General features: G+C 27.3%; 62 protein-coding genes and 3 tRNA genes (1 of these 65 cut by a window edge). 61 read left to right on the forward strand and 4 right to left on the reverse strand.

Features of this window, described 5'->3' with window-relative positions:
• The first annotated feature begins 140 nt into the window (after positions 1-140).
• The 3 genes from HMPREF0078_RS02495 (at position 141) to HMPREF0078_RS02505 (ending at position 2,024) form a co-directional block, all read left to right on the forward strand.
• Positions 141-659, forward strand: coding sequence for a ClbS/DfsB family four-helix bundle protein (locus tag HMPREF0078_RS02495; RefSeq protein ID WP_004838510.1), 519 nt, complete (start codon positions 141-143; stop codon positions 657-659).
• Between the two features lie 75 nt (positions 660-734).
• Positions 735-1,361 carry an HAD-IA family hydrolase gene (locus HMPREF0078_RS02500; protein ID WP_004838511.1) on the forward strand — a complete coding sequence of 209 codons (627 nt, stop codon included), beginning with the start codon at positions 735-737 and terminating at the stop codon, positions 1,359-1,361.
• A 54-nt stretch (positions 1,362-1,415) separates the two neighbouring features.
• On the forward strand, positions 1,416-2,024 hold the full coding sequence (locus tag HMPREF0078_RS02505) for a DNA-3-methyladenine glycosylase (RefSeq protein ID WP_004838512.1): 609 nt from the start codon (positions 1,416-1,418) through the stop codon (positions 2,022-2,024).
• A gap of 65 nt (positions 2,025-2,089) precedes the next feature.
• Here HMPREF0078_RS02505 and HMPREF0078_RS02510 read toward each other — a convergent pair whose 3' ends face one another.
• Entirely contained in the window at positions 2,090-3,007 is a 918-nt protein-coding gene (locus HMPREF0078_RS02510; protein ID WP_004838513.1) for a diacylglycerol/lipid kinase family protein, read from the reverse strand.
• An 88-nt stretch (positions 3,008-3,095) separates the two neighbouring features.
• Between HMPREF0078_RS02510 and HMPREF0078_RS02515 the strand changes: the two genes are divergently transcribed.
• From HMPREF0078_RS02515 to HMPREF0078_RS02630, 24 genes are all read left to right on the forward strand, one after another.
• Positions 3,096-3,452 (forward strand): PaaI family thioesterase, encoded by a 357-nt coding sequence (locus tag HMPREF0078_RS02515; RefSeq protein ID WP_004838514.1) that lies wholly within the window; start codon positions 3,096-3,098, stop codon positions 3,450-3,452.
• Positions 3,453-3,573: 121 nt separating this feature from the next.
• Positions 3,574-4,896, forward strand: coding sequence for a sodium-dependent transporter (locus HMPREF0078_RS02520; RefSeq protein ID WP_004838515.1), 1,323 nt, complete (start codon positions 3,574-3,576; stop codon positions 4,894-4,896).
• Between the two features lie 17 nt (positions 4,897-4,913).
• Positions 4,914-6,230, forward strand: a complete 1,317-nt coding sequence (locus HMPREF0078_RS02525; RefSeq protein WP_039920424.1) for a sodium-dependent transporter — start codon at positions 4,914-4,916, stop codon at positions 6,228-6,230.
• A 61-nt stretch (positions 6,231-6,291) separates the two neighbouring features.
• The gene (locus tag HMPREF0078_RS02530) at positions 6,292-7,566 is read left to right on the forward strand and encodes a CapA family protein (RefSeq protein ID WP_004838517.1); all 1,275 of its coding nucleotides are present in this window, start codon (positions 6,292-6,294) and stop codon (positions 7,564-7,566) included.
• Positions 7,567-7,637: 71 nt separating this feature from the next.
• Complete coding sequence (locus HMPREF0078_RS02535; protein WP_004838518.1) at positions 7,638-8,228, forward strand: phosphatase PAP2 family protein; 591 nt, start codon at positions 7,638-7,640, stop codon at positions 8,226-8,228.
• Positions 8,229-8,280: 52 nt separating this feature from the next.
• A tRNA-Leu gene (locus HMPREF0078_RS02540) sits at positions 8,281-8,367 on the forward strand.
• Between the two features lie 175 nt (positions 8,368-8,542).
• Positions 8,543-11,182, forward strand: coding sequence for a DNA polymerase I (gene polA, locus HMPREF0078_RS02545; protein ID WP_039920425.1), 2,640 nt, complete (start codon positions 8,543-8,545; stop codon positions 11,180-11,182).
• Positions 11,169-11,759: a dephospho-CoA kinase gene (coaE, locus tag HMPREF0078_RS02550; RefSeq protein WP_004838520.1), complete on the forward strand. Its 591-nt coding sequence runs from the start codon at positions 11,169-11,171 to the stop codon at positions 11,757-11,759. The genes polA and coaE overlap by 14 nt, the downstream gene beginning before the upstream one ends.
• Positions 11,756-12,412: a lytic transglycosylase domain-containing protein gene (locus HMPREF0078_RS02555; RefSeq protein ID WP_004838521.1), complete on the forward strand. Its 657-nt coding sequence runs from the start codon at positions 11,756-11,758 to the stop codon at positions 12,410-12,412. The genes coaE and HMPREF0078_RS02555 overlap by 4 nt, the downstream gene beginning before the upstream one ends.
• Positions 12,413-12,476: 64 nt before the next feature.
• Positions 12,477-13,793 (forward strand): electron transport complex subunit RsxC, encoded by a 1,317-nt coding sequence (gene rsxC, locus HMPREF0078_RS02560; RefSeq protein WP_039920427.1) that lies wholly within the window; start codon positions 12,477-12,479, stop codon positions 13,791-13,793.
• A gap of 11 nt (positions 13,794-13,804) precedes the next feature.
• Positions 13,805-14,743, forward strand: a complete 939-nt coding sequence (locus HMPREF0078_RS02565; RefSeq protein ID WP_004838523.1) for an RnfABCDGE type electron transport complex subunit D — start codon at positions 13,805-13,807, stop codon at positions 14,741-14,743.
• Positions 14,736-15,275 carry an FMN-binding protein gene (locus HMPREF0078_RS02570; protein WP_004838524.1) on the forward strand — a complete coding sequence of 180 codons (540 nt, stop codon included), beginning with the start codon at positions 14,736-14,738 and terminating at the stop codon, positions 15,273-15,275. The genes HMPREF0078_RS02565 and HMPREF0078_RS02570 overlap by 8 nt, the downstream gene beginning before the upstream one ends.
• 11 nt (positions 15,276-15,286) lie before the next feature.
• Entirely contained in the window at positions 15,287-15,952 is a 666-nt protein-coding gene (gene rsxE, locus HMPREF0078_RS02575) for an electron transport complex subunit RsxE (protein WP_004838525.1), read from the forward strand.
• An 8-nt stretch (positions 15,953-15,960) separates the two neighbouring features.
• Positions 15,961-16,536, forward strand: a complete 576-nt coding sequence (gene rsxA, locus HMPREF0078_RS02580; protein WP_004838526.1) for an electron transport complex subunit RsxA — start codon at positions 15,961-15,963, stop codon at positions 16,534-16,536.
• 12 nt (positions 16,537-16,548) lie between these two features.
• The gene (locus HMPREF0078_RS02585) at positions 16,549-17,346 is read left to right on the forward strand and encodes an RnfABCDGE type electron transport complex subunit B (RefSeq protein WP_039920429.1); all 798 of its coding nucleotides are present in this window, start codon (positions 16,549-16,551) and stop codon (positions 17,344-17,346) included.
• 111 nt (positions 17,347-17,457) lie between these two features.
• Entirely contained in the window at positions 17,458-17,847 is a 390-nt protein-coding gene (locus HMPREF0078_RS02590; protein ID WP_004838528.1) for a NusG domain II-containing protein, read from the forward strand.
• Positions 17,844-18,362, forward strand: a complete 519-nt coding sequence (locus tag HMPREF0078_RS02595) for a Gx transporter family protein (RefSeq protein WP_004838529.1) — start codon at positions 17,844-17,846, stop codon at positions 18,360-18,362. Before HMPREF0078_RS02590 ends, HMPREF0078_RS02595 begins: the two co-directional genes overlap by 4 nt.
• The gene (gene radC, locus HMPREF0078_RS02600) at positions 18,355-19,035 is read left to right on the forward strand and encodes a RadC family protein (RefSeq protein WP_004838530.1); all 681 of its coding nucleotides are present in this window, start codon (positions 18,355-18,357) and stop codon (positions 19,033-19,035) included. Before HMPREF0078_RS02595 ends, radC begins: the two co-directional genes overlap by 8 nt.
• Positions 19,036-19,044: 9 nt before the next feature.
• The gene (gene mreB, locus HMPREF0078_RS02605) at positions 19,045-20,058 is read left to right on the forward strand and encodes a rod shape-determining protein (protein WP_004838531.1); all 1,014 of its coding nucleotides are present in this window, start codon (positions 19,045-19,047) and stop codon (positions 20,056-20,058) included.
• A 2-nt stretch (positions 20,059-20,060) separates the two neighbouring features.
• Positions 20,061-20,891 (forward strand): rod shape-determining protein MreC, encoded by an 831-nt coding sequence (gene mreC / locus HMPREF0078_RS02610; RefSeq protein ID WP_004838532.1) that lies wholly within the window; start codon positions 20,061-20,063, stop codon positions 20,889-20,891.
• 9 nt (positions 20,892-20,900) lie between these two features.
• On the forward strand, positions 20,901-21,392 hold the full coding sequence (gene mreD / locus HMPREF0078_RS02615) for a rod shape-determining protein MreD (RefSeq protein ID WP_004838533.1): 492 nt from the start codon (positions 20,901-20,903) through the stop codon (positions 21,390-21,392).
• A gap of 11 nt (positions 21,393-21,403) precedes the next feature.
• Complete coding sequence (locus tag HMPREF0078_RS02620; protein WP_004838534.1) at positions 21,404-24,766, forward strand: penicillin-binding transpeptidase domain-containing protein; 3,363 nt, start codon at positions 21,404-21,406, stop codon at positions 24,764-24,766.
• 1 nt (position 24,767) lies between these two features.
• Positions 24,768-25,394: a hypothetical protein gene (locus tag HMPREF0078_RS02625; RefSeq protein ID WP_004838535.1), complete on the forward strand. Its 627-nt coding sequence runs from the start codon at positions 24,768-24,770 to the stop codon at positions 25,392-25,394.
• Positions 25,391-26,317, forward strand: a complete 927-nt coding sequence (locus HMPREF0078_RS02630) for a ribonuclease E/G (RefSeq protein ID WP_004838536.1) — start codon at positions 25,391-25,393, stop codon at positions 26,315-26,317. The genes HMPREF0078_RS02625 and HMPREF0078_RS02630 overlap by 4 nt, the downstream gene beginning before the upstream one ends.
• Here the strand turns inward: HMPREF0078_RS02630 and HMPREF0078_RS02635 are convergent.
• Both HMPREF0078_RS02635 and HMPREF0078_RS02640 read right to left on the reverse strand, forming a co-directional pair.
• Complete coding sequence (locus HMPREF0078_RS02635; protein ID WP_004838537.1) at positions 26,314-26,589, reverse strand: GIY-YIG nuclease family protein; 276 nt, start codon at positions 26,587-26,589, stop codon at positions 26,314-26,316. The two genes, HMPREF0078_RS02630 and HMPREF0078_RS02635, sit on opposite strands and share 4 nt — an antisense overlap.
• Positions 26,586-27,182 carry a regulatory protein RecX gene (locus HMPREF0078_RS02640; protein WP_004838538.1) on the reverse strand — a complete coding sequence of 199 codons (597 nt, stop codon included), beginning with the start codon at positions 27,180-27,182 and terminating at the stop codon, positions 26,586-26,588. The genes HMPREF0078_RS02635 and HMPREF0078_RS02640 overlap by 4 nt, the downstream gene beginning before the upstream one ends.
• Positions 27,183-27,509: 327 nt before the next feature.
• On the opposite strand from HMPREF0078_RS02640, the gene HMPREF0078_RS02645 reads away from it, so the two are divergent.
• From HMPREF0078_RS02645 to rpe, 29 genes are all read left to right on the forward strand, one after another.
• Positions 27,510-27,586 (forward strand) — tRNA-His (locus HMPREF0078_RS02645).
• A 3-nt stretch (positions 27,587-27,589) separates the two neighbouring features.
• Positions 27,590-27,675 (forward strand) — tRNA-Leu (locus HMPREF0078_RS02650).
• A 119-nt stretch (positions 27,676-27,794) separates the two neighbouring features.
• Positions 27,795-28,733, forward strand: coding sequence for an ABC transporter ATP-binding protein (locus tag HMPREF0078_RS02655; RefSeq protein WP_004838539.1), 939 nt, complete (start codon positions 27,795-27,797; stop codon positions 28,731-28,733).
• A 1-nt stretch (position 28,734) separates the two neighbouring features.
• Complete coding sequence (locus HMPREF0078_RS02660) at positions 28,735-29,820, forward strand: ABC transporter permease (protein WP_004838540.1); 1,086 nt, start codon at positions 28,735-28,737, stop codon at positions 29,818-29,820.
• A complete protein-coding gene (locus tag HMPREF0078_RS02665; RefSeq protein ID WP_004838541.1) occupies positions 29,807-30,928 on the forward strand; it encodes an ABC transporter permease in 1,122 nt (373 codons plus the stop codon). Before HMPREF0078_RS02660 ends, HMPREF0078_RS02665 begins: the two co-directional genes overlap by 14 nt.
• Before the next feature lie 152 nt (positions 30,929-31,080).
• Complete coding sequence (gene pyrH / locus HMPREF0078_RS02670; RefSeq protein WP_004838542.1) at positions 31,081-31,803, forward strand: UMP kinase; 723 nt, start codon at positions 31,081-31,083, stop codon at positions 31,801-31,803.
• Positions 31,793-32,350 (forward strand): ribosome recycling factor, encoded by a 558-nt coding sequence (gene frr / locus HMPREF0078_RS02675; protein WP_004838543.1) that lies wholly within the window; start codon positions 31,793-31,795, stop codon positions 32,348-32,350. The genes pyrH and frr overlap by 11 nt, the downstream gene beginning before the upstream one ends.
• Entirely contained in the window at positions 32,351-33,448 is a 1,098-nt protein-coding gene (locus tag HMPREF0078_RS02680) for a type II secretion system F family protein (RefSeq protein ID WP_004838544.1), read from the forward strand.
• A gap of 10 nt (positions 33,449-33,458) precedes the next feature.
• Positions 33,459-33,839 carry a prepilin-type N-terminal cleavage/methylation domain-containing protein gene (locus HMPREF0078_RS02685; protein WP_039920434.1) on the forward strand — a complete coding sequence of 127 codons (381 nt, stop codon included), beginning with the start codon at positions 33,459-33,461 and terminating at the stop codon, positions 33,837-33,839.
• On the forward strand, positions 33,840-34,535 hold the full coding sequence (locus HMPREF0078_RS02690) for a prepilin peptidase (protein ID WP_004838546.1): 696 nt from the start codon (positions 33,840-33,842) through the stop codon (positions 34,533-34,535).
• Between the two features lie 7 nt (positions 34,536-34,542).
• On the forward strand, positions 34,543-34,950 hold the full coding sequence (locus HMPREF0078_RS02695; RefSeq protein ID WP_004838547.1) for a type II secretion system protein: 408 nt from the start codon (positions 34,543-34,545) through the stop codon (positions 34,948-34,950).
• Positions 34,943-35,257: a competence type IV pilus minor pilin ComGE gene (gene comGE, locus HMPREF0078_RS02700; protein ID WP_004838548.1), complete on the forward strand. Its 315-nt coding sequence runs from the start codon at positions 34,943-34,945 to the stop codon at positions 35,255-35,257. Before HMPREF0078_RS02695 ends, comGE begins: the two co-directional genes overlap by 8 nt.
• Positions 35,254-35,724, forward strand: coding sequence for a prepilin-type N-terminal cleavage/methylation domain-containing protein (locus HMPREF0078_RS02705; protein ID WP_004838549.1), 471 nt, complete (start codon positions 35,254-35,256; stop codon positions 35,722-35,724). The genes comGE and HMPREF0078_RS02705 overlap by 4 nt, the downstream gene beginning before the upstream one ends.
• Positions 35,721-36,635 (forward strand): hypothetical protein, encoded by a 915-nt coding sequence (locus tag HMPREF0078_RS02710; RefSeq protein ID WP_004838550.1) that lies wholly within the window; start codon positions 35,721-35,723, stop codon positions 36,633-36,635. The genes HMPREF0078_RS02705 and HMPREF0078_RS02710 overlap by 4 nt, the downstream gene beginning before the upstream one ends.
• 11 nt (positions 36,636-36,646) lie before the next feature.
• Positions 36,647-37,834, forward strand: coding sequence for an acetate/propionate family kinase (locus HMPREF0078_RS02715; RefSeq protein WP_004838551.1), 1,188 nt, complete (start codon positions 36,647-36,649; stop codon positions 37,832-37,834).
• Positions 37,835-37,903: 69 nt separating this feature from the next.
• On the forward strand, positions 37,904-38,083 hold the full coding sequence (rpmF, locus tag HMPREF0078_RS02720) for a 50S ribosomal protein L32 (RefSeq protein WP_004838552.1): 180 nt from the start codon (positions 37,904-37,906) through the stop codon (positions 38,081-38,083).
• 48 nt (positions 38,084-38,131) lie between these two features.
• The gene (gene plsX, locus HMPREF0078_RS02725; RefSeq protein ID WP_004838553.1) at positions 38,132-39,106 is read left to right on the forward strand and encodes a phosphate acyltransferase PlsX; all 975 of its coding nucleotides are present in this window, start codon (positions 38,132-38,134) and stop codon (positions 39,104-39,106) included.
• Positions 39,103-39,327 (forward strand): acyl carrier protein, encoded by a 225-nt coding sequence (locus HMPREF0078_RS02730; protein WP_004838554.1) that lies wholly within the window; start codon positions 39,103-39,105, stop codon positions 39,325-39,327. The genes plsX and HMPREF0078_RS02730 overlap by 4 nt, the downstream gene beginning before the upstream one ends.
• Positions 39,327-40,043: a ribonuclease III gene (gene rnc / locus HMPREF0078_RS02735; protein WP_004838555.1), complete on the forward strand. Its 717-nt coding sequence runs from the start codon at positions 39,327-39,329 to the stop codon at positions 40,041-40,043. Before HMPREF0078_RS02730 ends, rnc begins: the two co-directional genes overlap by 1 nt.
• Positions 40,036-41,112, forward strand: a complete 1,077-nt coding sequence (locus HMPREF0078_RS02740) for an elongator complex protein 3 (RefSeq protein ID WP_004838556.1) — start codon at positions 40,036-40,038, stop codon at positions 41,110-41,112. Before rnc ends, HMPREF0078_RS02740 begins: the two co-directional genes overlap by 8 nt.
• A complete protein-coding gene (smc, locus tag HMPREF0078_RS08935; RefSeq protein ID WP_039920719.1) occupies positions 41,108-44,629 on the forward strand; it encodes a chromosome segregation protein SMC in 3,522 nt (1,173 codons plus the stop codon). The genes HMPREF0078_RS02740 and smc overlap by 5 nt, the downstream gene beginning before the upstream one ends.
• An 11-nt stretch (positions 44,630-44,640) precedes the next feature.
• Positions 44,641-45,105, forward strand: coding sequence for a peptide deformylase (gene def, locus HMPREF0078_RS02750; RefSeq protein ID WP_004838558.1), 465 nt, complete (start codon positions 44,641-44,643; stop codon positions 45,103-45,105).
• Complete coding sequence (gene fmt / locus HMPREF0078_RS02755; RefSeq protein ID WP_004838559.1) at positions 45,077-46,036, forward strand: methionyl-tRNA formyltransferase; 960 nt, start codon at positions 45,077-45,079, stop codon at positions 46,034-46,036. The genes def and fmt overlap by 29 nt, the downstream gene beginning before the upstream one ends.
• Position 46,037: 1 nt before the next feature.
• The gene (gene rsmB / locus HMPREF0078_RS02760; protein WP_004838560.1) at positions 46,038-47,318 is read left to right on the forward strand and encodes a 16S rRNA (cytosine(967)-C(5))-methyltransferase RsmB; all 1,281 of its coding nucleotides are present in this window, start codon (positions 46,038-46,040) and stop codon (positions 47,316-47,318) included.
• Entirely contained in the window at positions 47,315-48,346 is a 1,032-nt protein-coding gene (gene rlmN, locus HMPREF0078_RS02765) for a 23S rRNA (adenine(2503)-C(2))-methyltransferase RlmN (RefSeq protein WP_004838561.1), read from the forward strand. Before rsmB ends, rlmN begins: the two co-directional genes overlap by 4 nt.
• A gap of 2 nt (positions 48,347-48,348) precedes the next feature.
• Positions 48,349-49,077: a Stp1/IreP family PP2C-type Ser/Thr phosphatase gene (locus tag HMPREF0078_RS02770; RefSeq protein WP_004838562.1), complete on the forward strand. Its 729-nt coding sequence runs from the start codon at positions 48,349-48,351 to the stop codon at positions 49,075-49,077.
• A 7-nt stretch (positions 49,078-49,084) separates the two neighbouring features.
• Positions 49,085-51,088 (forward strand): Stk1 family PASTA domain-containing Ser/Thr kinase, encoded by a 2,004-nt coding sequence (pknB, locus tag HMPREF0078_RS02775; protein WP_004838563.1) that lies wholly within the window; start codon positions 49,085-49,087, stop codon positions 51,086-51,088.
• Positions 51,085-51,948, forward strand: a complete 864-nt coding sequence (gene rsgA, locus HMPREF0078_RS02780) for a ribosome small subunit-dependent GTPase A (RefSeq protein WP_004838564.1) — start codon at positions 51,085-51,087, stop codon at positions 51,946-51,948. The genes pknB and rsgA overlap by 4 nt, the downstream gene beginning before the upstream one ends.
• Entirely contained in the window at positions 51,942-52,604 is a 663-nt protein-coding gene (gene rpe, locus HMPREF0078_RS02785; RefSeq protein ID WP_004838565.1) for a ribulose-phosphate 3-epimerase, read from the forward strand. The genes rsgA and rpe overlap by 7 nt, the downstream gene beginning before the upstream one ends.
• Before the next feature lie 95 nt (positions 52,605-52,699).
• Here the strand turns inward: rpe and rpmB are convergent, their stop codons facing one another.
• Positions 52,700-52,888 carry a 50S ribosomal protein L28 gene (gene rpmB / locus HMPREF0078_RS02790; RefSeq protein WP_004838566.1) on the reverse strand — a complete coding sequence of 63 codons (189 nt, stop codon included), beginning with the start codon at positions 52,886-52,888 and terminating at the stop codon, positions 52,700-52,702.
• A 164-nt stretch (positions 52,889-53,052) separates the two neighbouring features.
• Between rpmB and murB the strand changes: the two genes are divergently transcribed.
• The 5 genes in view from murB to HMPREF0078_RS02815 are tightly spaced (at most 11 nt apart) and all read left to right on the forward strand, a layout consistent with a single transcriptional unit that may run on beyond the window.
• The gene (murB, locus tag HMPREF0078_RS02795) at positions 53,053-53,955 is read left to right on the forward strand and encodes a UDP-N-acetylmuramate dehydrogenase (protein ID WP_004838567.1); all 903 of its coding nucleotides are present in this window, start codon (positions 53,053-53,055) and stop codon (positions 53,953-53,955) included.
• Positions 53,955-54,809 (forward strand): RNase adapter RapZ, encoded by an 855-nt coding sequence (gene rapZ / locus HMPREF0078_RS02800; protein ID WP_004838568.1) that lies wholly within the window; start codon positions 53,955-53,957, stop codon positions 54,807-54,809. The genes murB and rapZ overlap by 1 nt, the downstream gene beginning before the upstream one ends.
• The gene (locus HMPREF0078_RS02805) at positions 54,797-55,519 is read left to right on the forward strand and encodes a tyrosine-protein phosphatase (protein ID WP_004838569.1); all 723 of its coding nucleotides are present in this window, start codon (positions 54,797-54,799) and stop codon (positions 55,517-55,519) included. The genes rapZ and HMPREF0078_RS02805 overlap by 13 nt, the downstream gene beginning before the upstream one ends.
• A gap of 11 nt (positions 55,520-55,530) precedes the next feature.
• Entirely contained in the window at positions 55,531-56,448 is a 918-nt protein-coding gene (whiA, locus tag HMPREF0078_RS02810) for a DNA-binding protein WhiA (protein ID WP_004838570.1), read from the forward strand.
• Positions 56,448-57,671, forward strand: the beginning of a protein-coding gene (locus HMPREF0078_RS02815; RefSeq protein ID WP_004838571.1) for a DNA polymerase III subunit alpha. Its footprint extends 2,226 nt past the window's final position; 1,224 of the gene's 3,450 nt are visible here — the first part of the coding sequence; its start codon is at positions 56,448-56,450; the stop codon falls past the right edge of the window. Before whiA ends, HMPREF0078_RS02815 begins: the two co-directional genes overlap by 1 nt.

The following is a 57,671-nucleotide window of genomic DNA, read 5'->3' on the forward strand; positions in this document are numbered from 1 at the left end:
AAGGTTGATAATAATCAGCCTTTTTTTGTGGGAAAAATTTAAATATTGATAATTTTTTTCTTGCAAAAAAGCTATTAATAGGTATTTATGATATAATTAAATCTATAAAAACTTAGAGATTTAAAAATTTGGAGAAATTTATGAGAACTTACAGCAATAAAAAAGATCTTAAAGCTGAAATTGAGAAAAAATTTGAAAAATATATTTTGGAGTTTGATGATATTCCAGAAAATTTGAAAGATAAAAGGGTTGAAGGAGTTGATAGAACTCCTGCTGAAAACCTTGCTTATCAAGTTGGATGGACTACACTGGTTTTAAAATGGGAAGATGATGAAAAGAAAGGTCTTGAAGTTAAGACGCCATCTGAAGATTTTAAGTGGAATCAACTTGGGGAATTATATCAATATTTTACGGATACTTATGCTCATTTATCGTTAAAAGAATTAAGGGAAAAATTAAGTGAAAATATCAAAGATATTTATAAAATGATTGATTCTTTGAGTGATGATGAATTATTTAAACCACACATGAGAAAATGGGCTGATGATGCAACAAAAACGGCAGTTTGGGAAGTTTATAAATTTATTCACATCAATACTGTTGCACCTTTTGGAACTTTTAGGACAAAAATTCGAAAATGGAAAAAAATAGCTCTATAATATTTTTTATAAAAATAACAGAAAATAGAATCTATTTTGAAAATATTTGGAAAAATATACCAGAAAGGATAATTTATGATTAAAAATATTATATTCGATCTTGATGGAACAATTTCAAAATCTGCTAGCGGGATTTTGAATGCTTTTGAATATGCTTTGGAAAAAATGGGCAAGTCTTATCAAAGAGATAAGCTCTATGAATATATTGGTCCACCTTTGAGAGATTCTTTTGTAAAAGAATTGGGAGAAGACTTGGCTGATGATGGAGTATATTATTATAGAAAGTATTACTTTAAAAACGGTCTGTTTGAAACTTCTCTTTATGAAGGAGTTAAAGAATTAATAGAAGATTTATATGATGAAGGCTTTAATATTTATCTTGCAACAAGCAAGGGCGAAGAATCTTCTAAGAAAATTTTAGAATATTTTGGAATTTTGCAATATTTTTCTTATATTTCTGGTTCTTCTAATGATAAAAATACAAAGAAAAAGGTAATTGAACATCTGATTTTTGAAAATGATTTAAAAACTAATGAATCTGTTATGATAGGCGATAGGTCTTATGACATAGATGCAAGCAATGAATTATCCATAAAATCAATTGCCGTAGCTTATGGTTATGGAAAAAAAGAAGAATTTGAAAATGCAGATTTTATTGCAAATAAACCAAGTGATATAAAAAAAATAGTAATGAAAAGCTAGACTAAACCCTTAAATCAAAAAGATTTAGGGGCTATTTTTATAAAGGAGAAAACAATGCTTGATAGGAAATATTTTAGAAAAAATACACTAGATCTTGCCAAAGATTTGCTTGGAAATATTTTAGTTAGAAAAATTGATGGACAAATTATAAGAGCTAAGATCGTGGAAACAGAAGCATATCTTGGAGTAAATGACAGGGCATGTCACACTTTTTTAGGCAAAAAAACTGACAGAAATAAAATAATGTATATGGATGCAGGCACTTTGTACGTCTATCAAACTTATGGGATTCATTTTCTTTTAAATATATCAAGCGTAAAAGAAGAGGTACCAGAGGCGGTTTTATTGAGAGCAATTGAGCCTTTGGAGAATTTTGATTTGATTTCAAAAAATAGATTTGGAAAAAATTATCAAGACCTATCGATTTATCAAAGAAAAAATTTAAGCAATGGCCCAGCAAAACTTACAAAAGCCTTAAAAATTGATAAAAATTTTAATGGAAAAGATATTTTTTCAAAAGATTTTTATATGGAAGAAGGCAAGAAAGATTTTGAAATAGTAAAAGCAAAAAGAATTGGCATAGATTATGCCAAGGAAGCTAGAGATTTTTTGTATAGATTTTATATAAAAGATAATCCTTATGTGTCAAAATTAGAAAGTTAGATATAAAAAAATGGACTGTTGTATAATGATGATCAATCATAATTTTACAACAGCCCCTTTTAAAATTACATATCAAAATAAGTCCAAGACAAACAATTTTCTATAATTTCAAAATTTATTATTTTATTTTCAAAAATTTCTCCGTCAATATTTGCTAAAATTTTTTCATCTGATTTTATTTGTCCTTTTTTGACTTTTATTTCATCTAAATATTTTGAATTTTCTAAAAGTCCATGTTTATATCTTATTATCAAAGATGGCAACAAGATATTTGGTAGTTTTTTTGCATAAACTAAATTTAAAATTCCATCATCAATTTTTGCACTTGGTGCAGGATTAAATCCTGAGCCATAATAGCCTCCGTTGCAAATAGCACTAAGCAAAAATTTATCTTCAAGTTTTATTTCCTTGTAATTTTTGTCATATAAAGTTAATGATAGATTTTGATATGACAAAGATTTTAATGCCTTAATGACTCCAAAAAAATATGCTTTTTTCCCCAAAGATGGTTTTTTATCTAAATATTCGTAGGCTTTTTCTAAAACAACTGTATCAAAACCTAAGGATAAGACGTTTATTCCGACTTTATCATTTACTTTAATTAAATCAATCTTTTTTTCTTTTAAATTTAATAAACTTTCTACTTTGAAATTTTTGTATGAAAAATTTTTGGAAAAGTCGTTGCCAGTTCCCATAGGAAGTAAACCAAGGCTTGTATTTGCCAAATCATTTTCATAAACAACGTTGCAAATTTCATTTAATGAGCCGTCGCCTCCTCCAACTATTATTGTTTTTTTGAAATTTTTATATTTTTCAATAAAGTCTTTGGCTGCATCAGTTGCGTGGTTTTCATAAGAAGTCCTAATTATTTGAACATTTTCTTTTAAATCTTTTTTATTATAAATTTTTTCTATATCTTTTTCATTAATATCGAACTCGGTTTTTCCTGCCTTGGACGATAATATAAATAGCATTTTTCTCATAATTTATCCTTCAATAAATAATTATATCACTATTAAAGGATTTATCGAAAAAATGTTATAATTGCCTTATAAATAGAAAGGATATTTTATGAATTTTGTTGATTATTTAAAAATGGAATATGTGAAAGATGAGTATGGAGAAATAATTACAAGAGTTCCTATTGAAGAGTATTGTTTGAATATAAATAAAATTGTTCATGGTGGTTTGACTATGACTTTGATTGATACGGCTTGTGGCAAAAAAGCATCGGAATATTTTGATGGAGAATTTGTAACAAGCGATGGATATGTAAATTTTCTTAGACCAGCAAGCAAGACTTCTTATCTTTATGCAAAATGTAAGGCGAAAAAAATTGGTAGGACAATAGCTAATATTGATTGCGATGTTTTTGATGATGAGAAAAATTTAATTGCTATTGGTAGATTTACTTTTATAAAATTATGATTTGTTTTTATAATTAAATTATTTTTGAAATTTGTTTTACAAATAATAAATTTATGATATAATGAAACAAGTTCAATAGTACGCCGACGCCTTGGCGTGCTAAAGTAAAAAGGAGTTAAATATGAACAAAGAAAAAAAATTCTCATCGAGGTTGGGTTTTATCCTGACAGCTGTAGGCAGTGCCGTTGGAATGGCAAATGTGTGGGGCTTTCCTTATAAGTTCCAAGAAGGTGGAATATTTTTCTTATTATTTTATTTAGTTTTTGTAGCTCTTTTTGCTTATGTAGGTTTATCAAGTGAATTTGCAATAGGTAGAAGAGCTGAAACTGGAACTTTGGGCTCTTATGAATATGCCTTAAATTCAAAAAATAATAAGAAAGAGCATTCTTTTATTAGTAAAAATATCGGCTTTTTGCCTTTGTTGGGTTCTTTATTTATAGCTATTGGCTATGCTGTTATAGTTTCTTATGTTTTAAAAGCTTTAGTAGATTCTTTTACTGGAGAACTTTTAGTTGTAAATAGTAAAAAATGGTTTGAATCTTTTTCAAATAAGGATTACTCTGTTGTTATTTATCATTTTATAATAATTTTGGTAACACTTTTAACTTGTTTGAAGGGTGCAAATACCATAGAAAAATCTAATAAAATTATGATGCCTGCATTTTTTATTTTATTTTTAATTATTGCAATTTTTATTTTGACTTTGCCAAATGCTCTTGAAGGTTATAAATATATGTTTAGGTTAGACTTTGACAAATTGTCTTTAAAAACTATAGAAAATGCAATGGGACAAGCTTTCTTTTCTCTTTCTGTAACAGGAAGTGGAATGATTGTGTGTGGCTCTTATCTAGATAAAAATGAAGATATTTTATCAGCGGCAAAATCTACTGCATTTTTTGATACCTTGGCAGCTTTGTTGTCATCTTGTGTAATTGTTCCATCTATTTTGGTTTTTGGTCTTTCACAAGCTGGTGGACCTGGACTTTTATTTGAAGTTTTGCCAACTATATTGCAAAATATAAAGGGTGGAAGAATTTTTGCTATAATTCTTTATACTGCGGTTGTATTTGCAGGAATTTCTTCTTTACAAAATATGTTTGAAGTTATAGCGGAATCTCTTATGCACAGGTATAACAAAATTAAAAGAATTACTGCTTTGACTATAATTGGTCTTGTAACATTTTTGATTGGCGTTAATATGGAAGCTATTAGCAAATGGGGACCATGGATGGATCTTGTTTCTATTTATATAATTCCAATAGGAGCATCAATTGGAGCAATTTCTTGGTTTTATTTTTGGAAAAAAGATGAAATTTTGGAAGAAGTTAATAGTGGTGCAAAGAAAAAAGCAGGAGAAGGATGGCACAAGCTTGGAAAATATGTTTATGTTCCAATAGCAATTGTTTTATCAATTTTAGCTTTAGTATTTAAAGTTACTTTTTAAATTTTATGGAGAAGAAAATGGAAAATAATTCGAAATTTAGTAACAAATGGGGATTTATAATGGCATGCGTTGGAAGTGCAGTAGGACTTGCCAACGTATGGGCTTTTCCCTATAAAATTGGAATGAATGGGGGATTATCATTTTTGATTCCTTATTTATTCTTTGTATTTTTATTTGGTCGTGTTGGTCTTTCTGCAGAAAGTGCAGTAGGAAGAAGATATAAAGCAGGGCCAATGGGAGTTTTTAGAGAAGTTTGGAAATCTAGAAATAAGGAAGGAGTAGGAAGAGTAATAAGGTGGATTCCTTTAGTTGGTGTAGTTTTATTAGCTATTGGATATACAGTTGTTATTACTTATGTACTTAAAGCTCTTCTTGATTCAATTACTGGATCACTTTTGACTCAAGATCCAAATGTATGGTTTGAATCAATTTCTACAAATGATTTTGCACTTGCAAAAGAACATTTCTTATTAGTTATTATTGTATTTTTGACCTTAGCTTATGGGACAAAAGGAATAGAAAAAACAAATTCATTTATGATGCCTCTATTTTTTATTTTATTTATAATTCTTGCAGTAAGAATTGCATTTTTAAATAAGGCAGTAGAAGGATACAAATTTATTTTTACTTTAGAACCAGAAAAATTATTGGATATAAAATTGTGGATAGGTGCAATGGGACAAGCATTTTTCTCCCTATCAATTGTTTCAACAGTAATGGTTGTTTATGGTTCTTATCTTCCAGATAGTGAAGATATAGTTCATTCATCAACAATCACATCAAGCCTTGATACAGTTGCAGCTATGCTTTCAACTTTCGTAATGCTACCAGCAACTTTCGCTTTTGGATTTTCCCAATCACAAGGACCAAAATTAATTTTTGTTGTTTTGCCAAAAGTTTTACAAGAAATAGCTGGAGGAAGAATTTTTGCAATTATTTTGTATATAGCAATAGTTTTTGCAGGAGTATTGTCAGTTCAATCAATGATAGAAACAGTTGCTGAAGCAATAACATCAAAATTTGAAAATTTAAAAAGAATTAATGTCTTACTTGTTCTAATGATTCTTGTATTTGTTTGTGGATTATTTTTACATCCTATAGCAAAATGGGGAGCATGGATGAATTTTGTAACAATTTATATTCTTCCAATATCTGCAATTATAGGAGCCATTTCATGGTTTTGGGTAATGAAAAAAGAAGATTTGATGGATGAAATAAATAAAAGTGCAAAAAGTAAGCACGGTGATGGTTGGTATAATTTGGGAAGATATTTATATGTTCCACTTGCTGTAATTCTTTGTATAATTGCAATAAGATACCAAATTTCCTTCTAATATGACTTTATTTATAGAATAATATATAATTGTATATGATTATATAAATAAAGGAGTAAAAATGAAAAAAATTAAGAGAATATTATCGGTAATTTTTATATTTTTTCTAGCTATTAGTTTTACATCATGTAAGAAAAATGAAGATAAAACTGATTCTAATTCAAATATTGCAGAAAATATTATAATAAAAGAAAGAAAAGAATCAAACGACGATAGTTCTGATTCAAATAACAAAAAGGCAAATATAAGTAAAATTGAGAAAAAAGACTCAAACACAAATGATTCAGATTCAAAAGTTGAAAAAATAAATATAAAGGCTTTTGGAGATATTATGGCTCATATGGGTCAAGTAAATTACGCAAAAAATTACGGAAAAGGAAATTATGATTTTTCTAGACAATTTGAATATATAAAAGAATTTGTATCAGATTCTGATTTAGCAATTGGAAATTTTGAAACAAGCATAAATCCTGACAAACAACCTTCAGGTTTTCCACAATTTACAAGCCCAGCTGAATATTTGAAAGATATAAAAGATGCGGGTTTTGATTTGTTGTCAACAGCAAACAATCACACCCTAGATTCAGAAGAAAAAGGAATCTATGATACAATGGAAGCTATGGATAAGGAAGGAATCTCTCACTGCGGAACAAGAAAAGCAGGAGAAAGTAGGATAAAATATATTCAAGTAAAAAATATGAAAATAGGATTTTTGGCTTACACCTATGGAGTTAATGGTTTAGAAAGTTTAGTAGTAAATCATAAGCCAAATGAAATTATAAATTATTTGGATGAAAAAATAATAGAAGAAGACATAAAAGAAGCTAGAAAAAATTCGGATTTTATTATAGTTTATCCACACTGGGGAATAGAATACCAATCATATCCAGCCCAAGAACATATTTCTTTGGCAAGAAATATGATAAAGTGGGGAGCAGATCTAGTTATTGGAAATCATCCTCACGTTGTTCAACCGGCAGAAAGATATAAAGCTGAAAATGGAAAAGAAGGATATATAGCTTACGCTTGTGGAAATTTTGTATCAAACCAATCCTTGGAGGCTTTAGGAGATATTAGAACAGAACAATCAGTTGCCTTTGATATAAATGTAGAGAAAAATACAAAAACTGGAAAAGTAAAGCTAGGAGAAGTTAATTTTTATCCGATTTGGGTTGGACATATTAATGATGAATATGGAAAACTTTCAAGAGTTTACAGAACAAAAGATTTCCTTGAAGGAGGAAAATATTTTGATAAGGTTGATGAAAATCAAAGAGCAAGAATTTTAAAAGCCGATCAAATGGTTAAAGAAACCATAAATACAAAAGTACAATAGAGACTGCTTAGTGCAGTCTTTTTTATTTTTCTTATTTGTGATATTATATTTGTAAAAATAAAGGGGAAAGTATGAATTTTATAACAAAAATAGATATTTCATTATTAAATTTAATTCAAAATATAAAAAGTCCCATTTTGGATAAAATAATGACAACCATTACTGCTCTTGGGAATATGGGAATTTTTTGGATTTTATTGATTTTGATTTTTTTAACTACAAAAGAATATAAAAAAATGGCTAGGCTTATGATTGTTTGTTTTTTATTTAATGCCTTGATTGTGAATTTGATTTTAAAACCTGCTGTTGGGAGAATTAGACCTTTTGAAATTGTTGATGGAATTAAATTGTTAGTTTTAAAACCTCAAGATCCATCATTTCCATCTGGGCATTCTTCAATTTCTTTTTGTATGCTTACAGTAATATTATTATTTTCAAAATCAAAAACAATTAATATAATGGCAAGCATTTTGGCAATCCTGATTGCTTTTTCAAGATTATACTTGTATGTTCATTTTCCATCAGATGTTTTTTGTGGAATTCTTATAGGAATATTGACAAGTTTAATTGCTTTGAAATTTTGTTTTTCTAAAAGTGGGATGAAACTAATTAATAATTTAAAAATTTTGGGAAATGATTTTAATGATTTGAGAAAAATGTAAAAAAATTTGCATAAGGCTATTAATGGTGTTATAATAATCAGGTAGTGTTAATGCTGGTGTGTCGGAATTGGCAGACGAGACAGACTCAAACTCTGTTGTTCTCCGGAACGTGTGGGTTCAAGTCCCACCACCAGCACCATTAATTTTTTTATTTTTTTCATATTTAAGCTATGCAAAATTGCATAGCTTTTTTTGATGCTTTTTTTTAATTTTTTATTTTAAAATTTTAATTTTCAAATTTTTAATCAGCAAATTTTTCTACTTATTTTTTTGTGAAAATTAAAATGTGTTATACTTATAGAAAGGAGAAATATATGAGTAAAAAAGTAATGCTAATTGACGGATCTAGTTTGATTTTTAGAGCCTTTTTTGCCCTTCCTAATCTTACAAATGCTGATGGTGTTATGACAAACGGTGTTTATGGATTTTTGACCATGTATTTTAGGGCTGTTGAAGAATATAAGCCAGATTATATTTTGGTTGCTTTTGATAAGAAAACAAAAACTTTTAGGCACAAAGAATTTGAAGATTATAAAGCAAATAGGGATAAGGCGCCAAACGAATTGAATTATCAATTTGGAATTTTAAAAGACATTCTTGATTCATTAAATGTAAAGTACTTGGATATAGATGGTTATGAGGCTGATGATATTGTTGGAACTTTTTCTACAATTGCAAAGGAAGAAGGTCTTGAAACTGTAATTATTACAGGGGACAAAGATTATTTTCAACTTGTAAATGATAAGGTTGTGGTTTTTCTTACAAGAAAAGGAATTTCTCAGATGGAAGAAATCACTGTAAAATCTATTGAAGATGATTATGGTCTTAGTCCAAAACAATTAATTGATGTTAAGGGTTTAATGGGAGATAAGTCTGATAATATTCCTGGTGTTGATGGAATTGGCGAAAAAACTGCCATTAAATTTATAAAAAAATATGGGTCTATGGAAGGCTTATATGAAAATTTGGATGATATTAAGGGCAAAAAAACCAAGGAAAATCTAGAAAATTCAAAGCAAATTGCCTTTTTGTCCAAAAAAATCGGAACAATTGTTACAAATGCTCCAGTTGGGATGAAAATTTCAGAATTAAAGGTAAAAGAACCAGACTTGGATTCTTTGAGAGAAAAATTTTCAAAATATAATTTCAATAAATTTATGGAAAAATTTGAAGATACTAGCGAAGAAAGAAAAGATGAAATAGAATTTTCTTATTCATTTTCTGATGATTTTTCTATAATAGATGATATTGAAAAAGATGGGGTATTTTATTTTAAAAGCATTTTTGAGGAAGACAATTATATTCACTCTAATGCCTATAAAATAGCAATAAAAACATCTTCATCAAAAACTTACATTTATAATCCCGATGAAAAATTTGTAGAAAAATTCAAAAAATATTTTGAGGCTGATAATATTAAAAAAGTTTCTTTTGATATTAAAGAAGATATTGTCTTGTTTGATAAGCTTGGGATAAATATTTCCTTGCCTTATGATGATACTATGCTTATGCACTATCTAATTGATCCTTCAAGGTCATCTTATGATTTAAAAACTTTTAGCCAAGCATTTTTGAAATATGAAGTAGAAAATGAAGAAGATTTGCTTGGTAAGGGAAAAAGTAAAAAATCATACAAGGATTTGGATTCTGATAATCTTGGCAAATATTTGGCATCTATTGTAAATGCAATTGAAGATAGTCTAGATATTTTAACCCAAAAATTAGAAGAGCTTTCTATGTATGATCTTTATAAGGATTGTGAAATAAAATTATCCAAAGTTCTTGCGGATATGGAAATAACAGGTTTTATTTGTGATAAAAATGAGCTTGAGAAAATTAAAGATGAAGTTTCTCTTGAACTTGGAGATTTAGAAAAAATAATCTATGAACTTGCTGGAAGTGAATTTAATATAAATTCACCAAAGCAGCTTTCAAAAATTTTATTTGAAGATTTGAAACTTCCTATAATTAAAAAAACAAAGACTGGCTATTCAACAAATGCTCAAGTTTTAGAAAAATTAAGAAAAAAACATCCTATAATCGAAAAAATTGAAAGATATAGGGAAATGTATAAATTAAAATCAACCTATCTTGAAAGTCTTGAAGAATGTATTGATGAAGATGGAAGAATCAGGTCAACATTTAAGCAAAATGTAACTGCAACAGGTAGACTTTCTTCAACAGAACCAAATTTACAAAATCTTCCAATAAGAACCGAAGAGGGCAGAAAAATCAGAAAGGCTTTCAAAGCTGATGATGGAAAAGTTTTGATTGATGCGGACTATTCACAAATTGAATTAAGAGTTTTGGCACATCTTGCAAATGACAAAAAAATGCAAGAGGCTTTTTCAAAAGATATTGATATACACACAAAGACTGCATCAGAAGTTTTTTCTACACCAATTGATGAGGTTACAAAATTACAAAGAAGTGAGGCTAAAGCTGTAAATTTTGGAATAATTTATGGTATAAGCGATTATGGACTTAGCCAAAATTTAAATATACCAAGAAAAAGAGCTAAGGAATATATAGAAAATTACCTTGACACTTATCCAGAAATTAAAAAATACATGAAAGATATTGTAAAAAAAGCCAAAGAAGATGGATATGTAAATACAATATTTAATAGAAGAAGATATGTTCCAGAAATAAATTCAAAAAATTTCAATGTAAGAAGTTTTGGAGAAAGAGTTGCTTTAAATACACCAATCCAAGGAACAGCTGCGGACATTATAAAATTTGCTATGATAAATTCATACCAAAATTTACAAAAAGCAAAAATAGATGCAAAAATAGTTTTGCAAATTCATGATGAAATAATCATAGAAGCAAGTAAAAAAGATTTGGAAAAAGCAAAAGAAATTTTAAAATCATCTATGCAAGATGCTGTAGATTTAAAAGTTCCACTTTTAGTTGACATAGATAGCGGAGAAAGTATGTATGAGTCAAAATAAAATTGTTATAACTGGAACAATTGCAAGTGGCAAATCTTCTTTATCAGAAATTTTGAGAAAAAAAGGCTATCAAGTTATTGATAGCGATGAAATAAATAAGAAATTACTAGAAAAAGACCAAATAAATTACAAAGAAATTTTATCATCAAAAGCTTTTGACGAGGCTTTTGATGGAGAAAATTTGGATAAGAAAATCTTAGCAAAAATAATTTTTAATAATTCCCAAAAAAGAGAATTGATAAATAAAATTACCCATAAAAATATCATTGCTTATATAAATAATTTGATAAGAGAAAGTAATGAGAAAAATATTTTTGTAGAAATTCCCTTGTATTTTCAAATGAAAGAAAAATTTCCTTGTGATTATGTATGGCTAGTTACCGCTGATAGAGAAATTCAAATAGAAAGATTAATGCAAAGAGATAAGATAGGAAAAGATTTTGCATTAAAAAAAATTAACAGTCAAGATTTTTTAGAAATGCAAAAAAAATCAGATGTGATTTTTGATAATAGCACATCCTTAGAAAATTTAGAAAAAAAAGTAGAAATAGCTTTAAAAAATTTGGAGAATATATGAAAGCTTTAAAAAATATTTTTAAAATAATAGGAATAATAATATTAGCGTTTGTGATGGTTGTTATAATAAGTTTTTCAATAGTAGCCTATCAAACATCAAGACAAAAAATTGCCTACCAAGAAGAAATAGAAAAATATTCACAAAAATATAATGTAGATCCACTTTTGATTGCATCAATTATAAAAGTAGAAAGTGATTTTTATACAGAAGCTCACTCAAGTCAAAACGCTATGGGACTTATGCAATTATTAGATTCCTCTGCAAAACATAGTGCAGAAATAATTGGAGAAGAATATTATCCAGACAAATTAAAAGAAGTAGATTACAATCTAAATCTTGGAGTAGGGTATTTCAAATATTTGAATGAATATTATAATAATGTCGACTTGGCTCTTGCAGCTTATAATGGGGGAATAGGAAATATAGACAAACTAATTGCAGACAAAAAAATAGACAAACACGACCCAGATCCAACAAAAATTCCTACAAAAGAAACTAGACAATATGTTATAAAAATAAATTCAAATTATGATTTGATGAAAGTATTTTATGATGATGGACTTCCAAGCAAGGAAGAATTAAAAGATAGAAAATCATTATCTATAAAAAATTATAAGAAATTTGTTAAAAAAATATTATTTGATGTATTATAATCATTGAATAATATTTTTAAATAAATTATAATGCTAATATACGGATTAAATGAAAGGAGAGATTATGGCTCTAGAAAATTTAACATTTGCTAATGGAGTAAAAATTCCAGAGTATAAGGAATTAAGCGAAAAAAAAGACTTAATTGTTGCAAAAATTCCAAAAACTGTAACAATTCCTCTTACTCAACACATTGGAGCTCCAAGTAAATGTTTAGTTAAGAAAAACGATGAAGTGAAAATTGGACAGCTTATCGGCGAAGCTGTTGGAAATTTTTCTTGTAATATTCACTCATCAGTTAATGGTAAAGTTTCAAGTGTAATCGATATCCAAACAGCATCTGGTAAAAACAGCAAAGCTGTTGTTATTGACACAGAAGGCTATGACCAAGAAATTAACTACGAAAGAAAAGACGTTACAAACTTAACTAAAGAAAAAATAGTTGAGGCGATGAAAGAAAATGGTCTTGTAGGTATGGGAGGAGCATCATTCCCAGCACATATTAAATATTCACCAAACAAACCAATTGATACTGTTATTATAAATGGTGCTGAGTGTGAACCTTACGTTACTTGCGATGATTTTATTTTGAAAACAAAACCTGAAGTAATAGTAGATGCTTTGGAATTACTTGTTCAAGCAGTAGATGCAAAAAAAGGAATTATTGCAATCGAAGATAACAAAGCAGAAGCAATCGAAAAAGTTAAAAAGGCACTGGCAAATAAAAATTCATCAAAACTTGAAGTGGCAACCATGGTTACCAAGTATCCACAAGGAGATGAAAAAAGAATTATTAATGCCGTATTACATAGAGAAGTTCCTTCAGGCGGTCTTCCAATGGATGTTGGAGTAATTGTTTCAAACGTTTCAAGTGCAAACGCAGTTTATGAAGCAGTTTATTACGGAAAACCACTAATAGAAAGATATATGACAGTAACAGGTCATGGAATAAAAAATCCTTCAAATTTCCTAGTAAGAATTGGAACAAGTTTTGATCATATGATAGAAGAAGCTGGCGGACTTACAGAAGAAGCTGGAAAAGTTATAAATGGTGGACCAATGATGGGAATTGCCCAACCAAATATAAATCAACCAGTAGAAAAAGCTAGTAACTGTATCTTAGTTTTAAACAAAGAAGAATCAAAAGCACCTATAACAAATCCTTGTATAAGATGTGCTAAGTGTGTAAATGTTTGTCCAGTTGGACTTATGCCATTATTAATTCACAAATTTTCATTAAAAGAAAAATTTGATAAGGCACAAGATCTTCATATACTTGATTGTATAGAATGTGGATCATGTTCATATATTTGTCCATCAAAAAGACCTTTGGTTGAAGCTATTAGGTTTGGAAAAAGACAAATTCGTCAAGCAGGAAAGTAGAGGAGAAATAAATGGAAGCAAAAAAATTATTAGTATCATCCTCTCCTCATATGAGAAGCGAGAGAACTGTTACTAAAGAAATGTTAGATGTAATAATTGCTCTTATTCCAACAGGACTTGCAGGAATATATTTCTTTGGAATGAAAGCACTTGTTTTAATGATTGCATCAGTAGCAAGTTGTGTTATAGCAGAATTTATATCTAACAAAGTTATGAAAAGACAATCATCAATAAATGATTTATCAGCTATAGTTACAGGTTTACTTTTAGCCTATAATATCCCAGTTACAATGCCAGTTTGGCAAACAGTAATAGGCGCAGCTTTTGCTATAGTTATTTGTAAGCAATTTTTTGGTGGAATAGGACAAAATATTGTAAACCCAGCTTTGGGAGCAAGAGCGTTTTTACTTGCATCTTGGTCAAAAAATATGTCAAATTATGTAGCACCAGGAAAAGTTTCAGCAGTATCTGCTGCAACAGTTTTATCAGGTGGACAAAAACCAGCCTTACTAGATATGTTTATAGGAAATATGGGTGGATGTATTGGAGAAGTTTCAACTCTAGCTATATTAATTGGAGCAGCATATCTTGTAATTAGAAAAGTTATTTCACTAAGAATACCTGCAGTATACATATTAACAACAGCAATCCTGTTGATGGTATTTAATAAATCTGTTGATGGAATAATCGAACAATTATTATCAGGTGGTCTAATGCTTGGAGCATTTTTCATGGCAACAGACTATACAACAAGTCCTGTAACTAAAAAAGGAGAAATAATATTTGCTTTTGGTTGCGGACTTATCACTTCACTAATAAGAGTTTTCGGTGGATATCCAGAAGGTGTTTCATATTCAATTTTATTAATGAACTTATTAGTTCCTCTTATTGATAGTAAGACAATGCCTAAGGTATTTGGTGTAGCTAGTAAAGGGGCAAAAGATGAATAAAGCATTAAAATTAGGAATTAAATTATTAATAATTACAGCTGTATCAGCTCTAGTATTGGCCTTTACAAATTCAGTTACAGAACCAATTATAAAAAAAGCTGAACAAAAAAAATTAAATGAATCATTAAAAATTGCCTTTCCAGAAGGAAAAGACTTTGAAGAAGTTAAGGGAAAATTTCCTGAAGCTGTAAAAGGAGTTTATAAAGCTGATGGAGGCAAAGGATATGTGTTTGATGTAAATTCTAAAGGTGGATACGGTGGAGACATCGAATTTATCGTTGGAGTTGATAGTGAAAATAAATTGACAGGTTTCAGTCCTTTAAAACATTCAGAATCTGCAGGATTTGGTCTTCAAATGGAAGAAGATTGGTTTAAAGAAGGAGTTAAAGGCGTAAGCGTTGACAAGAAAGTCGGTGCATCAGAAGCCGGATCTGAAAACGAAATTGTAGGAATTTCAGGAGCTACATATTCAACTAATACTATCCTTAATGGTATAAATACTGCTCGTGAAGTATTGAAAGATCTTAAATAGGAGGTAAAGATATGGAAAGACAAACTGGAAAACCTATAGATGTTCAAAAAGAAAAAGAAAAAAGAAAGAAAAAATCTGTAAATTTGGGAAAAGTTTTTAAAGATGGAATATTTTCAAATAACCCAGTATTTGTACAAATGGTAGGAATGTGTTCTGTACTTGCTATTTCATCTTCACTTTCTAATGCGATTGGAATGGGAGCTGCAGTAATTTTTGTACTTACACTTTCAAACTTGGTAATTTCTGTTTTGAGAAATTTTATTCCAGATGAAGTAAGAATTCCAGCATTTATAGTTGTAATAGCAAGTTTCGTAACTATGGTTCAAATGATTATAAAAGCATACTTGCCAGCACTTGATCAATCACTAGGAATTTTTATTCCACTTATAGTTGTAAACTGTATAATTCTTGCAAGAGCTGAAGGATTTGCTTCACAACAAGGTCCTATAGCATCAATTGTTGATGGTATTGGTCAAGGTTTAGGTTATACAATAGCAATTTCTATTCTTGCAGCTATTAGAGAATTATTTGGAAATGGTACATTACTAGATAATAGAATAATTCCTGAAGATTATACAATTGGATTTTTAATTCAACCAGCATCTTCATTTATTATCCTAGGAATCATGTTTGCAGTAGCAGCAGCTATTTCAAACAAGAAGAAAAATAATAAGTAGGAGGAATTATGTCAGAATTATTTTCAATAATTATTGCATCAATTTTTGTAAATAACTATGTATTGGGACAATTTTTAGGAATTTGTCCAACACTTGGTGTAACAAGTAAAGTTGAAACTGCAAAAGGAATGGGAGCTGCAGTAATTTTCGTAGTAACCTTATCTTCAATTATTACTTGGGTTATCCAATATTATATATTAGATCCATTAAAAATTGGATATTTACAAACAGTTGTATTTATTTTAGTAATCGCTTCATTAGTACAAACAGTAGAGATGATTATGAAAAAATCAATGCCAAATCTTTATGAAGCTCTTGGTGTTTACTTACCATTAATTACAACTAACTGTATAGTACTTGGTGTAGCTATTAAAAATATAAATGAAAGTTATAATTTATTAGAAACAACAATAAACGCAGCAGCTGCTGCAGTAGGTTTCTTAATTGCTTTAGTAATACTTGCTTCTATAAGAGAAAAAATCGAAGATAACGACTTGCCAGAAGCTTTCAAGGGTGGACCTATTACTTTGATTACTCTAGGTCTAATGTCAATTGCCTTTATGGGCTTTGCAGGATTAGCATAGAGGAGAAATGTGATGAATAATATATTAATTCCAACACTTGTATTAGCCGTATTAGGATTTATACTAGCTGGCTTATTGGGTGTTATTAGTAAAAAATTTGAGGTTGAAACAGACCCAATTGTTGAAAGAGTTAGAGAGGCACTTCCTGGAGCAAACTGTGGAGCTTGTGGTTATCCAGGTTGTGATGGTTGTGCAAATGCAATTGCAAAGGGAGAAGCTCCTGTTTCTGCTTGTGTAATTGGTGGACAATCTGTAACAGATGCAGTTGCAAGTGCTATGGGTGTTGAGTCAGCTGGAGCTGGGGATAAACAAGTTGCAGTTGTAAAATGTAATGGAACTTGCGAAAATGCAAAAGATTTATACGAATATGCAGGTCTTGAAGATTGTAGAGCACAAATTGCTTTATTTGGCGGAAAAAAAGCTTGTAATTATGGTTGCCTTGGTTGCGGCTCATGTGTTAAAGCCTGTGAATTTGACGCTATACATATGGTGGATGGAGTAAGTGTTGTAGATAAGGAAAAATGTGTGGCTTGTGGAGCTTGCGTTAAAACTTGTCCAAAAAATATTATTGAGCTTGTTCCTTATTCACAAAAAGCAATTGTAAAATGTTCTTCACACGATAAAGGAAAAGATGTTAGAGGAAATTGTAAAGTCGGATGTATTGGTTGTTCAATTTGTGCAAGAACTTATCCAGAAGGATTTACAATGGATAATTTCTTATCAAAAGAAACAATATCTGATAATTTAGATCTAAATCTTTTAAAAGAAGCTGCAGAAAAATGTCCTGCAAAATGTATTGATGTTGAATAAAAAATAAGATAAAGATTTGACCATCGAAATAAATCGGTGGTCTTTTTTTATTTGGATTTTTTAAATTGACATTAATCTGTTTTAAATGATAAACTCTTATAAGAGGTAGATATGAAATTAAAAAAAAGAGATATTTTTGTTATTTTATTACTTTTTTTATTAAGCTTGAGTATGGCTTTTTTTGTGCAAAAAATTAAGTCGGGAGAAGATGGAAATTTTTTGAGAGTTGAGCTTAATGGGAAAGAATATGGTAAATATCCACTTAATAAATATAAAAAATTTAAAATTAAAATTGATGACGATGAATATAATATTGTTGAGATAAAAAATGGGCAAGTTAGTATGAAGAAAGCTAATTGTAGAGATTTGCTTTGTACTCACATGCCTAGTATAAAAAAAGTTGGAGAAACTATAGTTTGCCTTCCTCATAGATTGATTTTAGAAATTGTTTCTGAAAAAGAGGATAGCAATGAGGAAGAAATTGATAAGGTGGTTGGATGAAGAATAAAACTTTAAAAGTATATGTAAATTTATCGCTTTTTGTCGCTTTATCTCTTGCTATTTCTTTGATTGAATCTATGGTGCCAATGCCTGTTCCAATTCCTGGTGCTAGGCTTGGTTTTTCGAATATAATAATATTAGTTGCTATTTATATTTATGATTATAAAAAGGCTTTGGCTGTAAGTATATTGAAATCTTTTTTGTTGGTTTTGATTACTGGATCAGTAATGAGTTTTTTCTATTCTTTTGTTGGAGCTATTTTTTCTACAACTGCTATGTATTTTTCACTTAAAAAGGTAGATGATGATTTTTCACTCATTGGAGTTAGTGAAATTGGTGCTTTTTTCCATAATTTAGGTCAAATTATTGTTGCAATATTTTTTATGCAAAATATAAAGATGTTTTATTATTTTCCAGTTTTAGTTTTTATAGGAATTTTTACTGGATTTTTTGTTGGTTTGAGTTCTAATTTTATAATTGAGCATTTAAAGAAACTTGGTGTTATAAATGAATAAAAAAATCAAAGATTTGGACCTTAGTCAAAGACCAAGGGAAAAGTTGAAAAATGAGGGATATGCAAGTTTGAGTGATGAGGAATTGTTAGCAATTCTTATCGAAACTGGCTCTAAGAAGAAAAATGCTATTGAACTTGCTAGAGAAATTTTAAATACTTTTTCTAGCGAGGAGCTTTTGTCTATAAGTATTGAGCAATTAAATGGAATTGATGGGATAAAACTTGCCAAGGCTAGTAAAATTATTGCCGCTATCCAGCTTGGTAAAAGACTCACTGAGAAAATTGTTAATAAAGAAATCACAAGTATTAATTCTTGTGAAGATGTTTTTAATTTGATGAAAAATAAATTTATAGACACAAAAAAAGAACATTTCTATGCTATATTATTAGATACAAAAAACGTGATTATTAGCAAGGAGTTGATTTCTACTGGGGATCTTAACTCTTCTATTGTTAATCCTAGGGAATGTTTTATTTCGGCTGTAAAAAAGAGTGCAAATTCTGTGATTTTTGTACATAACCACCCAAGTGGAAATCCAAATCCTTCTTGTAATGATAAAGAGATTACTCAAAGATTGGTTCAAGCAGGAGAAATTTTGGATATAAAAGTATTAGATCATATTATTATTGGCAATAATAAATATTTTAGTTTTAGACAAGAAAATATTATATAGGAGAATAAAATGAATTTTAGAATTATGGCAGAAGACCTAGCAATTGATTTGGGTACTAGCTGTATTAAAGTTTTTAAGAAAAATGAAGGGGTTGTAATTTCTGAACCATCTGTTTTAGTTCTTGACCACCAAAATAAGGAAATAAAAGCTATTGGTCAACAAGCTAAGGAAATGATTGGAAAAACTCCTGATGAAATTATAGTACAAAGACCTATTGAAAAGGGTGTTATATCTGATTTTAATTTAACTGAGGCAATGTTAAATTATTTTTTCCAAAAAATAAATCCTGGGTTTTCGGTTGTTCAACCAAGGGTTGTTGTTTGTGTTCCTAGCGGTATTACTGACATTGAACAAAGAGCTGTTGAAGATGCTTCTTTGCATGCTGGAAGTAGGGATGTAATAATGGTTGATGAATCACTTGCGGCTTGTTTTGGAGTTGGACTTACTCCAGAAGATCCAAGAGGTATTTTGACTTTAAATCTTGGGGCTGGAACAAGTGAGATTTGTGTAATAAGCCTGAATGGAATTGTTGCTAGCAAAACTTTAAAAATGGGCGGAGATGACATCGATAAAAATATCCAAAATTTTTTGAGAGAAAAGAAAAAAATCGAAGTAGGTATAAATACAGCAGAGCTTATTAAAAAGGAATTGCTATCACTTAGACTTAAAGATAAGGATATAGGAATGGAAGTTGAAGGTAGAGATGTAAAAGATGCTCAACCTAAAAGAATAAAAGTTACAAGTGAAGAAATAGCACCTTGTATAAGTGAATTTGCTGATAGTCTAATAGAGATGATTTATTTAGTAATGGAAAAAACACCGCCAGAATTGTCCAGTGATATTAAAAATGATGGATTTTTAATGACTGGAGGTATGGCAAATGTTAGAGGTCTTCGTGAATATATTGAAAAAATAATTAATTTAAAGGCGAAAATATCTGACAAACCAGAATTAGATGCTATAAAAGGTGCAGGCTTAATTATGGAAAATCCAGATAGATTTTTAAAATATCAAAGTAGGTAAGTATGGCTTATAGAAGAAAGAAAAAAAACAATAAACATTTTTTTATAACGGTTATTTTGTTAGTATTGTTGATATTTACATCAAGCCTTACTGATGATTTGGTAGAGGCTGGTAATAATATAACAAATACCATATTTAAACCCGTAAACAAAGCTTCTTATTCAATAACTTCAGAAATAATTAAAGCTATAGAAGATACAATTGGTTCAAAGCAAACAAGAGCCGAAGTTGAAAAATTAAAGATAGAAAATCAAAATCTTTTAAAAGAAAATGCAAACTTAATGGAAGTTATTAATAGAAAAGATTTTTTGAAAGCTGAAAATGATGCTATAAAAAATCAAAAATATGAATACGTCAAAGCTCAAGTTATTAATTCTGATGTAAAAAGTATGCAAGAATCATTTTTTATAGACAAGGGAAAAAAAGACGGAATAAAAGTTAATGATGTAATTTTGCAAGCTATAGGAAATAGCGAGTATTCATCTGCTGTTATAGGAAAAGTTGTAAAGGTAAATTCAACAACAAGCAAGATTGAAACAATAAAAAATTCATCAAATGACGTTTCCTTTATTAATTCTAGAAGTGGAGATTATGGGGTTATTGATGATTATAAAAACAAAAAAATTAGTGGTTATATGCTAGAAGTGTCTAGTGATGTTAAAAATTCTGATACATTAATTACAAGTGGTATAGGGGGAGTTTATCCTAAGGGTTTATATTTGGGAGAAATTTCTAATGTAATTATGAGCAAGGATTCTCTAAGAAAAAATGTAACTATTGATTCGCCAGCAGATTTTACCCATTTGTATAGGGTTTTGGTTCTTAGAAAGTAAGGTAGATATATGAATAAATTTAAAACATTTTTAATAGCTTTTATTTCTTTTATCCTACAAGTTAGCGTCTTTTCTAAGGTGGATATATTTGGAGCAAATATCAATATTATAGTTGCATTTGTAATATGTTTATCCTTAACGCTTGGGTCTAAGAGTGCTTCTTATACGGGGCTTGTTATTGGTTTGTTGGAAGATCTTATGTTTTCAAAAATAATTGGTGTAAGAGCTTTATCATATTTTTTGATAGGTCATGTAGTTGGAGATGAAAAGTTTAGATTTAGTAGCGATAAAAAAACAGGTTTGATTTTAACTTTTGTTTTTACTATATTAAACTTTTTATTTGTAAGTTTAATAACATATATTTTTAATTCAGATATAGTTGTTATTAAAAATTATTTATTTGTACCAATTTTGGTAGAAGCTTTATTGAATACTTTAATGTATTTAATCTATCATATAATAATAAAAAAACTAATGTATATTCCAACATATAGGATATAGGGGTGTAAGTTTTGAGAAAACAAAAAGAAAATAGAATAACTATTTTGCAAATAGTTTTTGGTCTAATGTTTTTTGCAATTTTTGTGAAATTATTTATCCTTATGATAAATCAAGGAGAACATTACAGAGACTTATCAGATAATAGAAAAGTTCAAGAAGTTGACGAAATTGCAAGTAGAGGAGATATTTTAGACAGAAATGGAAATGTTCTTGCTACAACAGTTCCATCTTTTGCTGTGCAATTATATAAAGATAAACTTACAAGCTTGGATGATGAAGATAGGATAAAGGCTGTAAATTCTTTGGTAAATATTTTGGAAGAAGCAGGTGTAAATTACCAAAATGATTTTGATATTAGACTAAATTCATTCCAATACAAAAGTGAGGATGATTATTTCAAAGAAGAAAAATCACCAGAAGATAAAATTGTTGATATAATAGTTGAAAAAAATTTAACAAGAGAAATAGTAGGATCTTTTAGCAACAAAGATGGGATAAAATATGAAACAATAAAAACTGCCCTTCTTGCCTTGAAAAAAAGAGGAATAGATATTCCTATATTAGTTAAGCAAAAAAATAATAAACTTAACTTAGTATATAAGGAAAATGCAAAAGAAAAATTAAAAGCATTAGGTCATAGCACAAAAGATGATCCTCTTGACGTTGTTGTTAGTGCAATTGGCGACGATAAGTCTGTTATAAAAAATATACTTGAAAATAATCAAGCAAGATTATTAACTTATAATATTTTAAAAGAAAAAAATTTAGAATCTAATGTGATTTTAAAAGATTATAGTTTGATGGCAGATGAAAAGCTCATACAAAAAAAAGCTAGTTTAAATGATGGCTATCCAGAAATAAAATTAGATACAAAAGCTAGTGATGATTTTTATGAAATTGTAAAAAAATCTTCAATCAAAGAATTTTTAAAATCAGCAAGCTTAAATGAAGAAGATGGTTCTTACTTAATTCCGGCAAATATTTTGATAGAAAAATTGGAAAACAAAGGTATATATGCAAACTTTACAACAGAAGTAAAAACCGAAACAAAAGATAAAAAAAACATATATTCTGTTGATATAAAATTTAAAAATTCTCAAGCTGGAGATCCAGCAGAAGAATTGGCAAATCTTGCTGACAAACATAAATTATTGAAGGGCGTAATCTTAGATAAAGATTTAAAATATTTGGCACAAAATGCTAATGCTATAAATAACGTCTATCCATCAATCGATATTTCAGAAGATAAACCAAGCAAATGGGATTATACTTTTAATGTTGCCAAAAAAGATTTCTTTGAATATTATGCAAGCAGAGATAAAAATGAAAGTCGAGATAAGGTTGTAAAAAAACTAAATAAAGCAAAAAGCGCAAAAGAAGTTCTTGATTATATAAAATCAGTGTCAGATATAAAAAATAACAATGACTATGAGGCTTGTGGGATTTTGACAATCGATAGCATTATTAATAGGCAAGGCTCTTTTGGTTTTAGACCAATTAATTTAGTTTATAATTTAGATGATTCGACTGTTCTAAGAATTGAAGAAAATATTGACAAATCAAAGGGAATTAGTGTGGCAACAATTCCTATAAGATCTTATCCAAATAGAAATTTGGCAAGCCATATTTTAGGCTACATGGGACCAATAGCAACCGATGAAGAAGTAGAAAAATATGTAAAAAAAGATTCATATTTAAGAGATGAAATTGTCGGCAAAACTGGAATTGAAGAATCATATCAAGATACTCTTAGGGGAAAAAATGGAAAAAGTATTGTAACGGTTGATTCATCAGGAAATAGAATTGAAACATTATCAAAAACTCCATCAGAGCCAGGAAATGATGTTTATCTTTCCATAGATGCAAATTTGCAAGCACAAGCAGAAAAATCTCTTTCAAAAGTTCTAGAATCAATTAGAACAGGTAAAACCTATGAATCTGAATATGGGAATTTTAATACTAGCGAAATTGCTCCTTATTCAACAAATGGAGCAGTTGTTGTAAGCAATGTAAAAACTGGAGAAGTTCTTGCAATGGCTTCATATCCAAGTTATGATCCTAATTTATTTTCTACAGGAATTTCTTCTTCTGATTGGGAAAGCTTACAAGTAGATGATGATTCATCTGTTCTAGCAGCAAGACCTATGTTAAATGTGGCAAGTCAAACTGCTGTTATGCCTGGATCTACGTTTAAATTAGTTACTTCTTTGGCAGCTCTTGAAAAAGGATTAAATCCACAAATGACAAATTATTGTAATGGTTTTATGGATATAGGAAGTAGGAGATTTTCTTGTTTAATTTGGTCAACAACTGGTGGCAACCATGGAGAAGAAAATTTATATGATGCAATTAGAGATTCATGTAACTATTACTTTTATTGTTTGGCTTTGGGAGAAAATCCATCTACTGGCAAAAGCCTTGGATTTAAACTTGAACTAAGTGATGTAAAAAAAGCTGCTAGTACTTTGGGATTAGATGAAACTTCTGGAATAGAAATAAATATTCCACAGGAATCAAGTGGAAATATACCATCTGTTGAAAAGAAATTAGAAGTTACAAAATCATTAATGAAGAAGTACCTTGATAAAAATATAAAAAAATATTTGAAAAAAAATGTTAAAAAAACAAAATCTGAAATTGAAAATGATAAAAATGAACTTGTAAAATTAGCGGATAATCCAAATTCTATAAATAGAAAAAAATTAATAGAAATGATTGATAAAATGGGTTATGAACCATTAGAAATCAAAAAAGATGATAGGGCAGGTCTTGCTGATACTTTAAAATTTACTTATCTAAATCAAGCAAAATGGGATATAACAGATATGTTAAATATAGTTATAGGACAAGGGCAAAATTCATACACGCCACTACAAATGAATAGAGTTATCTCTACAATATCAAATGGTGGTTATTTAAATAAATACACATTAATAAAAGAAGTAACAAACCATAATTCGAAAGATATTTTATATCAAAATCAAGTTAATCATAAAAAAATTTCTATTAAAGATGATAAATATTTGGAAGATATAAAATATGGTGCCTTGTTAGTTGCACAAAATAATGCTATTTTAAATAGAATGCCTCTTGAAGTTGGAGTAAAAACAGGAACAGCAGAAGTTGAAGGTAAAAATCCAGATGGAAGTGGTTATGATCCTTATGCATGGATGATTGGATTTGCTCCATACGATGATCCAGAAATTGCAATATCAATAATTTTAACTCAAGGAGGAACATCATTTAATGTTTCACCAATTTTTAGAGACATAGTTTGCAAATATTTTGATATAAAAATAAATCCAGATAAGCAAAATCTTCTTAATGAAGTAAATACCGAAGGTAATAATCAAGAAAATACACAAGGAGAATAAAATGGATATATATTTAATAAATTCAAAAAATCAAAATGAATTAAATTTTATAAAAGATTTTTCAAAAATTTTGTCTAAGGATAAGTCTGTTTTGATTCTCTCATTTGAAAGGAACAAGGATTGTAATATTGAAGATTTATTTGATATGGGAGGAATGATCACATACGATATATGTGATTATTTCCTTGACCTTGTAGGTCTTGAAAAAATTATTAGAAAAACTTGTGATAATATAGATATTGCCATAGCTCCATTAATTAATTCAAAATATAAAATAAAAAAAGAAGATATATCAAGTCTTTTGGGAAAAATAAATTATTATGATGTCCTTATTGTAAATGGTTTAGATAAAGATTTAATAGATGATAAAAAAGTAATTAAAATTATTGATGAAAGTAAAATCAATGAAAACTTTGTTTCCGATTATTTTTTTATTGAAAGTAATGACAAATATTTTGATATTAGGGAATATAGACATGAAATTCTTGCTAAACCTTCAAAATTTTTAGGTTTAAAATCAAAAGATACATCCTATGAAAATATTATTTCAAATCTTTTGAATGAAAAAAATGAAAATATCGAAAAAATTGGATTTTTTGAAAAATTAAAGAAGAAATTAGCAAAATGAAATCATACATTTTTGTAGATTATAAAGAAAAAGCCTTTGGCAAAATTGTCGATAACAAGCTTTTTGAATTTAAATTTTATTCTCCATATTTGTTCAATATTTATAGGGCAAAAGTAGTAAATAAAATTGATTCTATTAATGCTTATTTTTTGTTGTATGATGATGGCAAAAAGGCTTTTTTAAAATCAAATAAAAAATTTAAAATTGGAGATAATGTAATTTGCCAAATTATTAAAGAAGAATTTGACGATAAATTAGCAACTATGAGCGCAAATTTTAGAATCGAAAATGAAGATTATTATTTGTATAGGTTCAAAAATAAGGGATTTCCAAAATTGAAAAAAGGTAGAAAGAAAAATTTTGAAAATTATAATAAATTACTTGAACTTAAAGAAAAATTAATAAATGAAGAAAATTTTACGCCTTCTCCAAAACTCTTGAAAACTTACAATGAATTTGACTTATATTGTGAAAAAAATAAAGATTTGGAACTTGTTGAGCTTGATATAAAAAATAATAAAATTATTTCAGATTCAATAAAAAACATTAAGGAAAAAAAGATTTACAAAGGCGATTTATCAATAATAATCAATGATCTTGAAACGCTTTGCTTTATTGATGTGAATTCATCAAAGAAAAAATCAACTATGGATAAAGATGATTTTTATTATAAGGTTAACGAAGATTTGATAGATTTTATTTTTTACAATTTAAATCTTAGAAATATTGGCGGTATGGTCGTTATAGATTTTTTAAAATCTAGTAAAAATGATCAATTGATTGATAAAATAAACGAAAATATAAAAAAATATTTTGACACTTACGAAATATATGGCTTTACAAATATGGGACTATTTGAATTGTCAATAAAAAGAAGAGGAGAAAGCCTCTATAAAAAATTAAAAGAAAAAGAGCTTATCTAATCGATAAGCTCTAATTTTTTTCTATCAAAATTATCCACAATATTTTCTTTGAATTTTTTGTTTAATCTTTTTATTCTATATTCAATTTTCATAGCCTTATTTTTATCAGAAACTTCTTTATAAAAAACCAACTTGCAAGGTCTTCTTGCTCTTGTATATTTTGCACCAATTCCCTTGTTGTGTGTTTCCAATCTATTTTGTAAATTATTAGTCCAACCAGTGTAGAGACTTCCATCAGAACATCTTAAAATATAAACAAAAGCATTTTTCATTTGAACAAATCACCCAACACATCACTTATAATATCATAAGAAAATCCCCTAGAAGCAAGAAATCTATATACTTTATTTTTATCATTTACACTTTCTTTTTTATTAAGACCTGCATCATAAGCTTTTTCATACTCTTCATCATAGGAAATTTCATCCAAATAAGTATCAATTAAACTATCATCAATAAATTTGGACTTTAATTTATATCTAATTTTACCCTTGGACCAATTATTTATCCTTGATTTATCATTTATATAAGATTTCACATAAGCTTTATCATCAATTAAACTATATTCAGTCAAAAAATCAATAACCCTAGAAATCGAATCATTATTGAATTTTTTCTCCTTCAATTTTTTTTTCAAATCGAAAGAAATCTTTGCACCGTAAGATAATTGTTTTAAAGCTTCATTTTTACATCTATTAAAGTCATTTTCCCTTAGAATATCCTTATACAAATCAAAATCAATAACCGCTCCAACAGATAAACTTAAATCATTAAAAAAATCATAAGAAATATAAAAAAATTCATTTGAAATGGTAATTTTTACCAAATTATATTTATCAGAATATTCAATATTTTCAACAATCATAATGATTCAACAGCATTCATAATAATAGGAATAACCATAGACAAAACAATTACAACAGCAAAAATTTTTAAAATCATTTTGCTATTAGATTTTTTCTTCATAAAATCACCTCTAAATATATCTTTCTTAAAAGTATTTTACTATAAGAGATATTTTTTGTAAAACATAAAAATGAAAATAAATTTGCATTAATTTTTTATTAGTGGTATTATATATAAGTCGAAAGAGAAAGGCCCTTGTAAAATGTAAAAATATTTTGAATATTTTACACTTTGCTTGACAAGTGATTTGATTGGATGTATACTTGTATAGTAAGTTATTTATTTGGTGGGTATGGTCCAGTTGGTTAAGACACCTGGTTGTGGCCCAGGAGATCGAGAGTTCGAATCTCTCTACTCACCCCATACGCGGGATTGGCGGAATTGGCAGACGCGCTAGACTTAGGATCTAGTGAGATTTTCTCGTGAAGGTTCAACTCCTTTATCCCGCACCAGAAATTTTTAGACGTTAGTAATAACGTCTTTTTTTTATGCTAATTTTTACAATATTTTTACATTTTTATAATATTTTTACTCATTCTTATATGCTAAAATAAATAAAAGGAGAAAAATCATGGTTAATAAAGTTATTGAAGTTAGGTCTTTGGTTAAAAAATATAAAGATTTTATTGCTGTTGATAATTTGGATTTGGATTTATATGAAGGAGAAATTTTGGGGCTTTTGGGACCTAATGGTTCTGGAAAATCTACTAGCATTTCTTGCATTCTTTCTTTACTAAAAAATGATGGAGGCTCTATTAAAATTTTTGGCGAAGAAATGACTGCTGATTCATTTAATATTAAGAAAAAAATTGGTGTAGTTTTTCAAGATGTTGGTGTTTATGATGAGCTTAATGTTTATGAAAATATAGATTATTTTTGCGGTCTATACATAAAAGATAAAAATAAAAGAAAAATTCTCGTAAAAAAAACTATAGATCTTGTTGGTCTTGGTGATTTTGTTAAATTTAAACCTAAGCAATTATCTGGTGGACTTCTAAGAAGGTTAAATATTGCTTGTGGAATAGCTCATAAGCCTGACTTAATTATTTTTGATGAACCTACTGTTGCAGTTGATCCTCAATCTAGAAATAATATTTTGGAAGGGATAAAAAAGTTAAATGAAGATGGAGCAAGCATTATCTACACTTCTCATTATATGGATGAGGTTGAAAGCCTTTGTGATTACATTGTTATTCTTGATAAGGGAAAAATAATTGCAAAAGGCGATGCTGAAAGCTTAAAGGATACCATAAATTTAAAGGAAAAAATTTCTTTTGAATCTGATGATTTATCAGATGACTTGATTGAAAAAATAAAAGCTATGGATTCTTTGATTGATTTTTCTATAAAGGGAAGAAATTGTAAATTAAGTTTTTCTAAAGATTCAAATATTTTAAATCTTGTTGATATATTAAATTCATTTGAAACAAAATATGACCATCTAAGCTCAAGTAGACCTAGTTTAAATGATGTATTTCTTGAATTGACTGGAAAAGAATTGAGGGATTAGTATGTTCGTTCACAGTTTTAAAAATACTTTTAAAGTTTTAATTAGGGATAAAAGTCTTATTTTTTGGTCTTTGATATTTCCTTTAATCTTGGGATTTTTCTTTAATATTGCTCTTGGTAATATAAAAAATTCAATGAAATTTGAGCCTATTAATGTTGTTGTAAAAGATGGTTTGAGAGATGATAAATATTTTGATGATTTTTTGAAAACATTAGAAAAAGAAAAAATATTTAAAATTTGTGATAAAAAAAAGATGGATGATGAAAAAATCACTGCCTACATAAAAGATTATGACAAAGTAGAATTTAAAAAATCAGGTCTATATGAATCGATTGTTGAAAGTATTTTGAATGCTTATCTTAGAAAAGGGATTATGGCAAAGAAAATTTTTAGAAAAAATCCTAGTTTTAATCCCAAGATATTAACTGAAAGTTCAAACCATATAAAGAATATTTCAAAGAAAAATATAAATATTGTTAACACATTTTTCTATGCTCTTATTGGCATGCAGGCATTGTATGGATTTAGTTTTGGACTTTTGGTTATTTATAATTATGAAGCAAACCTATCAAGTCTTGCAAAAAGAAATGCAATAGCTCCTATAAAAAAATCAATAAGCCTTTCAGCATCAATTTTGGCAGGATTTATAATAAACTTTTCCATAGTCTTATTTACAATTTTATTTTTTAATAAAATTTATAAAATAGATTTTTCTAATAAGTTAGGTCTTTTAATATTTCTTATAGGTCTTGCAAGTTTATTTGGAGTCTTGTTTGGGTGTTTAATCGGCTTATCCAATAAGGCTAGTATAGAAATAAAAAGTGGAATAGGAATAGCTGTAAGCATGCTTTTTTCATACCTGGCTGGAATGATGAATTCTGATGTGAAAATATTAATCCAAGAAAATTATCCTATAATAAACAAACTTAATCCAGCAAGCTTAATTAATGATGGAATTTATAGTCTTTATTATTATGATACTTTGGATAGGTATTGGGAGAATATAGGATATTTATTGTTTTTGACTTTGCTATTTGGATTGATTTCTTATTTATTAACAAGGGGTAGACAATATGATAGTATTTAAAAATTATTTTAAAATAATAAGAGGACATACAAAGGCAATAGCCTTATACACAATAATTTTTATGTCCTTACTTATATTTTCTAATTCTACTAATACCAATTCCAATGTTTATAAAAAAGAAAAGGCAAAAATTTATATAGAAGACTCATGCCAAAGTGATTTATCAAAATCTTTTATTACATATATGGAAAAAGAAAATAAAATTGTTGATCTTAAAGGAAAAAATATTGATGATAATTTATTTTATGGAATAGTAACAGCCTATATAAAAATTCCAGAAAATTTTGATAAAGAAAGAAAAGTTGAAATAAAAAAGAGCCAAAGTGCAAAATATTATCAATATGTAAAAGAATCAGTAAACTTATATTTAGATCAAATTTCGCTTTATGAAAAAGCAGGTTTAAATCTTAATGATGCAATCAAAAATACGAAGAAAGATTTTCAAAAGAAAGTGAAAATTTCTCTAAAAAAAGATAAGGGTCAAATTATACCTGAAAAAATTTTATTTTTCTTTAACTTTTTATCTTATGTATTTTTAAGTCAGATAATTTTGGTAGTTTCTTTGGTTAGCCTGACTTATAAAAATAAAAATATCAGTCAAAGAAATTTGATTTCTCCTTTAAGTAAAACAAAAAGAAATTTGCAAATACTTTTGGGTAATATTTGTTTTGCTATTTTTTCTTGGATTCTTTATATCATTGCATTTTTTGTTTTAAATGGGAAAGAAGATTTATCCAACAGAATAATATATATGATGATAAATTCATTGATTTTTGCCTTATCTACAGTTAGTCTTGCTCTTTTTATTTCGAAATTAATAAGTAATAGCAATATTATGATGGCTGTAATGAATATATTTGCTCTAGGCTCATCATTTTTAACAGGGGTTTTTGTACCTCAAGAGATTTTAAGTAAAAACGCCCTTTTATTAGCTAGAGTTTTTCCAAGCTTTTATTATGTAGCAAACAATAATATGATAGCAAATGATTTTTCAAAAGAAATATTTTTAAATAATATTTATATTCTTGTAGGATTTGGAATAATTTTTGCTTTGATAAGTTTAGTATTAGATAAATTTTCGTCATTTAATAAAAATCCTATAAAATAATAAAAATATAAAATTTTCCATTTTTGATATAGATAGAATTTTTTGAATATGGGTATCTATATTTATAGTAAACTATTTAATAAATTTTTATTAGCTATAACTTTATCAATATAAAAAAATAGTATATAATTTTACTAATAGGAGGAAAAGTTTTGCGAGATATAAAAAGAGTAGTTTTAAAATTAAGTGGAGAAGCACTAGCAAAAGATAAGGGATTTGGTTTTGATGATGACACCATTGATCTTATTTGCGAAAATATAAAAAAAGCTAGAGACAAGGGACTTGAAATTGCCATAGTTGTTGGCGGTGGAAATTTCTGGAGAGGTAGAAGCGGTCAACATATTGAACGTGCAACAAGTGATACGATTGGTATGCTTGGAACTGTTATGAATGGTCTTAGAGTTCAAGATACTCTTGAAAAAATGGGACTTGAAACAAGACTAATGACTGCAATAAATATGCAAGAAGTTGCTGAGCCTTACATAAGAAGAAGGGCTGTAAGACATCTTGAAAAGGGAAGAATTGTAATTTTTGCAGCAGGCACTGGTCTACCATATTTCTCAACTGACACAACAGCATCTCTTAGGGCTTTGGAAATTAATGCTGATATGATTTTATTAGGTAAAAAAGGAACTGATGGAATTTATGATAAAGATCCAAACCAATTTGATGATGCCGTAAAATATGAAAAATTAACCTATAGTGAAATTTTACAAAAAAGATTAAAGATTATGGATTCTACAGCAACAAGTTTGTGTATGGATAATGATATGCCAATCCTTGCTTTCGGAATTGATAATCCAGAAAATTTAGTTAAAATAGTTGAAGGAAAAGAAATTGGTACAATTGTAAAGGAGAATTTTGATGTACGATAAGATTATTAAAGATACCGAAGCTTCGATGAAGAAAGCTTGTGAATCATTCGAAATTAGAATATCAAAAATTAGAGCAGGCAGGGCTAATGATTCTATATTGGATGGAATTACATTTTCATATTATGGAACTCAAACACCAATTAACCAAGCTGCAACCATATCTACACCAGAGCCAAGACTTTTAGTTATTAAACCTTGGGATAAATCTAATATTAAAGAAATTGAAAAGGCTATTAATAAATCTGATTTAGGAATAAATCCACAAAATGATGGAGAAGTAATTAGACTTCCATTCCCAGCTTTGACTGAAGAAAGAAGAAAAGAACTTACAAAGCAAGTTTCTGAATATTCTGAAGATAGCAAAATTCAAATTAGAAATATAAGAAGAGATTCAATGGATATAGCAAAAAAAGCTGAAAAATCTGCAGACTTAACAGAAGATGATTTATTTTCAATAGAAGAAGATATACAAAAAATCACAAAAAAATATATCGATAAAGTCGAAAAAACTGTTGAAAGCAAAAATAAAGAATTACTTGAAGTTTAATTGAATAAAATAAAATTTGATAAGCTGAAGGCTTTTTTAAACAAGGATATAGGAAAAGCTAGGATAAATTCCAATATTTTATCCTTATTTTTAAAGCAATTAAGTTTACTTATTGACTCATCGGTATCCTTATACGATAGTTTAATGATAATAATTGACCAAAGACTTGACAAGAAATTGAACAAGGCTTTGGTCAATGTATCATTAGCCCTAAAAAAGGGAGACGAAGCTTATGTGGCTTTTAAAAAAGAAGAAAAAGCCTTTGGACCTATTGTTACAGCTTTTGTAAAAAGTGGAGATGCAAGCGGAAATCTTTCAAAGATTCTTGATGAGTTATCTACATATATGACCGAAGAAAGTAAAAACAAAAATCAAATAAGTGAAGCTTTGATTTATCCTATAATTTTATTAATTGTTACTATAGGAGTTGTTATAACGATTTTAACAAAAGTTATGCCTACTTTTATAGAAGTTTTTGAAGAAAATGCAAGAAGCTTACCAATAGCTACAAAAATTCTTTTAAATATTTCAGATTTTTTTAATAAAAATGGCTTGCTTATTTTATTAATAATTTTTATTTTTGTTTTTACAATAATTTTACTAAGACGTAAAGATAAATACAGAAATAAAATTGATGAAAGCTTATTTAAAATTATATTTTTTAAAAAATTTAGACTTTTAAATATAGAATACCAAATTTCTTCGCTTTTATATATCCTAAAAAAGGGCGATGTAGATATTGTTGAAAGTATTGATATAATAAAAAATTCTTTCAAAAATCAATATTTAAAACAAATTCTAACAAATGTAGAGGAAAGCTTAAAATTAGGTAATAATTTATCAAGGTCTTTGGATAAGGAAAATGTTTTTACAAAATTATTTATAGCAATGATAAAGGTCGGCGAAGACAGCGGAGATATGACAAAATCTCTCAAAAAAGCCTCTAATTATTATGCTAATGAATATATTTACAGATTAAAAAGAATATCAAGATTAGCTGAACCTTTTTTGATACTTTTTATGGCTTTAGTAGTTGGATTTGTAGTTTTTTCTATTGCCATACCAATGTTTGATTCGGTTAATGCCATTAATTTTTAAGGAGAAGTTAATGTTTAAAAAATTTAAAAATAAAAAAATAGGATTTACTCTTATTGAATTAATTATTGTAATTGCAATTATAGCCATACTTGCAGCAATAGCTATACCAAAATATCAAAAATCAAAAAAACAAGCGGCAATAACTGCTCACAATGCAAATGTGTCAATGTTAAAAACTGCAGCTAGCGTAAAATTAAATGAATTAAATGCAAATGATAGCGAAGTAACTTGGACAAAAGAAAGTGAAGATTCACTTCAATATGTAGAAAAATGGCCTGAGATTCCAAAAGGAATTGGACTAGATTCAAAGGAATATAAAGTAACAATTGATCCTGAAAATTCAACAATTACAATTGAGCCTAATACAATTGATTTAAAAGAGAAAAAATAGATGATTAATATAATTTATTTTTTCTTGGGAGCGATATTCGGTTCATTTGCACATTCATTGTGTGATAGAACACTTAGAGGAGAAAATATTGCTTATCCACCAAGTCACTGCTCATTTTGTAACAATAAAATATTAAAAAGAGATCTTATACCTATTTTTTCTTACATAAATTTAAAAGCAAGGTGTAGATTTTGCCAAAAAAAGATCCCATTTTCATATATTCTTTATGAAATAATAGGGGGTCTTTTATTTATATTTGCTATGAAAGAAAAAACTTTTATGGAAGGAAGTTTGATTTTTTTATCTCTAATTTTTTCTTTTGTAATAGCTATGATTGATTTTAAAAGCATGGAAATATATATGGGATATGTTTATATTTTAGCTTTTATTGGATTAATATATAGAATTTTTTATTTGGGATTTGATTTTGAATTTTTTAAAATTATTTTAATTTTTACTTTCCTATATTTTTTAATTTATTTTATATCTAAGAAAAATATAGGAGATGGAGATTATTTTTTCTATTTAGCCTTATTTTTATTTTTAGAAAATGAAAGAATTTTATATTTAATTTTAGGCTCTATTTGGATTGGAGCGATTTTTGCAATTATAATAGCTATCAAGAAAAAATCAATGAAAATAATGATTCCATTTTGTATTTATATATTTATTGCTTATATTATAAGTCTTTTGTGAGGTGTTTATGAAAAAAAGAGCCTTTACTTTAATCGAATTAATAGTAACACTTGCTATAATTTCTTTGATTTCAAGTGTGATTTTAATAAAATCAGGTTTGATACCAAAACTTCAAGAAAAAAAAGAAATTGAAAACCTGCAAGCTGATATAAATTATTGCAGAGAAAAATCCTTAGTTACAGGTTATAAATATAAAATAAATATAGACATTAATAAATACGCAATAAAAAGAGCTGATGATAATGAAATGGTAAAAGAAGTTTTTTTAAAATATATAAAAGCAAACACAAAAAATACTTTTGTATTTAGACCAACAGGAAGTGTAGAGGGAGCAAGTACGATTTATTTTTCTTCTTCTAACAAAAAATATTCTATTATAGTGTCGCCGATTGCTGGAAGGATAAGATATGAATAAAAATAAAAAAGGATTTACCTTGATTGAAATAATTATTGCTCTAGCTCTTATAAGCATAATAAGTATATATTTACTTCCATCACTTTTTTCTATTTATGAAAATTCCAGAAAAATAAAAGATGATTCTAAAATTTTATTTACAATGCAGAAAGTTTTAGAAATATCAAAAAATAGGGATGAAGGAGAATATGAAGATTTAGAAAATGGTTTTAAAATTAATACAAGAATAGAATCCTATAATGAAAATTTGAAATACATAGAAGTAGTATGTGATAAATATAATTTAGAAGTGGTGGTAAAAAAATGAGAAAAAAAGGCTTTACCCTTTTAGAATTAATTTGTGCCATAGCCATCGGATCAATTCTTATAGTCTTGATAAATAATATTGTAAAAACAAATCTTTCAATTAGTCAAAAAACCTATGAGGATGAAATTGACTATAAAAATTCAACAAATTGTATTTTGTATATAGAAAATGTTATAAGAAAATCAGATAAAATAATTGACTTTAAAAATGAAAATAATTTTAAATTATTAATTAGTGAAGGTAAAAATAAGTCTACATATAGATTTGAACAAAATGGAAAAAAATTATACGTTTATATCAATAATTTAAATTCAAGTAGCCAAAGAGAAATAAAAATTCCAATAGGATATTGTAGTGATTCAAAAATATCTTATGATAAAAATGATGATTCATTTACGATAGATATTGATTTTTATGAAAAAGAAGGAAATTCAAATTACAAAACTTATATAAGGAGGCTTGAATGAAAAAAAGAGGACTTTTATCCATTTATGTTCTGATAATTTTACTTCTTTTATCAGTAAGCCTAACCTTTATATTTGAGCAGGCGATAAATAACAATGATTCAAATAAGGACTTGTACAATAGGAAAAAAGCAATTTACGAATTAGAATCACTTTATGCCATAATTGTAGATGGTAAAAAAACTTTGTTGGAAGATGTTGAGATAGTAAATGAAAATGATGACAATTTGTGGCATCCATTTTATTTTGATTATTTTGATGAAAAAGAAGAAGTAAAAATTCAAAAACAAAATGGAAAAGAATTTGTATTAAGAAGTGTAAAAAAAATTGGAAATTCAAAGGCTATATTAGAAATGGTTTTGGATTTAAGAAATAAGTATGCGCTAAGAGAAAATAAAAAAATAATACTTGATGAAAATTTCGGCGAATTTTATAAAAATTTGAATTTTAAACAAAATAAATTTGAAGAATTTGAAAATTTTACATTAGAAAATGATTTAGAAAATCGATTTTTAAAAATTGGTGGACAATTAATTGTAAAAAGAGAGAAAGAAAAGATTACATCAAGCGAAATTCCAAATGATGATAATTTAGAGAAAAATCAGAGCAATTTATCAAATGAAGAAAAAAATTTTTCCAATAAAATTAAGACACCAAGACGAATTAGTGGTATAGTAATTATTGGTAAAGATTTGATTTTGGAAAATGATTTAGTTTTGGATGGTTTGCTTATAATAAAAGGCGGCATTATTTCAAAAAATAATAGCAAACTTATTATTGATGGGCAATTAATATCAAAAAATGATTACACTAATATAGTTGATTATTCATACAATGAAGAAAAATCGCTAGATTATATTGATGATATAGAAAATCCAAAATTTATTGAAATTAAATCAAAAAAAGTATTTTAATGGAGGAATAAATGAAAATATTAGTTATCAATTGTGGATCTTCATCTTTAAAATATCAATTATTTGATATGGACAATGAAGAAGTTTTAGTAAAAGGTCTTGTAGAAAGAATTGGAATAGATGGATCAAGACTTAAACAAGAAAAAGGCGACGACGAATATATAATTGAAGAAGATATGAAAGACCATACTGAAGCAGTTAAACACGTATTTGATGCTATAACTGATAAAGAAAATGGTGTGATTTCAGATTTATCTGAAATAGATGCAGTTGGCCATAGATTTGTTCATGGTGGAGAAAAAATTACAAAATCTGTTGTAATTGATGACGAAGTTAAAGAAGCTGTAAAAGAATATTCAAAGTTTGCACCATTACACAATCCAGCAAATATGATGGGACTTGAAGCTTGTGAAAAACTTCTACCAAATGTAAAAAATGTTGCAGTATTTGATACAGCATTCCACCAATCGATGCCAGAAGAAAATTTCCTTTATGGAATTGATTATAAATACTACGAAGACCAAGCTGTTAGAAAATATGGTTTCCATGGAACAAGCCATGATTTCATTACACAAAAAACAGCAAAAGTTTTAGAAAAAGATCAAAAAGATTTAAATATGATTTCATGCCATTTGGGAAATGGATCTTCAATTTGTGCAGTTAAAGAAGGAAAATCATTTGATACAACAATGGGACTTACACCACTTGAAGGACTTGTAATGGGAACAAGAAGTGGAGATTTAGATCCAACAGTTGTGACATTTTTGATGAATGAATATGGATATGATACAAAAAAAATGGACAATGTCCTAAATAAAGAATCAGGAGTTCTTGGAGTTTCTGGAGTATCATCAGACTTTAGAGATCTTGAAAATGCTGCAAATGATGGAAATAAAAGAGCAGATATTGCTTTAAAAATGTTTGCTAATAGAGCAAAAAGATATGTAGCAGGATATATGGCAGAAATCGGAAAAACTGATGCAATTGTATTTACTGGTGGAATCGGAGAAAATTCTGCAACAATGAGAGCTGACATAATGAAAGGCTTTGAACAATTTGGAATTAAAATTGATCCAGAAAAAAATAATGTTCGTGGCGGATGTCATTTAATCTCAACTGATGATTCAAAAGTAAAAGTTTTTGTAATAGCAACAAACGAAGAATTAATGATTGCAAGAGACACTAAAAAACTAGTATAGCTTGACAATTTTAACATTTACTTATATAATGTTTAAGATTGCTAAAACTCATAACTAGGAGGTGTTAGAATGGCAGTACCTAAGAGAAGAACATCAAAAACAAGAAAAAATAAAAGAAGAGCTTCAGCTTACAGATTAAATAAATCAACTTATGTAGAGTGTCCAAATTGTCATGAACCAATGTTACCACATAGAGTTTGTCCAAGCTGTGGTTATCATAAAGGCAAAGAAGTTCTTGAGTTAAATTAAGATAGTGGTAACACTATCTTTTTTTAATATCAAAAATAAGGGGAAATTATGAAGATAATTATAGATACTTATGGAGTAGATGATGGAATAAAAATTCCAATAGAAGGTGCAATTAGTGCTTTAAAAGAAAAAGATTTTGTGCCAGTTTTTTCTGGAGATAAAGAAAAAATAGAAAAAATTATTGATGGAAGAATAAAATCCTACGAAATAATAGATGCTAAAGACAAAATTGAAAATAATGAAGATCCAGTAAAGGCTATAAGAAGAAAAAAAGATTCTACAATGGTTAAAGCTTTTGACAAATTAAATGAAGATGGTTACGATGGATTAGTTTCTGCAGGCTCAACAGGAGCAATTCTTGCAAGCGGATTATTTATTTCTGGAAGAATTAAAGGAATAAAAAGAGCTTGCATAGCAACAAGCCTACCAACTTATGAAAATACAACTTTATTATTGGATACTGGGGCAAATATGGATTGCAAAGCAGAATTTTTAAAAGAATTTGCAATAATGGGAAGTGTTTTTGCAAAAAATGTACTTCATATAGAAAATCCTACAGTTTCACTTTTAAATGTTGGAATTGAAGAACACAAGGGCAACAAATTAGCAAAAGAAACTTACAAATTATTGGAAGAATCTTCAATAAATTTCAAAGGAAATATTGAAGCAAGAGATTTGTTTACTGGCAAGACTAATATAGTAATAGCAGATGGATTTGACGGAAATATTGCTATAAAAACTGCAGAAGGTGTAATTAGTCTTTTCAGTAAGGAAATTAAAGATGCAATTTACAAATCATTTTCAACAAAAATTGGAGGAGCCTTGATAAAAAATTCATTAAAAGAAAATTTATCAAAATATAACTCAGATTCTATAGGAGGAGCTCCACTTTTGGGAGTAAACCAATATGTTTATAAGGCTCACGGCAATTCTAATGAAAAAGCATTTAGCTCAGCGATTTTAGGCTTAATAGATTATGTAAATACAAATACAATAGAAAAAATAAAAGGAGAATTAGAATGATAAGAGAAGAATTAATTGAATTAGTAAAAGAAAATTTAGATATTAATGAAGATGAAATTGATTTTGAAAAAGAAATCACAGCTTATGACATAGATTCAATCGATATGCTTGATTTTATTATGGCAATTGAAGATAAGTATGACATAGAATTTTCTGATGACGAATTAGATGAAATCGAAAAATTTTCAGATGTAATATCTTTAATAGAAAGCAAAAATTAATGAAATTAAGTAAAGAAAGATTAGAAGAAATTGAAAAACTTGAAGAGAGTATAGGCTACACTTTTAAAAATAAAAATCTTATTGATGTAGCCCTTACTCATTCTTCTTATATTAATGAGAGCAAGGATGAAAATAAATCATCAAACGAAAGATTGGAATTTTTGGGAGATAGCATTCTCGATTTAATTGTAAGCGAAGAACTTTACAAAAATCACAAAACATATCCAGAAGGAAAATTAACGAAAATAAGATCAAGGATAGTTTGTACTTCATCTTTTTCAAAAGCAAGTGAAAAATTTAATTTATCTTCATATTTGTTGTTTGGAAAAGGGGAAGAAAGTCATAATGGTAGAGAAAAAAAATCTGTAAAAGCAGATACTTTTGAGGCTTTTTGTGCTGCAATTTATCTTGATGCAGGATATGATTTTCTAAAAGATTTTTTAATGAAAAATTATTATGAAATTGTAAAAGAACTTCTAGAAAATGACTTGCTTTTTATTGATTACAAAACAAAATTACAAGAATATTTTAACAAGACAAACAGAATAATTTTAAAATATAAACTTGTAAAAGAAGAAGGTCCAGAGCATAATAAAACATTTTATATGGAAGTTTCAGCCAAAAATAAAAAACTTAGCACTGGCAAGGGAAAAAATAAAAAAGAAGCTGAACAAATGGCAGCAAGAATCGCTTATAAGAAGTTGACAAATGAGTAAAAAAGAATATATAATACCAATTTTTATACCATTTTTGGGTTGTCCCCACGATTGTGCTTTTTGCAATCAAGTCAAAATTACAAATTATAAGGACAATATAAATAAAGAAAATACTATAAGGCAAATTAATCAATACTTATCATATTTTCCAAAAAATGAAAATCTTAAAGAAATTGCATTTTTTGGTGGCTCATTTACAGGTCTTGATGAAAAAGTAATGATTTCTTATCTTGAAATTGCACTTAATTATAAAAAGAAGGGAATTATTGATAGAATCAGATTATCTACAAGACCTGATTATATAAATAATTCTATTCTTGATATATTAAAAAAATATGAGGTTGATGTAATTGAACTTGGAATACAATCACTTGATAATGAAATATTAAATGCAAATGAGAGAGGTCATAGTAAAGAAGATTCAATTAGGGCAAGCAAATTAATAAAAGATTATGGTTTTAAATTAGGTCATCAAATCATGCCTGGTCTTTATAAGGATTCTTTTGATAAAGCTATCAAAACAGGATTAGAGTCTATAAAAATGAATCCTGATATGGTAAGAATATATCCGACTTTGGTTATAAAAGATACAAAACTTGAAAAATTATATAAAGAGCGTTTATATAAGCCTCTTAGCTTGGATGAAGCTATTGAAATATCTAGTAGGCTTTATATGATTTATTCATATAAAAAAATTCCAGTAATAAGAATAGGACTTCAACCAACAGAAAATATAAATGAAAAAAAAGATGTTGTTGCAGGGCCTTTTCATCCTTCAATTAGACAATTGGTTGAAACAAATATTCACAAAATTTATTTGGAAGAATTAATAAATAAATATAGGCTAAAAAATAAGATAAAAATTCATATATCAAACAGAGAAATTTCAATAATAGCTGGAAATAAAAAAGCAAACAAAAATTATTTTTACAAAAAATATGGCTTGATTATAAATTTTGAAAATGATGAAAATAATTTTATAGAGTATGAGGATAAAAAAATATCCTATGATATTGAAAATTTTATGAGAGAATTTGTAGAAAAAACTTACGGTGGTGATTTATATTAGATTAGAAAGTGTTGAACTTAAAGGATTTAAGTCCTTTGCTAATAGGACAAAAATAAAATTTGATAATCAAATAACTGCTGTAGTTGGTCCAAATGGTTCTGGAAAATCAAATATAGCAGACGCTATAAAATGGGTTTTGGGTGAACAATCAGTAAAATCTTTGAGAGGAAAGAAGATGGATGATGTAATCTTTCAAGGAGCTGATGATAAAAAACCTATGAATATGGCGGAAGTAAATCTTTCATTTAATAATAAAGATAGGGCTTTGTCCAGTGACTATGATCTTGTAAAAATTTCTAGAAGAATTTTTAGAAATGGCGACAATGAATATAGGTTAAATGGAAAAAGAGTAAGACTTAAAGATATAAAAGAATTATTTTTGGATACAGGTATTGGGAAAGAAGGATATTCTGTAATAGGTCAAGGAAGAATTGATGAAATTTTGAATTCATCAAATCAAGAAAGAAGAAATATTTTTGAAGAAGCAAGTGGAATTGCAACTCACAAATATAGAAGAGAAGAATCCCTAAAAAAATTATCTAAGGTTGATGAAGATCTTGAGATAATTCAAAGAGAATGGGACTACAAAAATAAGGATAAAAATAAGCTTGAAATTGAAGCGAAAAATTTTGAAAAATATATTGAAATTGAAAGCTTGCTTAATGAAAAAGCCTATTTATTTTATGCAAATAAATCTAAGTCTTTAAACGAAAAAAATAAAGATTTAATTGAACAAATTGAAATTTTAAAAAATAATCAAGAAGAAAAAACTAGAGAATTTGATAAGGTAAATGAATCTTTATTGCCAATAGCAGAAAATATCAGAGATTTAGAAAATAAATATAAAAATCTTGACCAAAGAATTTTAGACAATGAAAAAAATATTGATAAGTACACCAATAAGATAAATCTGGATAGGCAAAAACTTCTTTATAACAAAAAAGATTTAGAAAGAAATAACAATGATTTTAAATCGTATGATGAGAAATTTAAAAATTACGAAATTTCTCTAAAAAATCAAAAAGATAAGCTTGAAAATACAAAAAATATAATTAAAAATTTAGAAGAAAAAAATAGAAAATTATCTGAGAAAAAAGATGAAAGCATTGCTTTATTATCTTCAATACAAAAAGAAATTGAAAGATTAAAAAAAGAAGGCGAAGATTTAAATAAATTAATATATGACTATGATATAGATCAAAAAACAAGAACAATTCTTGAAAAACAAAGATTTGAAAATAACAAGATAATCAATGAAAAAATTCAAGAATTAAATAATGATTTGTCAAATCTTAGCAAAGATTTAAATAAATTGGAAAAGGAAAAAGAAAATCTTTCAAAAGATATTGAAGAAAAAAATACAAATCTTGAAAATATAAAAGAAAAAATCATAAATGAAATAAATAAGAAAGATGATTTAGAAAAAGAAATCAACCAAAATAACCTTTCTTGCAAAGAAGAAATATCAAATTATAAGATACAAAAGTCTTTGATGGAAAGAAATGAAGGGTATTTTTATTCTGTTTCAGATTTTTTGAAAAAAACCAAAAATACAGAGATTGAAAAATTATATATAAATACTCTAGCAAATCTTATAACTGTAAAATCAGGATATGAAGAAATAATTGAAAATCTTATAGGTCAAGGTCTCCAAAATATTGTAACATGGTCAAAAAAAGATACTAGAGAGATAATTAATTTTGTAAATAAAAATAAGCTTGGCAGAATTACATTTTTACCTTTGGATTCAATAAAACAAAATAAAAAAGCTAGAGTTGAAGAAAAAGAAGTTATAGCTATGGCTTATGATTTGGTTAGTTTTGATTCAAAACTTGAAAATATTATTAATCATTTTCTTTCAAATACGGTTGTTGTAAAAAATATAGACGATGCAGTAAGCTTATCAAACAAAATTAAGGGATATAGGATAATTTCTTTAAATCTTGATTTAATTAATACTTGGGGTTCAATGGTTGCCGGAGTTAATAAGGCTAGAAAATCAAATATTAATATCCTAAATAGAAATAAAAAAATAAATGAAATTAAGTCTAGGATAAATAAGTTAAGAAACGAGAGAAATGACTTATTAGAAAATTATAACTCTTTAAATATAAAATTAGAAGAAAATCAAAGATTAAGGCAAAAAAAAGAAGATGAATTAGTAGAAGCTAATGGAAATTTAATAGATATAAGGTCTATTTTTGACAAAAAAAATTATCAAAAGCAAAGTCTAATTCAAAGAATTGACGAGTTAAAAGAATCTTTGAATGAATCAAAAGAAGAAGAAAATTTCAAAGATATAGAAAAAATCAAATTAAAACTTTCAAATGTAAAAAAAGAAGATGAGATTTTAAAGGAAAAATCTATTGAAAATAGCAAACTAATTAATGATTTATCCAACGAAATATTTAAAAACAAAAATAGTATTGAAATAAATACAAGAGATTTAAATATTTTAGAAAATAGGATAAGTGAAGATGAAAATAGTCTTTTGAATTTGAAACAAAATATAGAATTTAATCAAAAGATGAAAAAATCTTTAGAAGAAAGTTTGATAAATTTAGAAAAAGAAATAAGTGCTTGTGAAAATAAAGTTTTAGATACAAAAGAAAAAGTAAAAGAAGATGAGGAAAATAAAATCAAGATTTCTATGGAAATTGATGAGAAGAAAAACTCTAATCATAAATTATTATCTCTATCTAAAAATATAGAAAATGAATTAAATGAATATTCTATGAAAATAGTGAAGTTTAATTACAAACTTGAAGCTATAAGCAAGGATTTGAAAAATTTAGAAGATGAAATTAGACCATTTATTTCAAAATCTTTAGAAGATTTAAAAGAAAATAATTACGAAAATTCTTCAAAGCAAATTAAAAAGGAAGAATTATTTAATCTTCAAAAAAAATTGACTCAAGTCGGATTTTTTGATGAAAATTCAAAAGAAGATTTTGAAAAGGCCTACAAAGAATTTGAATTTTTAGATAAGCAAAAAATTGACCTTGAAAAGTCCAAAAAAGATATTGAAAAAATGATAAAAAAACTTGAAGAAGATATGAAAGATGAATTTATCAAAAATTTCAATATAATTGATGAAAAATTCCAAAGGATATTTAAGGAATTGTTTATGGGAGGAAAGGCAAAGCTAAGCCTTGATTCAAATGATTTATTAGATGCGGGAATTGATATATCCGCTTGCCCGCCAGGAAAAAGTACAAAAAATATAAGCTTATTATCTGGTGGAGAAAAATCACTGACGGCTGTGGCTTTATTATTTGCAATATTTGAAACAAATCCTGCTCCATTTTCTTTATTAGATGAGATTGATGCGGCTATGGACGAATCAAATATAAAAAGATATATAGATTATTTAAAATCTTTATCTGACAAAACACAATTTATAATGATAACTCACAGACAAACTACCATGCAATTGGCAGAAAAAATTCATGGAGTTACAATTGGCGATGGTGGAATTTCAAAAATTTATTCGATAGATTTTGATGATGAAAAATAGAAGGAGAAAAAATGGCAATTAGAAATATAAGACAAGTTGGAGATCCTATTTTAAGAAAAACTTCAAAAGAAGTAAAAGAAGTTAATGATAGAATTAAAATTTTATTAGATGATATGGCAGAAACAATGTATAAGGCTGATGGAGTTGGACTTGCAGCACCACAAGTAGGACTTTTAAAAAGAGTTATAGTTGTGGATGTTAGAGACGAAGATGGTTTGATTAAACTTGTAAATCCAGAAATTATTGAAAAAGATGGTGAGCAAGTGGGAGTTGAAGGATGTCTTTCAGTTCCAAATTTTAATGCAAATGTAAAAAGACCTGCCCATGTTGTTGTAAAATATTTAGATGAAAATGGAGATGAGAAAAAAATAGAAGCTGAAGGCCTAAAAGCTGTAGCTCTTTGCCATGAAATTGATCATTTAAATGGGATTTTATTTATAGATAATTATGAAGAGGAAGTTAAATTTGACGAATAAAATAAATATATGTTTTATGGGAAGTCCAAAGTTTTCGCTAGAAACTTTGGATATTCTTAATAAAAACGAAAATATAAACCTAAGTTTAGTAGTAAGTGGAAAAGATAAAAAAAGAAATAGAAATAAATTTAAGCCAACAGTAGTTAAGCAATATGCTTTGGATAATAATATTGAAGTTGTTACTCCAGATAGTGTAAACACAGATGAATTTATAAATTTATTAAAAGAAAAAAATATTGATTATATAGTAGTAGTTGCTTTTGGTCAGTTGATAAAAGAAAAATTATTAGAAGAATATAAAAATAAAATAATCAACTTGCATCCATCATCTCTACCAAAATACAGAGGCTCTAGTCCAGTACAATTTAGCCTATTAAATGGTGACAAAAAAACTCATGCATCAGCCATGCTTATAGAAAAAGGAATGGACTCAGGGGATATTATAAATCAAAAAGAAGTTGAAATAAAGGCTGAAGATGATTTTACATCTTTAAGTGAAAAACTATCAAAAATTGGAAGTGAGGTTATACTTGAGTCTGTATTAAATTATGATGATTTTATGAAAAATAGAATAAAGCAAGATAATGACAAGGCAACTTTTACAAAAAAAATTACAAAAGAAATGGGAAAGATTGATTTTAATCAATCAAAAGAAGAAATAATAAATAAAATTAGAGCTTTTGTAGAATTTCCAAAAGCATATTTTTCATATAAAAATGAAAATGTAAAAATTTTAAAAGCAAGCCCAGTTGAAATTGAAAATTCAAAAATATCTTTTGTATATAAGGCTAACAAAAATGACAAAATTATTATTGGCTGTAAAAATGGTGGAATAAGAGTTGAAAAAATTCAATTTCCAGGCAAAAAAGCTATGGATACAAGGTCATTTTTACTTGGAAATGATTTTGAAGAAGGAATTTATTTAGGATAATATGGAAGATTTTAAATTAATATTAGATGGACTTTATAGAATTTCTTATAAAAATGAAAAATCTACAGATATTATTAATGAAATAGCAAAAAAAGTAGAAGATATTTCCTATATAACAAAAAACATATATGGAGTTTTGGAAAATAAATTATACCTTGAGTATATTTTGGCAAAGTTGTCAAAAATAAAAGTGAAAAAATTGGACAAAAAAGTAAAACTTATTTTGTTAATTGGAATTTATAATATTCATTTTTTAGATAGAAAAAATTATGCAATAGTAAATGAATTAGTAAATCTTACCAAAAAAGTTTCTTTTAAATCAAAATCTTTTGTAAATGCTATTTTAAGATCTTATATAAGAGATGAAAAAAATTTATCAAAAATAAATAAAGAAAATGATGAAGAATTTAATTCGATAAAATATTCCATGCCTTTGTGGATTATAAAATATTTGAATGATTCATACGGGAAAGATTATACTCAAAAATTTTTAGATTCTTTGAATAAGGAAAGAAAATTATCTATAAGGATAAATAAAACAAAAATCACAAGAGAAAAATTAAAAAATCTTTTGGAAGATAAGGGATATATTGTAGAAGACTCTTTGATTTCGACTTTAAGCCTTGTAATTAAAAATCCTAAGTCTTTAGCAAGCACAGAAGAATTTAAAAAAGGATTTTTTACAATCCAATCAGAAGCTTCTATAAAAGTTTGCGAGATTCTTAATCCTAAAAAAAATTCAAATATTTTAGATATATGTGCAGCTCCAGGAACAAAGACATCTTTTATAGCTGAACTTTGCGAAAATTCATCAAAAATAATTGCAAATGATATTTCTTTTAATAAATTATCAAAAATAAATGAAAATATTAAAAGGTTGGGACTAAAAAATATAGAAATTACAAATTTTGATGCTAGTATTTTAAAGGAAGAATACAAAGAAAAATTTGATTATATTTTATGCGATTTGCCATGTTCTGGTCTTGGGGTTATGGATAGAAAACCAGAGATAAGATATAATAGGACTATGGAAGATGTTATTAGTCTTTCAAAACTTCAAAAAAATATTTTGGATAAGGCTTTTTTATATTTAAAAACAGGTGGGATTTTGGTATTTTCTACTTGTACAATTGGAAGTATTGAAAATAAAGATAATTTCAATTATTTATCCAAGAAAAAAAGGCTTAAAAATATAAAAATTAATGGAAAAGATTACTTGGAATTTAATAGTTTTGAAGATGAAACAGATGGATTTTTCTTGACGAAATTTGAAAAGATATGATTATGAAACAAACAATAAATGACAAAACTATCAAAGAATTAGAAGAAATTTTTAAAAATTTAGGATTTCAAAAATTTAGGGCAAAACAAGTTTTTAGGCAAATTCATGTAAATAAAATAAATGATTTTTCTAAAATGACTGATTTGTCAAAAGATATGAGGAAAAAATTAGATCAAATTTTATATTTTCCAAAGATTAAAATTTTAAAAGAATTTAAATCTAACTTGGACAAAACAAAAAAATATTTATTTGAACTTGATGATGGAAATATTATTGAAGCTGTTTTTATGGAATACGATAATAGAAATACAATTTGTATTTCGTCACAAGTAGGATGCAAAATGGGATGCAATTTTTGTGCATCTACCAAAAATGGTCTTGAAAGATCTTTATTAGCATCTGAAATAATAGAAGAAATTTATCTTTTAGAAAGAGAAAATTCAGATATTAATAATATTGTTGTCATGGGAATAGGAGAGCCTCTAGACAATTTTTCAAATATAGAAAAATTTATTAAAATAATTACAGATGACAATGGAAGAAATTTATCTCACAGAGCAATAACAATTTCTACTGTAGGACTTGTTGATAAAATTTACAAGCTTGCAGATTTGGGATATGATATTAATTTGGCTGTTTCCCTACATTATGCTTTTGATAAAAAAAGAATGGAATATATGCCAAGTGCAAAAAAATATAAAATAAAAGATATTGTTAAAGCTTGTGATTATTATTTTGAAAAAACAAAAAGAAGAATTTCTTATGAATATGTTGTCATAGATGGGGTAAATAATTTAAAAGAAGACATTGATAAATTGGAGAAACTTTTTAAAGGTAAAAATATTCATATAAATCTTATTCCTTTAAATCCAATAGAAGAATTTAAATATTCAAAAACTAAGTCTAATGTAATGGATCAATTTCAAAAAAAATTATCAACTAGGGGTTTAAATGCAACTATAAGAAGATCAATGGGCTCAGATATTGATGCATCATGTGGACAACTTAGAAATAACTATGCGAGGTAGAAATGAAATTTAGTACTATTTCAAATATCGGCAAAGTAAGAAGCGAAAATCAGGATTATTATGGAAATCTTGATTTGGAAAATTATAGTTTTTTTATTGTAGCCGATGGTATGGGTGGATATAATGGAGGAGAAATTGCTTCAAAACTTGCAGCAAAATATTATTTAGAATATATAAAAAATTCTAATATTAAAGATTTTTCTTCTATTATTGACTTGCAAGAAGAAGCTTTACAAAGTGCAAATGATAAAATTTTTTCTTTATCAAAATCATACGAAGAATATGCAAATATGGGAACAACTGCAGTTTGTGTTTGCATAGATTATGAAAAAAAATCTTATCATATAACACACATTGGAGATTCTCGATGCTACATATATTCAGATAAAAAATTACAACTTATAACTAGAGATCATTCTTTGGTAAATGATCTTATAGATTCAGGCTCTCTTACAGAAGATGAAGCAGAAAATTTTGCAAATAAGTCTACTATAACAAGAGCAGTTGGAGTAGGAAGTAAAATTAGACCAGATTCTAGGTCTTTGGATATGAAAGATAGTGATATAATGCTTATGGTTACTGACGGTTTGACAAATGAAGTGAGTGATGTAGAAATAGAAGCTATTATTGCCAATAATTCTACAGCTGATAAAATTTCATCAAGCCTAGTTGATTTGGCGATAAAAAATGGTGGACATGATAATATCACTGTAACTACAATTTTGATTTGAGGTAAGTATGGACAATATTATTTTAGGTAATAGGTATAAATTGCAAGATCTTATTGGTGTAGGAGGAATGGCAAAAGTTTATAAGGCAACTGATAGACTTCTACAAAGAGATGTAGCAATAAAAATTTTAAAAGATCAATATGCTGAAGATGAAGAATTTGTAAAGAAATTTTCTAATGAAGCTTTATCAGCAGCAAGACTTACACATGTAAATATTGTAAGTGTTTATGATATAGGCGAAGATTTAATTGAAGGCAAAAAAATTCATTATATAGTAATGGAATATGTTGAAGGAGAAACGCTAAAAGAAAAAATTGATAGGGAAAAAAATCTATCTAATCATGATATAGTAGATTATTCAATTCAAATTGCCCAAGCACTTAATCAAGCTCATTCATCAAATATTATTCACAGAGATATAAAACCACAAAATATTTTGATGGATAAATATGGCTTATTAAAAGTTACTGATTTTGGGATAGCAAGAGTTTCTACAAATGCAACTATAACTTACACATCATCAATTTTGGGTACAGTTCATTATATTTCTCCAGAACAAGCAAAGGGCAAATTTGTTGATGAAAAATCAGATTTATATTCTCTTGGTGTTGTTATGTATGAAATGGCAACTGGTAAAGTTCCATTTGATGCGGATAATTCGGTTGGAATTGCAGTTATGCATATCCAAGATGAACCAGAAAGCCCAATCAAATTAAATGAAAATTTATCTCCAAGATTAAATGACATAATAATGAAACTTCTTCAAAAAGATCCACAAGAAAGATTTAAAAGTGCTAAAGAATTAATTAGGGCATTAGAAGATAATTCTTATGATATAGGATATTTCAAAAAAGAAGATACAGCAAAAATTCAAAAACCAAAAGATGAAATACAAGAAACATCTTTTATTCCTGTAGTTGAAAATAAAAAGAAAAAACAAAAACCTAAAAAAGAAGAAAATGAAGCAGTATATGTAACACCTACTGATGATTCGGATAAAAAATCTGAAAAAAAATCAAATAAAAGAAAGATTTTGCCATTTGTTTTGATGCTATTGGCAGTTATTGTGGCTGGATATTTTTATGCAAAATCAAAAGATTCAGACATGGTACAAGTGCCTACAGTTATAAATTTAAGTGAAGAAGAAGCTGTAGAAATTTTGGAAGAAAAGAATCTAAAGGCAAATGTATCTCGCTATGCAAATAGTTCTAATTACGAAAAAGGCAAGGTAATGGAACAAGATCCTAGTCCAAAAACAAAAGTTAAGAAAAACACAACTATAAATCTTGTTATAAGCCAAGGAAAAGAAGTTAAAGTTCCAAATCTTTCTGGCTTAACCTTAGATCAAGCTGAAGAAAAATTAAAAGAACATGATCTAGAATTGGGAAAAACAAATACAGAATATAGCGATAAGGTTGAAAAAGATAAAATTATTGAGCAAGATCCTGAAAAAAATGAAAAAGTTCAAGTAGGTAGTGAAGTTGATGTTACAATAAGTTTGGGAAAAGAAGAACCTGAAGTTAAAAATGTAAAAGTTCCTTATTTTATAGGCTCATACGAAAAAGACGCAATCAATGTTGCAAAAGATGCAAATCTTACAGTTGAAAATATTTCTTATGAATATTCAGACGATTATAAAAAAGGAATTGTAATTGAACAATCTATTTCTGCTGGCACTCAAGTTGCTGAAGGCTCTAAAATTGATTTTGTTGTCTCAAATGGAAAAGATCCAAATAAAGATGACAGCAATGAAGAAAATCAAAATAAGCAAAAGCAAGTAAATGTAAAATTTACAATAAAAGGACCTCAAGATAAAGATAGTTTTAATGTGAAAGTTTATAAAATTTCTGATAGTAACCAAAGAACAGATCTTTTATATAACGAAAATCATAGTTCATCAGAGCTTGATTCTAGTGGAAATATTAGTTTGGATTTTAAATCTGTTGTAGGCACTAAAGTTGAGATTTTAGTAGATGATAAGTCTCAAGGAGTTTATGAAGTAAACAGATGATTGGTAAAATAATAAAATCACAAAAAGAAATATATTATGTGTTAACTGAACTTGATACTTTTATGTGCAAGGCTAGGGGAGTTTTTAGAAAAAAAAATATAAAACCTCTGGTTGGAGATAATGTAGAATTTGACATTACAGAAAATTCTAAAGGCTATATTACAAAAATCTTAGATAGAAAAAATGAAATTAAAAGACCAAATATAGCAAATATTGACCAAATTTTATATTTTATTACTATAAAAAATCCTAGCCTTAATCTTTTTAATATTGATAAGTACCTAGCTATGTGTGAACATATAAATATTGATGTAGTAATAATAGTTTCCAAAAAAGATTTGGCAGATGAAAAAGATTTAGAATTTATAAAAATGTATGAGAAAATAGGTTATAAATTGGTTTTTATTGACAATTATAATGATTTTCCTAAAAATGAAATTTTAAAAATTTTGGATGGAAAAACTTCTGCTGTTTCTGGCTCATCTGGTGTTGGAAAATCTACTTTTTTAAATAATCTTGTAGAAGATGAAATAGAAATCGGCACGATTTCAGAAAAATCTAAGAGAGGAAAAAATACAACTAGACATATTGAAATTTTTAATTTAGGAAAAAATACAAATATTTTTGATACACCTGGCTTTGATAGTTTTGATATTGATTTTATTGATGATGAAAAAGATTTAAAATATTGTTTTAAAGAATTTGATAATAATTCGTGTAAGTTTAATAATTGTAATCATATAAATGAACCAAAGTGTAAAGTAAAAGATGATCTTTTAAAAGGATTTGTTGAAAAAACTAGGTATGAAAATTATTTGTTGTTGTTTGAAGAAATAAAAAAAAGGAGACAAACATGGTAGAAATAGCCCCATCACTTTTATCAGCAAATTTTTCTAATTTGCAAAAAGATTTAGACGAATTGAAAAAATCTAATATTAAATATCTTCATATTGATGTAATGGATGGGAAATTTGTCCCAAATATTTCTTTTGGCTTTCCTATAATAAAAGCGATTAGAAAAGATAATGATTTTGTTTTTGATACTCACTTGATGATTGAAGAGCCTATAAGATATATTGAAAATTTTAAAAAATGTGGATCTGATATAGTTACAATTCATTATGAAGCTTGCTCTAATTTGGATGAAACTATTGAAAAAATCAAATCTTTTGGTATGAAAGTTGGTCTTAGTTTTAAACCAAAAACTGATATAAATAAAATCATTCCATATTTAGAAAAAATTGATTTGTGTCTTATTATGAGCGTTGAACCAGGTTTTGGCGGTCAATCTTTTATGGAAGATTCTTTAGAAAAAATCAAAAAAATCAGAGCACTTATCGATGAAAAAAATTTATCTTGCCTTATTGAAGTCGATGGGGGAATTAAAGATTTTAATTTGAAAAAAGTAATTGATGCAGGAGTTGATTTGGTTGTAAGTGGTTCTGATATTTTTTCTAATAATGAAAATTCAATTTCTAGACAAGTTGAAAAATATAAAAAAATAATAAATGAATAAAAAAATAAAAAATCCCTTTCGAAATTATTATTTTATAATTTCGAAAGAGATTTTTTTAATGAAAAAATAGTGCTTATAGCACTATAAAATTCTTCTTAAGCTTTTTCTACTTTTCCGCTTTTTATACATTTAGTACAAACGTTGATTGTTTTTACGCTTCCATTAACTTTAGCTCTTAATTTATGAACGTTTGGTTTAAAGTTTCTATTTAGTCTTCTATGTGAGAAAGTAACTTTGTTACCAAATTTTGTACCTTTTCCACAGATATCACATTCTCTTGCCATACTTTACACCTCCAATGTCTTAGAAATATCTTAGTTATTATATCAAATTTATATCAAATTTTCAAATATAATCGCTACTTGCTATTATATAGAAAAACAGACAAAAAATCAAATAAGAGTATAATAAAAATAGATTTTAGTAAGTAGTTAGACAAGGAGGCTTTATGGATTATAAGTCATTGTATGAAAATAAAGATTTTGGAATTATTAAATTTGATGAACAATTAAAAAATTATACAAATTTTGGCATTGGTGGCAAAGCAGATGTCTTGGTGGAAGTAAAAGAAGAATACCAACTTGTAGATTTGATTAAATTTAATCAAAAAAATAATATAGAAACAACTATAATTGGTAACGGGACAAATATTTTGGTTACTGATAAAGGAATTAGGGGTTGTGTTATAATTATTTCTAAAAATTATGACAGAATTTCTCTTGATGGAAATTTGTTAAGAGTAAGTGCGGGATCTCTTTTATCAAAAGCTAGCAAATTTTCTTTTGAAAATTCTTTAACTGGCATGGAAGAAGTTTCTGGAATCCCTGGAAGCCTTGGTGGAGCTGTTGCTATGAATGCAGGGGCTTATGGCGTTGAGATGAAAGATATAATTAAAAGTGTACGATTAGTTTCTAAAACTGGAGAAATTTTAGAAGTTTCTAATGAGGATATGGATTTTTCTTATAGACATTCTAAGGTTTTTGATGATGATTTGGTTGTTTCTGAGGCGGTTTTTGAATTAAAAAAAGATGATAAAGAAAAAATCTATGAAAAATATGAGGATTTTACAAATAGAAGGGTTACAAAACAACCTCTTGATAAAAAATCTGCAGGCTCTACTTTCAAAAGACCAGTTGGCTCTTTCGCTTCTAAATTAATTGATGAATGTGGTTTAAGGGGCTATAGAAAAGGCGATTGTCAAGTTAGCGAAAAACATTGTGGATTTTTAATTAATAATGGCAATGCAAGTTATGAGGAAATGATTAATTTTATTGAGGAAGTTGCAAGTATTGTTTTTGAAAAAACTGGTTTTAAACTTGAAAGGGAAGTTAAAGTCATAGGAGAAAAATAGTGAAGGTAAAAATAATAACAGGACTTAGTGGCTCTGGAAAATCGACAGCTCTTAGAATTTTTGAAGATCTTGATTATTATGCTATGGACAATGTTCCTGCAAGACTTTTGGAAAGTTTTATAAAATTAAATAAACAGCAGGAAAAACCAATAGACAAGCTTGCTTGTGTTGTTGATTTTAGGTCTATAAAAGTTGATAAAAATTTGGTAGAAAATCTGGAAAATCTCAAAAAAATAAACGAAGATACTAAAATAATTTATCTTACAAGTCAAGATGAAACAATTTTAAAAAGATATAATGAATTAAGACGTCCTCATCCTTTGGGTTCTTTTGGAGATGTAAAAGATGGACTTATAAAGGAAAAAAGAGAATTGAAAAAAATTAAGGAAATGGCAGATATTATAATTGATACAAGCTCTTATAATAACAAGGATTTAAAAAAAGTTCTCCTTAATTTTTCTGAAAATAAAGAAAATTTCATTATAAATTTATTTTCTTTTGGATATAAAAATGGTCTAAGCCTTGATGTTGATGTAGTATTCGATTTGAGATTTTTGCCAAATCCTTTTTATATAAAAGATTTAAAGCACCTAAATGGAACTGACGAAAAACTGCAAGAATATCTTGATGGCTTTGAAGTTGCAAATGACTTTAAAAATTTGGTGTATGATAATTTGTTAAAGCTTATTCCCTATTTTATTAAGGAGGGCAAAAACTCAATTTCTATTGGATTTGGTTGCACAGGTGGTCAACACAGGTCAGTTTATATGTGTGAAAAAATTTATGAAAAACTCAAGGATAGCGATTATATAGTTGTGAGAAAACACAGGGATAGGGAAAAATGGAAAAAATAAAATATTTAAAAATTTTACCATTTGAAAATATAAAAAATGCTAGAAACTTGGGAGGTTACCCAACCATTGATGGGGAAATTACTTCTTGGAAATCTTTTATTAGAAGTGCAAATCTTGATTCTTGCACAAAAAAAGATTTAGATTTATTGAAAGATTTAAATGTATCAACAATAATTGATTTAAGACGTGATGACGAAATCAAATATCATTATGAAAAAATCAAAATTTTAAAAGAAAAATTTTCTCATTACAATGTATCGCTTTCTCCAAGGCCAATGCGCCAGGAAGAGATCCAAAGATTAATTGAAAAAAAAGATACAATAGGAAAATCTTATATTACATTAATTGATAATTTTCCTGCTATAAAAAAGATTTTTGAAATAATGGCAGATGCTGATGGAAGTGTACTTTTTCATTGCCAAGAAGGTAAAGATAGAACTGGAATTATTTCTATGATTTTATTTGGACTTGTAGGAGTCTTTAGGACAGATATTATGGCTGACTATGAAATTTCTTCTGCTAATTTGGGTTATGTAGACATGTATGGGCAAAATGAAAACGAAGCAGTTTTTAGGATAACTTCTCCATACAACATAAAAGAAGCCATGGAATATATACAAAGAAAATATGAAACTTATGATGCTTACTTAGAATATGCAGGTGTTGAAAAGAAAATTATAGAAAAAATTAAAGAAAAAATGATTGAATAGAGAGTGATTATATGTCTTTTTCAAAAAGATGTAAAAAAGAAATATTAAAAAAAGAGCCTGATTATAAAGAGATTGATATGGAATTATTAGCCTACTTTTATTTTCAAGGCTCTATTAGGATAGTGAATAATTCTTACCAAATTTTATTTAAGGCAAGCGAGAACATAGAAGCAAGGTATATTTACAAGATTATAAAAGAAAAATATAACTATTCTCCAGCTATGGAAATCCAAAATAAAAGAAAATTTTCAAAAGATAGGTCTTATGTTGTTTTGGTAGAAGATAGTGAAGTGGCAGATAAAATTTTAGCACTTGCAGATTCTTATAGCTTATATGAATTTGAAAAATTTTTTGAAAATATCAAAAGTAGAAATGAAAAAAAGATTATTTTAAAATTAGCATTTTTGCTAAAAGGTTCAATTAATGATCCTTATAGGGGCTATAATCTTGAAATTAATGTTCAACAAAAAGAAGAAGCACTTTTGATAGGAAAAATTATGGAAGAATTTTCTATAAATCCAAAATTAAATTTGAGAAATGATTCTTATTGTGTTTACATAAAAGATTCTGATAAAATTTCAGATTTTTTGGCTTTAATTGGAGCAAATAAATCACTTTTTGATTTAGAAAATGTAAGGGCAATGAAGTCAATTAGAAATGACATAAATAGGCAAACAAATTTCGACAAGGCAAATATTGATAGGACTGTAAAAGCAGCCTTTAGGCAAGTTGATGCAATAAATAAATTAAAAGAAAAAAATATTTTAGAAAATCAAGCAGAAGATTTGCAAAAAATTGCCGAATTAAGGCTTGCCTATCCTTATATTTCTCTTGAAGAATTGGGCAAAATGATGACTCCAGTCCTTTCAAAAGCTAAGGTTAATTACAGACTCCAAAAACTTATAAAACTTGCAGAAAGTGAGGAATAATGACAAATAATTTCACCCACCTCCACCTTCATACAGAATATTCACTTTTAGATGGTTTTACAAAAATTGATAAATTAATGGAAAAGCTAAAAGAATTTGGAATGGATTCTTGCGCAATAACAGACCATGGAAATATGTATGGGGTAATTGAATTTTATAAAAAATGCCAAGCAAATAATATTAAACCAATAATTGGTTGTGAAGTTTACATTTGTGAAAATGATTATAAAATAAAAACTCCCCAAAATAAAAGATATTACCATCTTATCCTTTTGGCAAAAAATAATAATGGCTATAAAAATCTTTTAAAAATCGTATCAAAAGCCTACACACAAGGATATTATTACAAGCCAAGAATAGATTTTGAAGTTTTAAAAGAATACAAAGAAGACTTGATAGGCCTTTCAGCTTGCTTAAATGGAGAAATTAATCAAAGAATTTTAGAAAATGATATAAAAAAAGCATATTCTACAGCCAAAAAATATCTTGATTTATTTGGCAAAGAAAATTTTTATTTGGAAGTACAATATCATGGTTTAAAAGAACAAAAAAAAGTTAATGAAGTATTACTTCGAATTCACAAGGATTTGGATATAGAACTGGTATGCACGAATGATGTTCATTATGTTGAAAAAAATGATGCCTTTTATCAAGATGTTTTATCATGTATCCAAACAGGTTCTTTATTAGAAGATGAGAATAGGATGAAAATGCCTGTTGATGAATTTTATCTAAAAGATTCTCAAATGATGGAAGAAATTTTTAAAGAATTTCCAAGAGCTTTTGAAAATACACAAAAAATTTCTGCTATGTGCAATGTTAGCCTAGAATTTCATAATCCCCACCTACCATATTTTACAAAACTTCCAAAAGATACAACAAATCTTGAATATCTAAAAATTCTAGTCAAAGAAGGTCTTATAAAAAAATACAAAAATTTAGATGAAAAAATTATAAAAAGAGCAAAAAAAGAAATCGACGTAATAAATAATATGGGTTATGTAGATTATTTTTTGATAGTTTGGGATTTTGTAAAATATGCCAAAGATAATAAGATTGCAGTAGGACCTGGTAGGGGATCAGCAGCAGGTTCAATTGTATCTTATGCTCTCGATATTACACAAATTGATCCTTTAAAATATGATTTGCTTTTTGAAAGATTTTTAAATCCAGAAAGAGTTTCAATGCCTGATATTGATATAGATTTTTGCTATGAAAATAGG

It is taken from the genome of Anaerococcus vaginalis ATCC 51170 (genome assembly GCF_000163295.1).
Taxonomy (GTDB): domain Bacteria; phylum Bacillota; class Clostridia; order Tissierellales; family Peptoniphilaceae; genus Anaerococcus; species Anaerococcus vaginalis.

What these genes read in the sequence shown, in the direction of transcription:
- HMPREF0078_RS02665 (WP_004838541.1), top strand. Translation starts at nt 29,807, where the DNA reads ATGATAGTATTTAAAAATTATTTTAAAATAATAAGAGGACATACAAAG.
- HMPREF0078_RS02555 (WP_004838521.1), top strand. Translation starts at nt 11,756, where the DNA reads ATGAAAGCTTTAAAAAATATTTTTAAAATAATAGGAATAATAATATTA.
- HMPREF0078_RS02520 (WP_004838515.1), top strand. Translation starts at nt 3,574, where the DNA reads ATGAACAAAGAAAAAAAATTCTCATCGAGGTTGGGTTTTATCCTGACA.
- HMPREF0078_RS02500 (WP_004838511.1), top strand. Translation starts at nt 735, where the DNA reads ATGATTAAAAATATTATATTCGATCTTGATGGAACAATTTCAAAATCT.
- polA (WP_039920425.1), top strand. Translation starts at nt 8,543, where the DNA reads ATGAGTAAAAAAGTAATGCTAATTGACGGATCTAGTTTGATTTTTAGA.
- rpmF (WP_004838552.1), top strand. Translation starts at nt 37,904, where the DNA reads ATGGCAGTACCTAAGAGAAGAACATCAAAAACAAGAAAAAATAAAAGA.
- rsgA (WP_004838564.1), top strand. Translation starts at nt 51,085, where the DNA reads ATGATTGGTAAAATAATAAAATCACAAAAAGAAATATATTATGTGTTA.
- HMPREF0078_RS02715 (WP_004838551.1), top strand. Translation starts at nt 36,647, where the DNA reads ATGAAAATATTAGTTATCAATTGTGGATCTTCATCTTTAAAATATCAA.
- rsmB (WP_004838560.1), top strand. Translation starts at nt 46,038, where the DNA reads ATGGAAGATTTTAAATTAATATTAGATGGACTTTATAGAATTTCTTAT.
- rlmN (WP_004838561.1), top strand. Translation starts at nt 47,315, where the DNA reads ATGATTATGAAACAAACAATAAATGACAAAACTATCAAAGAATTAGAA.
- HMPREF0078_RS02710 (WP_004838550.1), top strand. Translation starts at nt 35,721, where the DNA reads ATGAAAAAAAGAGGACTTTTATCCATTTATGTTCTGATAATTTTACTT.
- comGE (WP_004838548.1), top strand. Translation starts at nt 34,943, where the DNA reads ATGAATAAAAATAAAAAAGGATTTACCTTGATTGAAATAATTATTGCT.
- rsxE (WP_004838525.1), top strand. Translation starts at nt 15,287, where the DNA reads ATGGAAAGACAAACTGGAAAACCTATAGATGTTCAAAAAGAAAAAGAA.
- rpmB (WP_004838566.1), bottom strand. Translation starts at nt 52,888, where the DNA reads ATGGCAAGAGAATGTGATATCTGTGGAAAAGGTACAAAATTTGGTAAC.
- mreC (WP_004838532.1), top strand. Translation starts at nt 20,061, where the DNA reads ATGGCTTATAGAAGAAAGAAAAAAAACAATAAACATTTTTTTATAACG.
- HMPREF0078_RS02695 (WP_004838547.1), top strand. Translation starts at nt 34,543, where the DNA reads ATGAAAAAAAGAGCCTTTACTTTAATCGAATTAATAGTAACACTTGCT.
- HMPREF0078_RS02625 (WP_004838535.1), top strand. Translation starts at nt 24,768, where the DNA reads ATGGATATATATTTAATAAATTCAAAAAATCAAAATGAATTAAATTTT.
- HMPREF0078_RS02805 (WP_004838569.1), top strand. Translation starts at nt 54,797, where the DNA reads ATGGAAAAAATAAAATATTTAAAAATTTTACCATTTGAAAATATAAAA.
- mreB (WP_004838531.1), top strand. Translation starts at nt 19,045, where the DNA reads ATGAATTTTAGAATTATGGCAGAAGACCTAGCAATTGATTTGGGTACT.
- pknB (WP_004838563.1), top strand. Translation starts at nt 49,085, where the DNA reads ATGGACAATATTATTTTAGGTAATAGGTATAAATTGCAAGATCTTATT.
- HMPREF0078_RS02640 (WP_004838538.1), bottom strand. Translation starts at nt 27,182, where the DNA reads ATGATTGTTGAAAATATTGAATATTCTGATAAATATAATTTGGTAAAA.
- HMPREF0078_RS02530 (WP_004838517.1), top strand. Translation starts at nt 6,292, where the DNA reads ATGAAAAAAATTAAGAGAATATTATCGGTAATTTTTATATTTTTTCTA.
- rsxC (WP_039920427.1), top strand. Translation starts at nt 12,477, where the DNA reads ATGGCTCTAGAAAATTTAACATTTGCTAATGGAGTAAAAATTCCAGAG.
- HMPREF0078_RS02655 (WP_004838539.1), top strand. Translation starts at nt 27,795, where the DNA reads ATGGTTAATAAAGTTATTGAAGTTAGGTCTTTGGTTAAAAAATATAAA.
- rnc (WP_004838555.1), top strand. Translation starts at nt 39,327, where the DNA reads ATGAAATTAAGTAAAGAAAGATTAGAAGAAATTGAAAAACTTGAAGAG.
- mreD (WP_004838533.1), top strand. Translation starts at nt 20,901, where the DNA reads ATGAATAAATTTAAAACATTTTTAATAGCTTTTATTTCTTTTATCCTA.
- HMPREF0078_RS02630 (WP_004838536.1), top strand. Translation starts at nt 25,391, where the DNA reads ATGAAATCATACATTTTTGTAGATTATAAAGAAAAAGCCTTTGGCAAA.
- HMPREF0078_RS02730 (WP_004838554.1), top strand. Translation starts at nt 39,103, where the DNA reads ATGATAAGAGAAGAATTAATTGAATTAGTAAAAGAAAATTTAGATATT.
- whiA (WP_004838570.1), top strand. Translation starts at nt 55,531, where the DNA reads ATGTCTTTTTCAAAAAGATGTAAAAAAGAAATATTAAAAAAAGAGCCT.
- frr (WP_004838543.1), top strand. Translation starts at nt 31,793, where the DNA reads ATGTACGATAAGATTATTAAAGATACCGAAGCTTCGATGAAGAAAGCT.
- HMPREF0078_RS02705 (WP_004838549.1), top strand. Translation starts at nt 35,254, where the DNA reads ATGAGAAAAAAAGGCTTTACCCTTTTAGAATTAATTTGTGCCATAGCC.
- HMPREF0078_RS02590 (WP_004838528.1), top strand. Translation starts at nt 17,458, where the DNA reads ATGAAATTAAAAAAAAGAGATATTTTTGTTATTTTATTACTTTTTTTA.
- rpe (WP_004838565.1), top strand. Translation starts at nt 51,942, where the DNA reads ATGGTAGAAATAGCCCCATCACTTTTATCAGCAAATTTTTCTAATTTG.
- HMPREF0078_RS02515 (WP_004838514.1), top strand. Translation starts at nt 3,096, where the DNA reads ATGAATTTTGTTGATTATTTAAAAATGGAATATGTGAAAGATGAGTAT.
- HMPREF0078_RS02740 (WP_004838556.1), top strand. Translation starts at nt 40,036, where the DNA reads ATGAGTAAAAAAGAATATATAATACCAATTTTTATACCATTTTTGGGT.
- HMPREF0078_RS02660 (WP_004838540.1), top strand. Translation starts at nt 28,735, where the DNA reads ATGTTCGTTCACAGTTTTAAAAATACTTTTAAAGTTTTAATTAGGGAT.
- murB (WP_004838567.1), top strand. Translation starts at nt 53,053, where the DNA reads ATGGATTATAAGTCATTGTATGAAAATAAAGATTTTGGAATTATTAAA.
- HMPREF0078_RS02635 (WP_004838537.1), bottom strand. Translation starts at nt 26,589, where the DNA reads ATGAAAAATGCTTTTGTTTATATTTTAAGATGTTCTGATGGAAGTCTC.
- radC (WP_004838530.1), top strand. Translation starts at nt 18,355, where the DNA reads ATGAATAAAAAAATCAAAGATTTGGACCTTAGTCAAAGACCAAGGGAA.
- HMPREF0078_RS02495 (WP_004838510.1), top strand. Translation starts at nt 141, where the DNA reads ATGAGAACTTACAGCAATAAAAAAGATCTTAAAGCTGAAATTGAGAAA.
- HMPREF0078_RS02510 (WP_004838513.1), bottom strand. Translation starts at nt 3,007, where the DNA reads ATGAGAAAAATGCTATTTATATTATCGTCCAAGGCAGGAAAAACCGAG.
- rsxA (WP_004838526.1), top strand. Translation starts at nt 15,961, where the DNA reads ATGTCAGAATTATTTTCAATAATTATTGCATCAATTTTTGTAAATAAC.
- HMPREF0078_RS02535 (WP_004838518.1), top strand. Translation starts at nt 7,638, where the DNA reads ATGAATTTTATAACAAAAATAGATATTTCATTATTAAATTTAATTCAA.
- HMPREF0078_RS02525 (WP_039920424.1), top strand. Translation starts at nt 4,914, where the DNA reads ATGGAAAATAATTCGAAATTTAGTAACAAATGGGGATTTATAATGGCA.
- HMPREF0078_RS02685 (WP_039920434.1), top strand. Translation starts at nt 33,459, where the DNA reads ATGTTTAAAAAATTTAAAAATAAAAAAATAGGATTTACTCTTATTGAA.
- HMPREF0078_RS02595 (WP_004838529.1), top strand. Translation starts at nt 17,844, where the DNA reads ATGAAGAATAAAACTTTAAAAGTATATGTAAATTTATCGCTTTTTGTC.
- coaE (WP_004838520.1), top strand. Translation starts at nt 11,169, where the DNA reads ATGAGTCAAAATAAAATTGTTATAACTGGAACAATTGCAAGTGGCAAA.
- def (WP_004838558.1), top strand. Translation starts at nt 44,641, where the DNA reads ATGGCAATTAGAAATATAAGACAAGTTGGAGATCCTATTTTAAGAAAA.
- HMPREF0078_RS02565 (WP_004838523.1), top strand. Translation starts at nt 13,805, where the DNA reads ATGGAAGCAAAAAAATTATTAGTATCATCCTCTCCTCATATGAGAAGC.
- HMPREF0078_RS02770 (WP_004838562.1), top strand. Translation starts at nt 48,349, where the DNA reads ATGAAATTTAGTACTATTTCAAATATCGGCAAAGTAAGAAGCGAAAAT.
- plsX (WP_004838553.1), top strand. Translation starts at nt 38,132, where the DNA reads ATGAAGATAATTATAGATACTTATGGAGTAGATGATGGAATAAAAATT.
- HMPREF0078_RS02585 (WP_039920429.1), top strand. Translation starts at nt 16,549, where the DNA reads ATGAATAATATATTAATTCCAACACTTGTATTAGCCGTATTAGGATTT.
- HMPREF0078_RS02690 (WP_004838546.1), top strand. Translation starts at nt 33,840, where the DNA reads ATGATTAATATAATTTATTTTTTCTTGGGAGCGATATTCGGTTCATTT.
- HMPREF0078_RS02570 (WP_004838524.1), top strand. Translation starts at nt 14,736, where the DNA reads ATGAATAAAGCATTAAAATTAGGAATTAAATTATTAATAATTACAGCT.
- HMPREF0078_RS02505 (WP_004838512.1), top strand. Translation starts at nt 1,416, where the DNA reads ATGCTTGATAGGAAATATTTTAGAAAAAATACACTAGATCTTGCCAAA.
- fmt (WP_004838559.1), top strand. Translation starts at nt 45,077, where the DNA reads ATGAAGAGGAAGTTAAATTTGACGAATAAAATAAATATATGTTTTATG.